Annotated in this window: 54 protein-coding genes, 5 tRNA genes, 1 other RNA gene and 1 riboswitch (2 of these 61 only partly in view); of the genes, 21 read left to right on the top strand and 39 right to left on the bottom strand. The window is 63.1% G+C overall.

Translation table 11 applies throughout. From position 1 onward, the window contains the following. The 13 genes from O3299_RS00570 to O3299_RS00510 form a co-directional block, all read right to left on the bottom strand. Positions 1–274: the beginning of an SOS response-associated peptidase gene (locus O3299_RS00570; RefSeq protein WP_305061264.1), read on the bottom strand. The gene continues 296 nt to the left of window position 1, outside the view; only the first 274 of its 570 coding nucleotides appear in the window; its start codon is at positions 272–274; the stop codon falls past the left edge of the window. Positions 275–612: 338 nt separating this feature from the next. Continuing rightward, complete coding sequence (locus O3299_RS00565) at positions 613–1350, bottom strand: immunity 52 family protein (protein ID WP_305061263.1); 738 nt, start codon at positions 1348–1350, stop codon at positions 613–615. 4 nt (positions 1351–1354) lie between these two features. Continuing rightward, complete coding sequence (locus O3299_RS00560) at positions 1355–1954, bottom strand: Tox-REase-5 domain-containing protein (RefSeq protein ID WP_099664946.1); 600 nt, start codon at positions 1952–1954, stop codon at positions 1355–1357. After that, positions 1954–2301: a hypothetical protein gene (locus O3299_RS00555; RefSeq protein ID WP_099664947.1), complete on the bottom strand. Its 348-nt coding sequence runs from the start codon at positions 2299–2301 to the stop codon at positions 1954–1956. The genes O3299_RS00560 and O3299_RS00555 overlap by 1 nt, the downstream gene beginning before the upstream one ends. After that, positions 2285–2794: a DUF4123 domain-containing protein gene (locus O3299_RS00550; protein WP_099664948.1), complete on the bottom strand. Its 510-nt coding sequence runs from the start codon at positions 2792–2794 to the stop codon at positions 2285–2287. The genes O3299_RS00555 and O3299_RS00550 overlap by 17 nt, the downstream gene beginning before the upstream one ends. Beyond that, positions 2791–3207, bottom strand: a complete 417-nt coding sequence (locus O3299_RS00545; protein ID WP_099668180.1) for a PAAR domain-containing protein — start codon at positions 3205–3207, stop codon at positions 2791–2793. The genes O3299_RS00550 and O3299_RS00545 overlap by 4 nt, the downstream gene beginning before the upstream one ends. 458 nt (positions 3208–3665) lie before the next feature. Then, entirely contained in the window at positions 3666–3872 is a 207-nt protein-coding gene (locus O3299_RS00540; RefSeq protein ID WP_305061262.1) for a hypothetical protein, read from the bottom strand. Next, positions 3869–4051, bottom strand: coding sequence for a hypothetical protein (locus tag O3299_RS00535; protein WP_369812295.1), 183 nt, complete (start codon positions 4049–4051; stop codon positions 3869–3871). Before O3299_RS00535 ends, O3299_RS00540 begins: the two co-directional genes overlap by 4 nt. A gap of 309 nt (positions 4052–4360) precedes the next feature. After that, a tRNA-Ser gene (locus O3299_RS00530) sits at positions 4361–4450 on the bottom strand. A gap of 121 nt (positions 4451–4571) precedes the next feature. Continuing rightward, positions 4572–6617: a bifunctional diguanylate cyclase/phosphodiesterase gene (locus tag O3299_RS00525; protein ID WP_305061261.1), complete on the bottom strand. Its 2046-nt coding sequence runs from the start codon at positions 6615–6617 to the stop codon at positions 4572–4574. Position 6618: 1 nt separating this feature from the next. After that, on the bottom strand, positions 6619–7707 hold the full coding sequence (locus O3299_RS00520; protein WP_354669684.1) for an HDOD domain-containing protein: 1089 nt from the start codon (positions 7705–7707) through the stop codon (positions 6619–6621). 302 nt (positions 7708–8009) lie between these two features. Continuing rightward, a complete protein-coding gene (locus O3299_RS00515; protein WP_099664952.1) occupies positions 8010–8639 on the bottom strand; it encodes a response regulator transcription factor in 630 nt (209 codons plus the stop codon). 14 nt (positions 8640–8653) lie between these two features. Beyond that, on the bottom strand, positions 8654–10024 hold the full coding sequence (locus O3299_RS00510) for a cache domain-containing protein (RefSeq protein WP_099664953.1): 1371 nt from the start codon (positions 10022–10024) through the stop codon (positions 8654–8656). A 241-nt stretch (positions 10025–10265) separates the two neighbouring features. On the opposite strand from O3299_RS00510, the gene O3299_RS00505 reads away from it, so the two are divergent. The 4 genes from O3299_RS00505 (at position 10266) to O3299_RS00490 (ending at position 17866) form a co-directional block, all read left to right on the top strand. After that, entirely contained in the window at positions 10266–12326 is a 2061-nt protein-coding gene (locus tag O3299_RS00505; protein ID WP_077401358.1) for a carbon starvation CstA family protein, read from the top strand. Beyond that, positions 12326–12526: a YbdD/YjiX family protein gene (locus O3299_RS00500; protein WP_092718220.1), complete on the top strand. Its 201-nt coding sequence runs from the start codon at positions 12326–12328 to the stop codon at positions 12524–12526. Before O3299_RS00505 ends, O3299_RS00500 begins: the two co-directional genes overlap by 1 nt. A 320-nt stretch (positions 12527–12846) precedes the next feature. Then, positions 12847–15705 carry a response regulator gene (locus tag O3299_RS00495; RefSeq protein ID WP_099664955.1) on the top strand — a complete coding sequence of 953 codons (2859 nt, stop codon included), beginning with the start codon at positions 12847–12849 and terminating at the stop codon, positions 15703–15705. Position 15706: 1 nt separating this feature from the next. Further along, the gene (locus tag O3299_RS00490) at positions 15707–17866 is read left to right on the top strand and encodes a bifunctional diguanylate cyclase/phosphodiesterase (RefSeq protein WP_305061260.1); all 2160 of its coding nucleotides are present in this window, start codon (positions 15707–15709) and stop codon (positions 17864–17866) included. Here the strand turns inward: O3299_RS00490 and O3299_RS00485 are convergent. The 5 genes from O3299_RS00485 to dnaX all read right to left on the bottom strand — a co-directional run bounded on the left by O3299_RS00485 (position 17835) and on the right by dnaX (position 23612). Continuing rightward, complete coding sequence (locus O3299_RS00485) at positions 17835–18977, bottom strand: esterase-like activity of phytase family protein (protein ID WP_305061259.1); 1143 nt, start codon at positions 18975–18977, stop codon at positions 17835–17837. The genes O3299_RS00490 and O3299_RS00485 overlap by 32 nt on opposite strands. Before the next feature lie 88 nt (positions 18978–19065). Beyond that, positions 19066–20286 carry a CaiB/BaiF CoA-transferase family protein gene (locus O3299_RS00480; protein ID WP_305061258.1) on the bottom strand — a complete coding sequence of 407 codons (1221 nt, stop codon included), beginning with the start codon at positions 20284–20286 and terminating at the stop codon, positions 19066–19068. A gap of 7 nt (positions 20287–20293) precedes the next feature. After that, complete coding sequence (gene recR / locus O3299_RS00475) at positions 20294–20884, bottom strand: recombination mediator RecR (RefSeq protein WP_034786598.1); 591 nt, start codon at positions 20882–20884, stop codon at positions 20294–20296. A gap of 47 nt (positions 20885–20931) precedes the next feature. Then, on the bottom strand, positions 20932–21258 hold the full coding sequence (locus O3299_RS00470; RefSeq protein WP_034759121.1) for a YbaB/EbfC family nucleoid-associated protein: 327 nt from the start codon (positions 21256–21258) through the stop codon (positions 20932–20934). A 41-nt stretch (positions 21259–21299) separates the two neighbouring features. Next, entirely contained in the window at positions 21300–23612 is a 2313-nt protein-coding gene (dnaX, locus tag O3299_RS00465; protein ID WP_305061257.1) for a DNA polymerase III subunit gamma/tau, read from the bottom strand. Positions 23613–23668: 56 nt separating this feature from the next. On the opposite strand from dnaX, the gene O3299_RS00460 reads away from it, so the two are divergent. After that, positions 23669–23821, top strand: a complete 153-nt coding sequence (locus O3299_RS00460; RefSeq protein ID WP_161789605.1) for a hypothetical protein — start codon at positions 23669–23671, stop codon at positions 23819–23821. A gap of 28 nt (positions 23822–23849) precedes the next feature. Here O3299_RS00460 and ffs read toward each other — a convergent pair. Together ffs and ubiD are read right to left on the bottom strand one after the other, a co-directional pair. Continuing rightward, positions 23850–23948, bottom strand: an RNA gene (gene ffs, locus O3299_RS00455) — signal recognition particle sRNA small type. A gap of 122 nt (positions 23949–24070) precedes the next feature. Further along, complete coding sequence (gene ubiD / locus O3299_RS00450; RefSeq protein ID WP_305053537.1) at positions 24071–25555, bottom strand: 4-hydroxy-3-polyprenylbenzoate decarboxylase; 1485 nt, start codon at positions 25553–25555, stop codon at positions 24071–24073. A 479-nt stretch (positions 25556–26034) separates the two neighbouring features. On the opposite strand from ubiD, the gene O3299_RS00445 reads away from it, so the two are divergent. Continuing rightward, complete coding sequence (locus tag O3299_RS00445) at positions 26035–26952, top strand: lytic transglycosylase domain-containing protein (protein ID WP_180278601.1); 918 nt, start codon at positions 26035–26037, stop codon at positions 26950–26952. Positions 26953–27073: 121 nt separating this feature from the next. Here the strand turns inward: O3299_RS00445 and nusB are convergent, their stop codons facing one another. The 3 genes from nusB to ribBA form a co-directional block, all read right to left on the bottom strand. Beyond that, positions 27074–27544, bottom strand: coding sequence for a transcription antitermination factor NusB (nusB, locus tag O3299_RS00440; protein ID WP_034786595.1), 471 nt, complete (start codon positions 27542–27544; stop codon positions 27074–27076). Between the two features lie 188 nt (positions 27545–27732). Then, positions 27733–28215 (bottom strand): 6,7-dimethyl-8-ribityllumazine synthase, encoded by a 483-nt coding sequence (gene ribH / locus O3299_RS00435; RefSeq protein WP_034759563.1) that lies wholly within the window; start codon positions 28213–28215, stop codon positions 27733–27735. A 176-nt stretch (positions 28216–28391) separates the two neighbouring features. Next, positions 28392–29510 (bottom strand): bifunctional 3,4-dihydroxy-2-butanone-4-phosphate synthase/GTP cyclohydrolase II, encoded by a 1119-nt coding sequence (ribBA, locus tag O3299_RS00430; protein WP_289899303.1) that lies wholly within the window; start codon positions 29508–29510, stop codon positions 28392–28394. Positions 29511–29942: 432 nt separating this feature from the next. On the opposite strand from ribBA, the gene O3299_RS00425 reads away from it, so the two are divergent. Then, the gene (locus O3299_RS00425; RefSeq protein WP_305061256.1) at positions 29943–30368 is read left to right on the top strand and encodes an OsmC family protein; all 426 of its coding nucleotides are present in this window, start codon (positions 29943–29945) and stop codon (positions 30366–30368) included. Here the strand turns inward: O3299_RS00425 and O3299_RS00420 are convergent. From O3299_RS00420 to glyA, 11 genes are all read right to left on the bottom strand, one after another. Next, a complete protein-coding gene (locus tag O3299_RS00420) occupies positions 30365–31759 on the bottom strand; it encodes a hypothetical protein (RefSeq protein WP_305061255.1) in 1395 nt (464 codons plus the stop codon). The two genes, O3299_RS00425 and O3299_RS00420, sit on opposite strands and share 4 nt — an antisense overlap. A gap of 99 nt (positions 31760–31858) precedes the next feature. Beyond that, a complete protein-coding gene (locus O3299_RS00415; RefSeq protein ID WP_034786589.1) occupies positions 31859–32494 on the bottom strand; it encodes a riboflavin synthase in 636 nt (211 codons plus the stop codon). Between the two features lie 30 nt (positions 32495–32524). Next, positions 32525–33598 (bottom strand): bifunctional diaminohydroxyphosphoribosylaminopyrimidine deaminase/5-amino-6-(5-phosphoribosylamino)uracil reductase RibD, encoded by a 1074-nt coding sequence (gene ribD / locus O3299_RS00410; protein ID WP_370385293.1) that lies wholly within the window; start codon positions 33596–33598, stop codon positions 32525–32527. A 62-nt stretch (positions 33599–33660) separates the two neighbouring features. Further along, entirely contained in the window at positions 33661–34272 is a 612-nt protein-coding gene (locus O3299_RS00405) for a GspH/FimT family protein (RefSeq protein ID WP_305062932.1), read from the bottom strand. A gap of 42 nt (positions 34273–34314) precedes the next feature. Continuing rightward, complete coding sequence (locus O3299_RS00400; RefSeq protein WP_305061253.1) at positions 34315–34818, bottom strand: type IV pilin protein; 504 nt, start codon at positions 34816–34818, stop codon at positions 34315–34317. A gap of 57 nt (positions 34819–34875) precedes the next feature. Next, positions 34876–38730: a pilus assembly protein gene (locus O3299_RS00395; RefSeq protein WP_305061252.1), complete on the bottom strand. Its 3855-nt coding sequence runs from the start codon at positions 38728–38730 to the stop codon at positions 34876–34878. Positions 38731–38822: 92 nt separating this feature from the next. Then, positions 38823–39452 (bottom strand): PilX N-terminal domain-containing pilus assembly protein, encoded by a 630-nt coding sequence (locus O3299_RS00390; RefSeq protein ID WP_305061251.1) that lies wholly within the window; start codon positions 39450–39452, stop codon positions 38823–38825. 39 nt (positions 39453–39491) lie between these two features. Continuing rightward, a complete protein-coding gene (locus O3299_RS00385; RefSeq protein ID WP_305061250.1) occupies positions 39492–40451 on the bottom strand; it encodes a PilW family protein in 960 nt (319 codons plus the stop codon). Then, entirely contained in the window at positions 40448–41017 is a 570-nt protein-coding gene (gene pilV / locus O3299_RS00380; RefSeq protein WP_305061249.1) for a type IV pilus modification protein PilV, read from the bottom strand. The genes O3299_RS00385 and pilV overlap by 4 nt, the downstream gene beginning before the upstream one ends. Before the next feature lie 242 nt (positions 41018–41259). Continuing rightward, positions 41260–41721: a transcriptional regulator NrdR gene (gene nrdR, locus O3299_RS00375; protein WP_077401309.1), complete on the bottom strand. Its 462-nt coding sequence runs from the start codon at positions 41719–41721 to the stop codon at positions 41260–41262. Between the two features lie 144 nt (positions 41722–41865). Continuing rightward, a complete protein-coding gene (gene glyA, locus O3299_RS00370; protein ID WP_034786580.1) occupies positions 41866–43113 on the bottom strand; it encodes a serine hydroxymethyltransferase in 1248 nt (415 codons plus the stop codon). Positions 43114–43224: 111 nt separating this feature from the next. Next, positions 43225–43349, bottom strand: a riboswitch (ZMP/ZTP riboswitch). A gap of 314 nt (positions 43350–43663) precedes the next feature. Here glyA and ybgC point away from each other — a divergent pair. From ybgC to O3299_RS00315, 11 genes are all read left to right on the top strand, one after another. Then, on the top strand, positions 43664–44065 hold the full coding sequence (ybgC, locus tag O3299_RS00365) for a tol-pal system-associated acyl-CoA thioesterase (protein WP_046682324.1): 402 nt from the start codon (positions 43664–43666) through the stop codon (positions 44063–44065). A gap of 47 nt (positions 44066–44112) precedes the next feature. Next, positions 44113–44802 (top strand): protein TolQ, encoded by a 690-nt coding sequence (gene tolQ, locus O3299_RS00360; RefSeq protein ID WP_034759183.1) that lies wholly within the window; start codon positions 44113–44115, stop codon positions 44800–44802. Between the two features lie 15 nt (positions 44803–44817). Next, a complete protein-coding gene (locus O3299_RS00355; RefSeq protein WP_242428498.1) occupies positions 44818–45258 on the top strand; it encodes an ExbD/TolR family protein in 441 nt (146 codons plus the stop codon). Between the two features lie 48 nt (positions 45259–45306). Next, positions 45307–46326 carry a cell envelope integrity protein TolA gene (gene tolA, locus O3299_RS00350; protein WP_305053545.1) on the top strand — a complete coding sequence of 340 codons (1020 nt, stop codon included), beginning with the start codon at positions 45307–45309 and terminating at the stop codon, positions 46324–46326. Continuing rightward, complete coding sequence (tolB, locus tag O3299_RS00345; RefSeq protein ID WP_099664973.1) at positions 46323–47600, top strand: Tol-Pal system beta propeller repeat protein TolB; 1278 nt, start codon at positions 46323–46325, stop codon at positions 47598–47600. The genes tolA and tolB overlap by 4 nt, the downstream gene beginning before the upstream one ends. A gap of 43 nt (positions 47601–47643) precedes the next feature. Further along, positions 47644–48165, top strand: a complete 522-nt coding sequence (pal, locus tag O3299_RS00340; RefSeq protein ID WP_034786578.1) for a peptidoglycan-associated lipoprotein Pal — start codon at positions 47644–47646, stop codon at positions 48163–48165. Between the two features lie 134 nt (positions 48166–48299). Beyond that, on the top strand, positions 48300–49058 hold the full coding sequence (gene ybgF / locus O3299_RS00335) for a tol-pal system protein YbgF (protein ID WP_099664974.1): 759 nt from the start codon (positions 48300–48302) through the stop codon (positions 49056–49058). 67 nt (positions 49059–49125) lie between these two features. Next, a tRNA-Lys gene (locus O3299_RS00330) sits at positions 49126–49201 on the top strand. 89 nt (positions 49202–49290) lie between these two features. Beyond that, a tRNA-Lys gene (locus tag O3299_RS00325) sits at positions 49291–49366 on the top strand. Between the two features lie 144 nt (positions 49367–49510). Then, positions 49511–49714 (top strand): stability determinant, encoded by a 204-nt coding sequence (locus O3299_RS00320; RefSeq protein ID WP_305061248.1) that lies wholly within the window; start codon positions 49511–49513, stop codon positions 49712–49714. 69 nt (positions 49715–49783) lie between these two features. After that, positions 49784–50089: a type II toxin-antitoxin system RelE/ParE family toxin gene (locus O3299_RS00315; RefSeq protein ID WP_305061247.1), complete on the top strand. Its 306-nt coding sequence runs from the start codon at positions 49784–49786 to the stop codon at positions 50087–50089. Positions 50090–50120: 31 nt separating this feature from the next. Here O3299_RS00315 and O3299_RS00310 read toward each other — a convergent pair whose 3' ends face one another. Continuing rightward, a complete protein-coding gene (locus O3299_RS00310) occupies positions 50121–51251 on the bottom strand; it encodes an acyltransferase (protein WP_305061246.1) in 1131 nt (376 codons plus the stop codon). Between the two features lie 122 nt (positions 51252–51373). Continuing rightward, a complete protein-coding gene (locus O3299_RS00305; RefSeq protein ID WP_305061245.1) occupies positions 51374–51715 on the bottom strand; it encodes a helix-turn-helix transcriptional regulator in 342 nt (113 codons plus the stop codon). A 106-nt stretch (positions 51716–51821) separates the two neighbouring features. On the opposite strand from O3299_RS00305, the gene O3299_RS00300 reads away from it, so the two are divergent. After that, positions 51822–52910 (top strand): NADH:flavin oxidoreductase/NADH oxidase, encoded by a 1089-nt coding sequence (locus O3299_RS00300; RefSeq protein ID WP_305061244.1) that lies wholly within the window; start codon positions 51822–51824, stop codon positions 52908–52910. Here O3299_RS00300 and O3299_RS00295 read toward each other — a convergent pair. Beyond that, entirely contained in the window at positions 52904–54391 is a 1488-nt protein-coding gene (locus O3299_RS00295; RefSeq protein ID WP_305061243.1) for an MDR family MFS transporter, read from the bottom strand. The genes O3299_RS00300 and O3299_RS00295 overlap by 7 nt on opposite strands. After that, on the bottom strand, positions 54388–54846 hold the full coding sequence (locus tag O3299_RS00290; RefSeq protein WP_099664977.1) for a MarR family winged helix-turn-helix transcriptional regulator: 459 nt from the start codon (positions 54844–54846) through the stop codon (positions 54388–54390). Before O3299_RS00290 ends, O3299_RS00295 begins: the two co-directional genes overlap by 4 nt. 119 nt (positions 54847–54965) lie before the next feature. Between O3299_RS00290 and O3299_RS00285 the strand changes: the two genes are divergently transcribed. Next, positions 54966–55041, top strand: a tRNA-Lys gene (locus O3299_RS00285). Positions 55042–55120: 79 nt separating this feature from the next. Continuing rightward, positions 55121–55196, top strand: a tRNA-Lys gene (locus tag O3299_RS00280). A gap of 99 nt (positions 55197–55295) precedes the next feature. Here the strand turns inward: O3299_RS00280 and O3299_RS00275 are convergent. Beyond that, positions 55296–55735 carry the 3' portion of a PEP-CTERM sorting domain-containing protein gene (locus O3299_RS00275; RefSeq protein ID WP_305061242.1) on the bottom strand. The gene runs 244 nt beyond the window's last position, so 440 of the gene's 684 nt are visible here — the last part of the coding sequence; its start codon lies off the right edge, out of view; its stop codon occupies positions 55296–55298.

The following is a 55735-nucleotide window of genomic DNA, read 5'->3' as shown; positions in this document are numbered from 1 at the left end:
AGCGGATCGGCTTCCCTGTTTCGTAGCAGGGTTCAAAGAAGTTATCGGCAGGGATAATACAGAACTGTTTACGCTTCCAGGCATTGCGGAAGGATGGCTTCTGCGCCACGGTTTCGGTACGGGCGTTGTAGGTCTGGCGCGCAAGCTTCATATCGGCCCAATGCGGAACCATCCCGAAACATGCCGGCGCGACTTCCATTTCACCAGGCACTTCATGCGAAGCGCGAATGATCGGCGCCATGCGGGCTGAGGGTCTGGTCTGCCATTCGGACACGGACTGATGCGCGGGGCGCTGTAGAAGCTGGCTCAGTTGAAGACCTAATTAGAACCACAAACGCGCGCCCTTGGCGCGCGGGGCTGCCGCGCAGCGGCAGCAGGTGGAGGATTCGGGGCGGGCTGGGCCGGTAGGCCTAGCCCTTCGAATCTCACACGCAGTTTAACCCGTCGCCAGTTTTCAATTCTTCAAAATACTTCATACAGTTCAAATGCTTACGCGTAATTTTGTTCCGCACGCAATGTTTTTCCACCACCTTGCAACGCACTGTTTTCACCGCCCCACACGGACGATGCGGAAACGTTTTTTTGTGCAAGTGTGGTCTGTACAGCCAGCGCTTAGTGGTCCGCGAAAGGAGGTAGTAAGTCTTGATCGACCAAACGGATTTCGATGGCGTTGGCTATCTTGACGTGCTCAGGGTTCTCGTCCGAGAACGGCACGTCGGTGACACTGACAATGATGGTGCCGATTTGTTTATCGTTATCCTTCTCGTCCGTGATCATCACAGGCACAAGCGCGCGGGCCTCTGGCACTTGCTGGACCGCCAGCACGCGCGGAAGGTAGAGCATCCAGCCTACGCCAGGCCGATCCTGGAATACCTGCTTCTCAAAATACTGATAGCGTGCGACATTGATGATGCTAGGTTGAAGACTACCGGCAATCATTGAGAGAAGCTCTATCACGCCATCAAGCCCCCCAAGACGTTGAATACCTTCGCCTTGATAATTAATCTCAAGGCTCCAGGCAGGCCAGTCCCCATCGTGAAACTGAAAAGTAATAGTCGCTCCATCGCCTTGCTTAAGTTCTCCATTCCATGCAGCAAAATAACGAATATTGTCGCCTTTAAACTCTGTTTCGAGTACCGCCTCGGCTGCAGGGGTGAGTTCTCCCAGAGCGTCGAAAGCTGGGTATCGAAGCGACTCCTCTTCGGTGTCCCCCATCAGGAACCACTGTTTTCCCAGGGGATCAGTTTTTTGCAGAAATCGGACGATAGGCCCAATCTGTTCGACATTGGACCGGAAGGCTAACGATGTGCCGGGTGTCAGTTTTTTGAATGCGGCTTTTATTATGGTCATAATATTATGGAATGTGAAGGACGGATATTCCCAAACTGAGTAACTTTGGCTTCATATATCTGCAAGCCATCGCGGTTTGGAAGTAATACGTTAATGCGGCCGGTTTGTTTCTGCCTACGATTATTGATTGGGCCAGGGCCTGTTTCCCCATGTCAACGAAAATTTTTTCTTGAAAGGGGTATAGAAACTCACCTTCTCTATTAAAAAACTGATCGTATTCTGCTTTTGCCTCTTGCAACAAGCACATGCCAGATTTAAAGCCGTCGAAGTCTTTTCCTTCAAATAACCATTCCATGCCTGTAGGAAATCCCGTTATTCTGGCCTGATACTCCATCGAGTTTTGCGACATGTGGTGATTGACAGGCATAAGAGCACCACGGTCCGGCGGGCACTCTTTGCACTTTTCTTTTTCTTTCGTTGTGGCCTCCGTGCGCGCAATCGCGCCTGATTTAGCCTTATCGGCCTCTTCCTGGCGTTTGCGTGCCTGCTCAAGCGCCGCTTCGCCCGCAGCGCCGGCGGCGAGGCCGACACCGAGTGCAGCCAGTACACGCACTGCAACGGCCTCAACGACAGGAATGACGACAGGAATGAAAATTGCTGGCATCAGTTCATTCCCTGTAATTTGTTACGCATGATTGCATCGATTTCATCTAGGCGCTGCTCCGGAGTCGCGCCGCGTTTACATAGATAGCCATTGACCAACGGATCATCATGAATGCGTACGGCATCAGCAGACAGGTACATCAATCGCATAATGTGCGGCGTACTGGTGAAACCCACACGGGCAGCATAGTCATGCGCATTCTGCATACGTGCCAGAACGGCCTCCCGGCCGGGCTGTACAAGCATGTCAGGCCGGTTAGCAAGGAACCCATCGCATACCATTGAGACGAACTGGCGGGCTTCGCCTTGCTGCAGGGCCTGCCACTGTTCCTCAGTGAGCGTCAGCATGTTGCCTCCCGACCCAAACACGCTGCCCGTTGTGCAGCAGGTGCCACTCGTAAATATGGCTGAAAAATTCCTCCCGCTGCCCGGCATCGAGCGTCTGAGCAAGGTTGGCCAAGACGCGTGGGTCCCAAAAACGCAGCAAGGCGCTACGGCCATCCGGCAGGCGCACCTCCAGCCTCAGTTGCAACAGTTGCGCGAGTCCATCCAAGTCTTGTGGCGAGATCAGCCAAGACAGAGAAGGAGTATCGCGCTCAAGCGCAGTCAGCTCTTCGACAAAAGACTCCGCCACGCTGGCCACATCGACCAGCCAAGGCCCGGCATGCCTGAGCGCAGCGTCCGGGGTGCCTCTGAATAGGGGAAAAAGTCCGGTGCCGGCCAGTAGCCGCTTGTTGCGTTGGGTTTGGTACTGAGCACCATCCACCAAGGCGTATAAGTGTAGCTCGGGCATCGCGTCGCGTCGCTGTTCCCACCGAATTCTGACGTCAAGCATCGTCATTCGCGGATCACCACGGGACTGCCAACGTGGGCAGCCTTGAGCAGGCAATCAAGACAGATGCCCGACGATGTGACGGCCGCGATCTGAGGCGTGGCCTCCAGAGCTGCGATCTTGTCTTCGGCTGCCGGGTCGCCCATTGACGATTCGTCCGACCAGCTCGTGGTTATTTGGCCGGAAATCAGTTTCGCACCGCAAGCGGTCATATCCATGTGACGCGCATAGCCGTTGCCGCTGCCATCCACCAGGTCGCTCGGACCGGACTTGATGGCGAAAGCCCCCTTACACTTGGGACACACTGTCATGTCACCCACGCGCGCGACATACTTGCCGTTGATATCGACGGTGAGATCGGCGCTGATGACTGTGCCGCCGTGACTGGTCTTGTCGCCCAAGACGATGAGGGGTCTGTTCAAATGATGCTCCTGTATGGGATGCCGCCACGCGATAAGTTGCATTTATAGCATACTTTTTAAATATGCCTGATAAGCACGATTCAAAACTCATAGAACTGGCTCGCGAATCGAAGCTCAATGATTCAGCGCGTTAAAGCCGATATCTACTCGAACGCCGCACCGCACGAAAAACTGCTCAAAGTGCGTCAAAATGCGTCAAATCGCACTCCCCCTCTTCGCCCCGACACGCCAGTCCTCATGCGCCTTCGGCCATGGCGCACATTTGAGTCAAAAGAGCCCTAACTAGCGGGCAGGTGTGGAGGGGGGACAACTGCGCGCGCCGGGCCGAAATGGGCTTTTTTCTTGCTTCTGGTGCAACATCAATCGTCGGGACGTGAAAAAGCCGCCTCATGGGCGGCTTGTGGGGCGGCTGGGGGCGCTGGCACGGCCCCGCCCTACCGGCTATCGCGGCGTGGCGCTCATCCTGCGCGGCCGGCGCGGGCCTTGGCCGCCTGCTCCTTGTCGTAGTCGTCGCGGCAGTCCACGCCACAGAACAGCAGCGCGGGCACCAGCGGCTCGTCGCAGTAGTGGCAGCAGCCGTGCGTCACCAGGGAGGGCCGGCCGCATACAGCGGCCAGGACGCGCGCCACTTCGGCAAAGATGATCTTGTCGATGTGGTCGCTCATGCTGCGCCCTCCTTGCCCAGGCCCAGGCCATACGGGGCGAAGCGCACCACTTCCACGCCAGCCCACTCGTTGATCGCTTCGAACTGCGCCTGCAGCGGCACCAGTTCATTGCGCGCGAAGACGCGCGCGGCCGGTTCCACGGCGCCGAAGCCGCCGGCATTGTTCGGCAGGATGCCCATGAGCTGCTGCGGCGCACGGTGCGCGGTGCGCGGCCAGTTGGTCGTCGAGGCAAGAGGGTCAGGTCGGCTATTCGAACACGGACTGATGCATTGGGTGCTGGGGAAGCTGGCTCAGTTGAAGACCTAATTAGAACCACAAACGCGCGCCCTCGGCGCGCGGAGCTGCCGCGCAGCGGCAGCAGGTGGAGGATTCGGGGCGGGCTGGGCCGGTAGGCCCAGCCCTTCGAATCTCACACGCAGGGCGCGCAGGCGCCCTGCTCGTTTCCGTCAGGCAATAAAAAACCGCCCGAAGGCGGTTTCTTTATTTCCTGGCGGAAGCGGTGAGATTCGAACTCACGAACAGTTTAACCCGTCGCCAGTTTTCAAGACTGGTGCCTTCAACCACTCGGCCACGCTTCCAGATGGCAGCATTATACATAAAGGTCCGTGGCTTACCAATGGCGAGTAGTCGGTGGCGCACATTTAAGCCCCAAAGCAGCCTCTGGGGTCAGTGACCTGCGCCAACACGCCAACGGAAAGCCTACACGCCCCAGTTTTCCCGCAGCGCCTTCTCGAACTCTCCCGCCGGCAATGGCCGCGAGAACAGGTAGCCCTGCACTTCGTCGCAGCCAGAACTCTTCAGGAAGGCAAGCTGTTCCGTCGTTTCCACGCCTTCCGCGATCACCTTGTGGTGCAGCTGCTGGGCGATGCTGATGATGGTGCTGGCGATGGCGCAGTCGCTGGCGTCGGTGGGGATGCCGGTGGTAAAAGACCGGTCGATCTTCAGGGTGTCGATGGGGAAACGTTTCAAATAGGACAAGCTTGAATAGCCTGTGCCGAAGTCGTCCAGCGACAGGGCCACGCCCAGGGCCGTGATGCGGTCCATGATGCCGATGACCCTCTCGATGTTGTGCATCAGGGTGCTTTCCGTGATTTCCAGCTCCAGCCAGGCCGCTTCCAGGCCGTAGCGGGCTAGGGTCGCCGCCACCCTGGCGGGCAAGGCCGCCGTGAATTCGCGGGCGGAGACGTTCACAGCCAGACGGATCGGCGGCAGGCCGGCCAGTTTCCACGCTTGCGCCTGGGCGCAGGCCGCTTCCAGCACCCATTCGCCCACTTGCACGACCAGGCCCGTCGATTCGGCCAGGGGGATGAATTCGGCCGGCGGGATCATGCCGTGCTGCGGGTGGTGCCAGCGCACCAGGGCTTCGGCGCCGATGATGCGGCCGCTGCCCAGCGCGTATTTCGGCTGGTAGTGCAGCAACAGTTGCTGCTCGGACAAGGCCTGGCGCAAGCCTGTTTCCAGGCGCATGCGCGCCTGCATGCCCAGGTTCATGTCCTGGCTGTAGAAAGCCACGCTTTCCCCTTCGCCGCCGCTGTCCTGCTTGGCGCGGTACATGGCGATATCGGCCAGGCGCAGCAGGGTTTCCGCATCCTGCCCGTCCTGCGGATACACGCTGATGCCGATGCTGGCGCCCACGCGCAGGTCGTGGCCTTCGATCAGGAACGGTTCCACCAGGGAAGCGAGCAGCTTTTGCGCCACCATGCTGGCCTCGAAATGCTGGCCGATGTCGAACAGGCCGACGGCGAACTCGTCGCCGCCCAGGCGCGCCACCAGGTCCTGGTCGCGCAAGGCATGGCGGAAACGCAGCGAGACTTGCCGCAGCAGTTCGTCGCCGATGCGCCGGCCCAGGGTGTCGTTGATCAGTTTAAAACGGTTCAGGTCGATGAACAGCACGCAGCCGAGCATCTTGCTGCGCTGCGCCACGGAGAGGGCCTGGTCGACCAGCTTGGCCAGCAAGGTGCGGTTAGGCAGGCTGGTCAGCGGGTCGTAATACGCCAGGTGGTGCAAGCGCTCTTCGGCCAGCTTGCGCTCCGTGATATCCGTCAGGTAGGCGATGAGTCCGATGGGCTTGTCGTCCAGGTCTTGCAGCGGCGACAAGGACAGGCTGGCCCAGAAGATCTCGCCTGACTTCTTTCGGCGGCGCACCTCCATCAGGCGTCCTCCCTGCTCCAGGAAGGCGTCATGGAAACCCGTGTCTTCATCGTCGTACAGAAACAGGATGTTGCGCCCCACGGCTTCCACCGAAGTGTAGCCGAACAGGCGCTCGGCGCCCTTGTTCCAGCTGGTGATGTAGCCCGTCAAGTCCATCGTCAGCACGGATTCGTGCAACTGGTCGAGAATTTGCGTCTGCTGCGCCAGCAAGGCTTCGACTTGTGCGTATGCGTGCGTGGAACGTTGCGCCAGCGAATGCACTTGCAAGACGCCCGCCGTCAAGGATGCCAGGCTGGCCAGGTGGCGGCGGTCGGCGTCGCTGTACAGGCTTCGTCCGGCCACGCTGTAATGGCCGAAACAATGGCCATCAAAACTGATTTCCTGCAGCAAGGCGGGCGTATCGCGGGGAAACGGCGCGGGCAGCGCAGCGGCGTCCAGGCTGGCCGCGGGCAGGAACTGGCCGTGCGGGCTGGCCATCACGGCGCTGGCGATGCGGCCCAGCTCAGCGACCAGCGCGGGGCCGCGCAAACGCACGACGGCGTCGCACAGGGCGGCGCTGTCACCGAGGAAATCCGACACCGGAAACAGGGTCATGCTAGAGGTTCCGGCTGACCTGGATGGCCCATTGGTAGGCCTGCAGCAGGCTGCGCCAATAGGTTTCTCCATCGATGCCGGCGCGGCGCAAGCCCTCGGGCGGCGGCGTGGCGCTTTCGACGAGCGCCAGCAAGGTGCCCAGCTCGCCATTGCGTTCGAGCAAAGCGACGCTCACTTCCGGCGCCAGGTTCAGGGTGGCGATGATCTCTTCCATCGGCATGCCCAGCAGGACGTCGAGCAGCGAGAACACGCCCGCCATGAAGGCCAGGTCTTGCGCGTCGCGGTCGCCGCCGCGCAGCTGGCACAGCGCTTCCATCTGCGCCGCGCGCACAGCCGCCAGCGGCAGCAGCGCGTGGATCTTGCCATCGTCCTGTTGCCGCGCATACAGCAGCAGTTGCAGCCAGCGCTGCAGCTGGCGCCGGCCCAGCAAAGTGATGGCCTGGCTGAAGCTGGTGATCGGCGCCGTGAAACCGAAGGCGGCTGAATTGACCAGTTTCAACAAATGATAGCTGAGCGATGGATCTTGCTTGAGCGGCACTTCCAGCTCGTGCGCGTCGGCATCGCGGGCCAGCAAGCCCAGCAGCGCCAGCAAACGGCGCCGCGACGTGGCGTCTTCCGGCTCGCTTTGCTGGCGCGCATGGTGCAGGGCGTAATCGCCGGCAAACCAGCTGACGCCGAGTTCTTGCAAGGCGGCAAACTGCCCCGCGTCGGCGATGTTGTAGGCCAGGTGCGGCCCCGCCAGGGGCAGCAACTGGTGCAGGGCCGGACGGGCGCCGGACGCGTCAAAGCTCAGCGCGCGCGCGTCGACTTGCGCCGCCGTCACGGGACCGGCTTCGGCGCCATCGAGAATGAGGCGATAGCCGGCATCGCGCCATTGCTGGCATTTTTTCTGGATGTGCTTGTCGCCGGCAAGATGGGCCGGCAAACGGAAAATGGTGCGTTGCGGCGCCAGTTGCGCCAGCACGGCCTCGTCCACGTCATGCGGGTCGGCCAGGGGAATGATGCAGTCGAGCGGCGCCAGGAAGGCATACGCATCGGCGGCGGCCAGCGCTGCCAGCAGCGGCGCCGTCGAGGCCTGCGGTACATGCAAGGTGACAGCGACCCACTCGTTATGAGCATTGGCAACTGCTTGTAATCCCACCAACGGAAACAGGTTTGATTCAGACGCTGACATCGGTATCTCAGTGTGGGTAGGGCGCCATAGTAAATAAACTGACCAGCATTGGCAACCCTGGCCCGACAGGGATGCCATTTCGACAGCGAGAATCATTCTATCCGAATCTCACCCACGAAACAGTTTAATTTTGGCAATAAATATTCAAAAAAAACATTCCACCGGGAGACCCGCCTGTCATGCGGGTTTGACAAAACCACGGCACCGCGCACGCCTGCTCAGGCGCTGCCGCCATGCGCGTGCTCGACCGCATATTTGATCAATTCGGCCTGCCCTTCGATACCGAGCTTGCGCTTGATGTTCAGCCGGTGCGTCTCCACCGTGCGCACGCTCAGGTCGAGGTCGCGGGCGATCTGCTTGTTCGACTGGCCCGCCGCGATATGCTGCAGCACTTGCTGCTCGCGCGTGGTGAGGAAGGAATCATGCACTTGCGGACGCGACAGCTGCCGCGCCAGCGCGGCGCTGTAATAAATGCCGCCGGACATCACCGTCTCGATGGCGAAGACGATATCTTTCCCAGGGGCATCTTTGAGCACATAGCCGCGCGCGCCGGCGGCGATCGCTTGCGACACGTATTCGAGCTTGTCGTGCATGGACAGGATCAGCACGGCAATCTGCGGAAACGCCTGCTTGAACAGCGCCGTCGCCTCGATGCCATTCGTGCCGCGCATATTGATATCCATCAACACGAGGTCCACCTGGTGTGCGCGCGCCTGGCTCAACGCCTCGTCGGCGCCGCCCGCCTCGGCCACCACGTCGAAATGCGCCACCGCTTCCAGGCGCGCGCGCAAGCCGTCGCGCACGAGGGGGTGGTCGTCCACCAGCAGGATGTTGATCTTCTCGGTCATGGTTGCGTATCTATTTAGTGTGTGGATGGAAGGCCGAGCCGCGCCAGCACCAGGGTGCCGGCCGGGGACGAGGTGATGTGCAGGCTGCCGCCGATGGCTTCCATGCGCTCCGTCATGTTGCGCAGGCCGATGCCGCGCTGCGGATGCAGGGCGATGCCGTCGAAATCGAAGCCGCCGCCATTATCCTGGATGCGCAATTCCACCGCCTTGCCCGCCTCGTGCAGGCTCACTTCCACGCCGCTGGCATGCGCATGGCGCTCGCAATTGGTCAGCGCTTCCTGGGCGATGCGGAACAGCACGGTATTGACCATGTCGGGCAAGCCCTCGCCCGCCGCTGCCGGGCTGGCCGTGAAACTGGCTTGCGCGCTGCTGCTGTCGTTAAATTCATGCACCAGGTGGTCGAGCGCGGCGGCCAGGCCCAGGTCATCTAAAATGGCCGGGCGCAGGTTGTGCGAAATGCGCCGCACCTCGCCCAGCACCTTGTTCAGCTGCTCGGCGGCCCGCTCGAAGGTGGCGGGTGCCTTGTCTTTCTGTTCGGCATTGCCGGCCAGGCGCGCGATGCCCGCCTCGATCTGCAGTTTGATCGACACCAGCCACTGGCTGATGCCGTCATGCAAGTCACGCGACAGCCGCGCCCGCTCTTCCTCCTGCGACTCGACCACGCGCTGCGCCAGCACTTTCAGCTTGGCGTCGGCCACGCGCAATTCGCGCAAATTGAGCACCAGGCCGCAGGCGGCCACCAGCAGGGAGCCGAGGATGGCGATGGCGGCGATCAATTCCATGGTCGAACGGATATTACGCGACTGCTGGGCGTCGACCTTGGCCAGCGCCTGGTCCACGTCATCCATGTAGATGCCCGTGCCCATCATCCAGCCCCATTCCGGCATCAGGATCACATAGCCGAGCTTGGGCGCGGACTTGTTGCTCGACGGCTTGATCCAGTTGTAGCGCTCGAAACCGCCGCCGCCCTTCGCCCGCTGCATCAGGCGCTGGATGGTCAGATTGCCCTCGGCGTCGCGCAACTGCCACAGATTCTGCCCCACCAGTTCGGGCTGGCGCGGATGCATCAGCGACTTGCCCTGCAAATCATAGATGAAGAAATAGCCATCGTCGCCATAGCTGAGGGCGGACAAGATGCGCTTGGCTTCCTCTTGCGTGGCGGCATCCTTGCGCCCCGACTGGTACAGGGAAGCGATGGAATGGCTGGCCAGGGTCACGTAATGCTTGAGTTCGGCTTCCTTGCTGGCCAGGTACGCCTGCTGGATGGTGGCGCGCTGCTGCTCGGCCAGGGTGATGGCCTGGTGCCGCACGGCAAATGCGATGGCGCACAGGGCGAGGATCAGCGGCGTGAGGGCCAGGAAGATGACTTTCTGTCTGAGTTTCATGGCCTGGCGCTCCGGCGGCGTCGATGCTGGTGGGAATGCGTGATTTTACGTCGCGGCGGCGCGATCGGTCTGCGTAGTAATACTGAGCGTTACTGCGTAGTCGTGCGCTTGCGGCAATTATACGATTCCTGAATACTCGCCATAAGCTGCAGATACACCAATTCATACCAAACTGGCAACGACCAGGCTCGGCAGCACACATCATCGCACGGCACAGCGCCCGTCAATCTCTGGAGGAAGCATGAACCGCATTTTCAAACAACTGGGCTGGGCAGCGCTTGCGCTGGCAGGCGCCGGGTCCCTGGGCGTCGTCGCCCTGCAACGCGGCGAACCGATCAGCGCAATCTGGATCGTCATCGCCGCCGTCTGCGTCTACCTGATCGCCTACCGTTTCTACAGCCTGTTCATCGCCGACAAGGTGCTGGGCCTCGATGCCCGCCGCATGACGCCGGCCTTCAAGCACAACGATGGCCTCGACCACGTGCCGACGAATAAATATGTGCTGTTCGGCCACCATTTCGCGGCGATCGCCGGCGCCGGCCCCCTGGTCGGCCCCGTGCTGGCCGCACAGATGGGCTATCTGCCCGGCATGCTGTGGATCTTGGCCGGCGTCGTGTTTGCGGGCGCCGTGCAGGATTTCATCGTGCTGTTCATTTCCATGCGCCGCGACGGCCGCTCCCTGGGCGACCTGATCAAGGCTGAACTGGGCGAAATTCCCGGCATGATTGCGCTCCTGGGCTGCTTCATGATCATGGTCATCATCCTGGCCGTGCTGGCCTTGATCGTCGTCAAGGCGCTGACGGGTTCCCCATGGGGCAGCTTCACCGTGATGGCGACGATTCCCATCGCCCTGTTCATGGGCGTGTATTCGCGCTTCATCCGCGTGGGCCGCATCGGCGAGATTTCCATCATCGGCTTCGTGCTGCTGATGCTGGCCATCATCGGCGGCCAGTACGTGCAGGAACACGCGGTGCTGGGCCCGATGTTCACGTTCACGGGCACGGAATTGACGTGGATGCTGATCGGCTACGGCTTCATCGCTTCCGTGCTGCCCGTGTGGCTGCTGCTGGCGCCGCGCGACTACCTGTCGACTTTCCTGAAAATCGGCACGATTCTCGGCCTGGCCATCGGCATCATCGTCGTCGCGCCTTACCTGAAAATGCCGGCCATGACCAAGTTCATCGACGGCTCCGGCCCCGTCTGGTCGGGCAATCTGTTCCCCTTCCTGTTCATCACCATCGCCTGCGGCGCCGTCTCCGGCTTCCACGCCCTGATTTCCTCGGGCACCACGCCGAAGATGATTGAAAACGAAAGCCATGCCCGCTTCATCGGCTATGGCGCCATGCTGATGGAATCGTTCGTCGCCATCATGGCCCTGGTCGCTGCCTCGACCATCGAACCCGGCATCTATTTCGCCATGAACAGCCCGGCCGCCCTGATCGGCACCACGGCAGAGTCCGCCGCACAGGCGATCTCGCAATGGGGCTTCTATGTCACGCCGGACATGCTGACGCAGACGGCCAAGGACGTTGGCGAGCACAGCATCATCTCGCGCGCCGGCGGCGCACCGACCCTGGCCGTCGGCATGGCGCAGATCCTGTCCGGCGCCATCGGCGGCAAGGCCATGATGGCCTTCTGGTACCACTTCGCCATCCTGTTCGAAGCGCTGTTCATCCTGACGGCCGTCGATGCGGGCACGCGTGCCGGCCGCTTCATGCTGCAAGACTTGCTGGGCAGCTTCGTGCCTAGCCTGAAAAAGACGGAAAACGTCATCGCCAACCTGCTGGCCACGGGCTTGTGCGTGGCGGCCTGGGGCTACTTCCTGTACCAGGGCGTGGTCGATCCATTGGGCGGCATCAACACCCTGTGGCCGCTGTTCGGCATCGCCAACCAGATGCTGGCGGCCATCGCGCTGATCCTCGGCACCTGCGTGCTGTTCAAGATGAAACGTGGCCAATATGCATGGGTGACGATCACGCCGACCATCTGGCTGCTGCTGTGCACCCTGACGGCGGGCTGGCAAAAGATTTTCGACGCCAACCCGCGCGTCGGCTTCCTCGCGCACGCCAAGAAATACTCGGCGGCCCTGGATGAAGGCACCCTGCTGGCGCCGGCCAAGTCGGTGGCGCAGATGCAACAGATCATCTTCAACGATTACCTGGACGCCGGCCTGGCCGCCTTCTTCGTCATCGTCGTCGTCAGCGTGCTGTTCTTCGGCATCCGCACGATTCTGAAGGCGCGCGCCGACAGCCGCCCAAGCACCAAGGAAACACCGTTCCAGGCCATGCCCACGGTGCAATGATGATAGCCGATATCATCAAGGCTGGACGGTATCTGGGGCAAAGCATGCGGCTGATGTGCGGCTTGCCCGAGTACGACACCTACGTGGCGCACCGGGAAGTGACCCATCCCGGCGAGCCGATGATGACGTATGAAGAGTTTTTCCGCGAACGGCAGGAAGCGCGTTACGGCGGCGCCGGCAAGCGTGGCGGTTGCTGTTAGCGGACACCTGACCCAGCCTACTGCGCGTCGGTATAGGCTAGGCGGCTTGCGATGCTCACCGCCTCGGCGGCCCCGTACAAAGTACGGTTGCGCTTCTCGGCCACCTCTCCCTTCCGCTCGCTACGGCTGAGTCAGGTGTTGTTGCTAAGCAATAATTTGAGGGCGGTCTTGTGAGACTGCCCTTTTCATTTCCTCTCTTATAAGTTCCCCTCCCCTTTCTTCCATTAGACCCACATCAATATCAGGGTGTGTCTTCGCGTCTATATTTTTCCAATAGGAATTAAATAACAGTCAACGGGCGACCGGGGAAGCAGCGACGCATGTTCAATTTCCAACGCTCCAGCATCAGCCAGAAGCTGACCATGATCTCGGTACTGTCTTCGGGCTGCGCGCTGCTGCTGGTGTTCGTGGCGTTTGCGCTGACGTCCGTGCTCAGCCACAAAAACGATGAAGGCAAGCAATTGCTGTCACTGGCGGGCGTGATCGGCGCGGCTGGCGCGGTGCCTTTGCTGGCGGGAAAATCGGCGCAGGGGCAGGCGGAACAGGTGCTGGCGGCCTTGTCCGCGCGCAACGAGGTGGCCCAGGCGGCCCTGTTCGACAAGGGCGGGCGCCTGTTCGCCCTGTACCGCGCGCCGCAGCATGCGGACGGCCTCCCGGCGCCGGAAGACATGGACCCGGCCTTGCTGGCCGACATGGCCGTGCAGCCCGTCACGCAAGGTTCGGGCACGACCCTGGCGCCCGCCATGCGCCTGTACCGCCCCGTCTACCGGCCGGGCGAGCCGCAACAGATCATCGGCGCCGTGCTGATCGAGGCGGACCTGAACCACATGTGGCGCGACATCGGCCGCCACGTGAGCGCCATCGGCGGCGCCACCGTGCTGTCCTTCCTGGTCGCCGTATTCCTCGCGCGGCGCTTCAAGAGCGTGATCGCCGAACCGATCACCAAGCTGATCGATACGGCGCAGAAAGTGTCGAGCAGCCAGACCTACAGCCACCGCATCGCGCACCAGCGCAGCGACGAGCTGGGCGTGCTGATCGACAGTTTCAACGACATGCTGGCGCAGATCGACAGCCGCGACAGCACCCTGGCCAATTACCGCGACCAGCTGGAACGCCAGGTGGGCGTGCGCACGGCGCAGCTGGAAAAGGCCAAGGATGCGGCCGAGGCGGCCAGCCAGGCGAAGAGCGCCTTCCTCGCCACCATGAGCCATGAAATCCGCACGCCGATGAATGGCGTGCTGGGCATGACGGAACTGCTGCTGGCCAGCCCTTTGAGCCCGCAGCAGCGCCACTACACGAGCATGGTGCAGCGCTCGGGACAGAATTTGCTGGTGATCATCAACGACATCCTCGACTTTTCCAAGATCGAGGCGGGCAAGCTGAGCGTCGAATACATCCGCTTCAATTTCCGCGAATTGCTCGACGATATAGAACACGTGTTCGCGCCGCAGGCGGAAGCGAAAAACATCAGCCTGGAATTCGACATCGCCTACGACATCCCGATCGCCATCTGCGGCGACCCGAACCGTTTGCGCCAGATCATCGTCAACCTGCTGGGCAACGCCATCAAGTTCACGGAAACGGGCAAGGTCACGGTGAAAGTGACCGTGTGCAGCGAAGACGCGCCCAGCGTGGGCTTGCGCTTCGAGGTGCACGACACGGGCATCGGCGTGTCGAACGAGGCGCAGACGCGCATCTTCGAATCGTTTTCGCAGGCGGACGGCTCGACCACGCGCAAGCACGGCGGCACGGGCCTGGGCCTGACGATCTCGAAACAGCTGGTGGAGCTGATGGGCGGCACTATCGGCGTTGATAATGCTTTAACGCAAGGCTCGATCTTCTGGTTCGAAGTAAATTTCGATAAGCGGCGGGTCGACAGCGACGACCCGTCCTTCAACCTGAAAACCACGCGAGGGTTACGCGCCTTGATCGTCGACCACACACCCGCCACGCGCGCCGTGCTGGAGCGGCAACTGGCCAGCTGGCACATCGTCAGCGACAGCGCCGGCACGGCCAGCGACTGCCTGGGCAAGCTGCGCGCGGCCGCCCAGGCGGGCACGCCGTATGCCGTGGCCCTGCTCGACATGGAATTGCCGCGTACCAGCGGCCTGGCCCTGGCCGCCAACATCAAGAGCGACCCGCTGCTGGCCGACCTCAAGCTTTTGCTGCTGAGCACGGAACAGGCGGCGGCCGACCCCGTGCAGCGGCGCGAGGCGGGCGTGGCCTACCAGCTGATCAAGCCGGCCCGCGAATGCGACCTGTTCGACTGCATCGTCACGCCGCCGCGCGCCAGCGACAGCCTGCGCATCCATCCGCCGCACACGGCGCGCCAGGTGGGCCGGCGCCAGCGCCGCCGCGTGCTGCTGGCCGAGGACAATCCCGTCAACGTGGAAGTGGCGCTGGCCATGCTCGACAGCCTGGGCCTCGATGTCGTCTGCGCGCGCAACGGCGAAGAAGCCTTGCAGGCGGCGCAGGCCGAGGATTTCGATCTGATCCTGATGGATTGCCAGATGCCCGTGATGGATGGCTTTGCCGCCACGGCGGAAATCCGCCGCCATGAACAGCACTGCGGCCACGCGCGCGTGCTGCCCATCGTCGCCATCACGGCCAATGCGCTGCAGGGCGACCGCGAAGCGTGCCTGGCGGCCGGCATGGACGATTACCTGAGCAAACCTTTTACGCAGCAAGACCTGGGCCACACGATCGCCCGTTGGATCACCCTGCCGCGCGCCGCCACCGTGCACCACAGCGAAGCGCCGCAGGAGGCGCCTGCCGAGCCGCCGCCCGTGGCAACGCCGCCGGCGCCTGCATCCCCGGCATCGGCCCCGCCGCTGAACCGGCAGGCGCTGGAAAACATCCGCGCGCTGTCCGGCACGGATGGCGATGCGCTGCTGGAGCGCGTCATCCTCGCGTTTACCGGCGAGACGCCGCGCCAGCTGGGCGCCATGCGCGAAGCCATCGCGAAAACGGATGCGGAAGCGCTGCGCAAGGTGGCGCACAGCCTCAAGTCGGGCAGCGCCAACGTGGGCGCCGACGGCCTGGCGCAGCTGTGCAAGGAAATGGAAAAACTGGGCCGCGCCGGCAGCACCGAGGGCGCGGCTCCCCTGCTGCAGCAGATGCAGCAAGCCTTCCTGGCCGTACGCGAATCGCTGAACGCCATCCTCGTGAAGGAACACTGACATGACAGCGCCCCTCTCCCCTCCCCGCGGCCTGGTGCTGGTGGCCGACGACGATCCCGTGATGCGCCTGCTGATGCGGCAAATGCTCACGCAGGTGGGCCTGGACGTGATCGAGGCCGAGGACGGCGTGCAGGCGTTGGCCAGCTACAAGCACAGCGGGCCGGACCTGGTCATGCTCGACGTCGACATGCCGGCCATGGACGGCTTTGCCGTGTGCCGCGAAATCCGCCACCAGGAAGTGGGCGGCACGGTGCCCATCATCATGGTCACGGGCGGCGACGAGCTGGAAGCCGTCACGCGCGCCTACGAGGTGGGCGCCACGGATTTCATTTCCAAGCCCATCAACTGGCCCATCCTCGGACACCGCGTGCTGTACGTGCTGCGCGCCAGCGACGCCATCGCCCGCCTGCGCATCGCCGACGCGCACAACCGCGCCGTGCTGGCCGCCATCCCCGACACCTTCTTCCGCCTGAACCGCGAAGGCTTTTATCTCGACTACGAACAGGGCCACGACGCCAGCGCCGGCTTTTCCCTCAGCGACTGCGTGGGCAGCCATATCCGCGACGTCCTGCCGCCCGAAATCGCCGCGCGCCTGCTGGACCAGGCGCACGCCGTGCTGGCCACGCAGCATATCGGCTCGGTCGACTACACGCTCACGCACGAAGACAGCACGCGCCATTTCGAGGCGCGCCTGGTGGCGACGGGGGCCGACGAGGTACTGGGCCTGGTGCGCGACATCAGCGAACGCAAGCGCACGGAAGAGCAGATCCGCCGCCTCGCGTATTGCGACAGCCTGACGGGCATCCCCAACCGGCAAGCGTTCCTGGAAACCTTGGAACGCGAACTGCTGCGCTCGAAAGAGCACGACAAGAAATTCGCCGTGCTGTTCATGGACCTGGACGCGTTCAAGCGCATCAACGACACCCTGGGCCACGACGTGGGCGACCATTTGCTCAAGGTGGTGTCCGAGCGCCTGCGCGAAACCATCCGCCCCAGCGACCTGGTGCTGCGCGCCGAACACGAGTTTGAAACCACCTTCGGCGGCAGCAACCTGGCGCGCCTGGGCGGCGACGAATTCACGATCCTGATTCCCGACCTGGAACGGGTGGAAGACGCGCTGAACGTGGCGCACCGCGTCAAGGAAGCCATGCGCCGGCCCTTCATGATCGAAGGACACGAGATTTTTGTCACGGCCAGCATCGGCATTTCGCTGTATCCGGAAGATGGCGAGGATTGCAACTCGCTATTGAAATATGCGGACACGGCCATGTACCACGCGAAGAACTGTGGCAAGAACAACGCCAAGCTGTACAGCTCCTCGCTGACGATGGAAATCATGAGCCACGTCAAGATGGAAGTAGGCTTGAGGAAAGCCTTGCAAAACAACGAGCTGTACCTGCTGTACCAGCCACAGATCGACGTGCCCAGCACGCAGATCGTCGGCGTGGAAGCGCTGGTGCGCTGGCGCCATCCCGAACGGGGCATCATCTCGCCCACGGAATTCATCCCGCTGGCCGAAGAGACGGGGTTGATCGTGCCCATCGGCGAATGGGTGCTGCGCACGGCGTGCAACCAGGCCAAGGCGTGGCAAAGCGACGGCGGGTGCGCCATCCGCATGGCCGTCAACCTGTCGGCCAAGCAATTCAAGGATGAAAACCTGATGCAGATCGTGCTGTCGGTCCTGGCCGACACGGGCCTCGATGCGCGCCTGCTGGAACTGGAATTGACGGAGGGAACGTTGATGGACGATGCGCGCGCCACCATGGTGACCCTGGAACAATTGCGCGGCATCGGCGTGTACCTGTCCATCGACGACTTCGGCACGGGCTATTCGTCGATGAACTACCTGAAACGCTTCGACGTGCGGGCCTTGAAAATCGACAAGAGTTTTATCGCCGGCTTGCCGCAGGATACGGAAAACGCGGCCATCACGCGCGCCATCATCGCCATGGCGCATGGCTTGAAAATGGTGGTGGTGGCCGAGGGCGTGGAAACGGACGAACAGCTGCTGATGCTGGAAGAATACGGCTGCGACATGGCGCAGGGATACTTTTTAGGCCACCCGTCGCCGCACGACACGATCACGGCCATGCTGGCCAGGCAACGGGGCCAGCTGGCCAGCGTGGAAACTAGAGCACTTCGAAGGCAAGGATTTGCGTGACTTGCTGGGCGTTGAAATTATCGTCGGAAATCATCACCAGGCTGCGGCGGCCGTTTTCCAGGCGCGGGCCCCAGCTGATGCCTTCGATATTGTCGACCCGCGGCAAACCGATCTTTTCCAGGTCCAGCAGCAGGCGCTTGCGCGCCGGCACATAGCTTGCACCCGCCAGAGCCGGGATGGCTTGGATATCGGTGGCGCCCTGCGTATCCATCTCGTAGATGCGCACGTGATTCGTGTAGATGCCGTCGGCGTGTTCCACGCCGGCCCGCTCCACCACCAGCACCTGGTGATCGTTGACGGCGAGGATTTCCGACACGCCATTGTCCGCTTCCTTCCCCGGCGCGGGCCGCGAGGCCACCGGCTCGATCGGATACGCGTACTGGCCCAGCACGGTGCCGGCGCGGTCCAGGCGCGTGATGCGCACCACGGAGCCGTGATCCGGCGTGGCCAGCGGGCCATCATGGTACAGCGCCGCTTCCATGCCCAGCCACAGGCTCTTGCCATCGCTGGCAAACGACAGCGCTTCAAAGCTCATGTTGTTGCGCGATCCCGTTTCATCCTTCGCCACCTTGAACATGGCAGGCGTGGGCAAGGTGGCCAGGTAGTGGCCGCCGCTATCGGCGTGGCGCACGAACGGGTGCAAACCCACCTTGCGGTTGCCTTCGCTGCCGTACCACAGGCTGCCATCCTGCGGATCGACGCGGATGGTTTCGATGTCGGCCACCTGGTCGCCCTGCTCCAGCCTGGCATGGGCCAGGTTCGGATAGCGGCTGCCGTCGGGCTGCGTGAAGAAATGCACGCTGTTGAAGGTCACGCCGGCAAATGCGCGGCTGTCGTAATCGAGCGCGGCGCGGTAGAAGCGGGCCGGATTGATTTCCGAGCGGTCATCGCTTTCCATCACCCAGCTGTTATTGGCCGCATCGTAATCGATGCCGGACAGGCCGCCCACCGTCGTGCCCTCGAACGGGTATTTCAAGGCGATGCGCTGTTCGCCGATCAGGCGCAAGCCCGCGATCGGTGCGTCGTAAGAGAAGCTGGCGCAGGCGGAGAGAAGAACAGCGGCGGACGCCAGGGCAAGCGCGGTACGCGCGCTGCGGAACAATGGAGGCATGATCGGTATCAAATAAGTCGGGAAGCAAATTCCGGGGTCAGACCCGCCGGGTCTGACCCCAGCTTTAATTCTGTGGGTTAATAGCGAATTACACCACGCCATCAGTCTTGAGCCGCGCGATGGCGGCCGCATCATAGCCGAGCGACGCCAGCACCTCGTCGTTGTGCTGGCCCAGGGTGGGGCCCAGCCACTGCGTCTTGCCCGGCGTGGCGGACAGTTTCGGGCTGATGGCGGGCAATTTGACGGGCGTGCCGTCGGCGAAATGGTGTTGTTCGAACATGTCGCGGGCGAGGAATTGCGGGTCGCTCAGCATGTCGCGCACGGAGTAAATCTTCCCGGCGGGGACGTCTGCCGCCGTCAAGACGGCCAGCGCGCTGTCGATCGTGTGCGTGGCGCACCAGGCGCCGATGGCGTCGTCGATTTCCTGTGTGCGCGCCACCCGGCCGTCGTTGCGCGCCAGCTGCAGGTCGCCCGCCATGTCGATGCGGCCCATGGCCAGCATCAGCCGCTTGAAGATGGCGTCGCCGTTGCCCGCGATGACGATGTTTTCGCCGTCGCCCGTCGTGTAGGTATTCGAGGGCACGATGCCGGGCAAGGAACCGCCCGTGCGCTCGCGCACCACGCCCGCCTGGTCGTATTCGGGCACCAGCGACTCCATCAGGTTGAACACGGATTCGTACAGGGCCACGTCGACCATCTGCCCTTCGCCGCCATCCCGGCCACCCGTCACGTCGCGGTGGCGCAGCGCCATCATGGCGCCGATCACGCCGTGCAGGGCCGCCACGGAGTCGCCGATGGACACGCCCACGCGCACGGGCGGACGGTCGGCAAAGCCGGACACATAGCGCAAGCCGCCCATGGATTCGCCGATGGCGCCGAAGCCGGGCAAGTCCTTCATCGGTCCCGTCTGACCAAAGCCGGACAGGCGCACCATGATGAGGGACGGTTTCTCTTTCTTGAGCTGCTCGTAGCCGAGATCCCACTTTTCCAGCACGCCGGGGCGGTAATTCTCGATGATGATGTCCGCTTCCAGGGCCAGCTGGCGCGCGATGGCGCGGCCCTCGGGCGTTTTCAGGTTCAGCGTTAAACTTTTCTTGTTGCGCGCCTGCACCGACCACCACAGCGAGGTGCCGTCTTTCAGCACTCGCCAGGTTCGGATGGGGTCGCCGCCATCGGGCGACTCGATCTTGATCACATCGGCGCCGAATTCGGCCAGCATGCGGGCACAGAACGGCCCCGCGATCAGGGTGCCCAGTTCCAGGACTTTGATGCCCTGGAGGGGGCCGGAAGATGCGGAAGCGTCTGTCATGTTGTACTCAGGTTGCCCTGCGGTCGAGCATCGCGCGGGCAATCGTGCCCGCGTCGACGTATTCCAGTTCGCCGCCCACGGGCACGCCGCGGGCCAGGCGGCTCACGCGCAAGCCCCGCGCCTTCAGCATTTCGCTGATGTAGTGGGCCGTCGCTTCGCCTTCATTCGTGAAATTGGTGGCCAGCACCACTTCGCCGACCACGCCATCGTTGGCGCGGTTCAGCAATTTTTCCAGGTGGATATCTTTCGGGCCGATGCCGTCCAGCGGAGACAATCTCCCCATGAGGACGAAATACAGGCCCTTGTAGGTGAGCGTCTGCTCGATCATCAGCTGGTCGGCGGGCGTTTCCACCACGCACAGCAAGCGCTTGTCGCGCTCTTCGTCGAGACAGGTCTCGCACACTTCGTGTTCGGTAAACGTATTGCACAGGCCGCAGTGATGCACGGCATCGACGGCCTGGAACAGGGCGCGCGACAGCATGGCCGCGCCTTCCCTATCGTGCTGCAACAAATGAAATGCCATCCGCTGCGCCGACTTGGGGCCGACGCCGGGCAGGCGCCGCAGCGCCTCGGTCAGGAATTCAAGCGACTTGGACATGGATCAACCTTGCCCCGTGCCATAGATCGAGCGCATGCGGCAGTGCATCAGAATGGCATTTTGAAGCCGGCTGGCAAGTTCATGCCGCCAGTCAAGCCTGCCATTTTTTCCGCGGACGTCGCTTCCGCCTTGCGCACGGCGTCGTTGAAGGCGGCGGCCACCAGGTCTTCCAGCATGTCCTTGTCGTCAGCCAGCAGCGACGGGTCGATGGACACGCGCTTGACGTCGTTCTTGCACGTCATGACGATTTTCACGAGGCCGGCGCCGGACTGGCCTTCCACTTCCACCAGCGCCAGTTGTTCCTGGGCCTTTTTCATGTTGTCTTGCATTGCTTGCGCCTGCTTCATCAGGCCAGCCAGTTGATTTTTCATCATGAGAATGCTCCGTTCAATTCAGTTTGTGAGTGTGTTAATCATCAATGCAGGGTCGGCGCGGCGGAGCCGGCCGGTGCAGGGGTAATCGTTCCCGGCACAACAAAAGCGTCGAATACACGCTTCATGTCGAGCACGAAGGGATCGCTGGCGATGGTTGCTTCCGCTTGCAGCTGGCACGCCTCGCGGTGAGCCTGCGCTTCCGCGCTGGCCGTGTACCAGACGGCGCCCAGTTCCGTGTCGACCGCGACCTTGCGGCCGAAGCGTTCGGTGAGTGCGGCCGCCAGTTTTTCCACGTTGGCGGGACTGCGCCACGTGTCGATGGGCACGCGCAGGCGGAACGTGGTGCTGTGGCCGTCGTGCAGGCATTCGATCAGCTCGGCCTGCACGGCCAGCTGCTGGGCCACGCCGCGCAAGGGCAGCACGGCGGCCACGGCCGGCCAGTTGCCGTCCCAATCCAGGCCCGGCACGGGCGTGATCACATACGGCCCGCTGGGCGCGGCTTGCTTGGCGGCGCGCTGCGGCATGACGACGGCCGGCTGCTCGCTGCTTGGCGCGGCGGGCGCCGACACGGCGGCGGACGCGCTGTCGTCGGAAAATTCGGTGACCCACGGCGGCAAGTCGTCATCCGGCTGCGCTGGCGGCGGCGCGGCAGGACGCGCCTGCTGCACGGGCGCCGCAGCGGCCGCCGGTGCTTCCATCACGGCAACTGGGGGCGCATCGTCCCACGGCGCAGGCGCTTTCGCGGCGGCGGGCGGCGGCGGTGGCGCGGCCTGGACGGGTGCGGCCGGGGCTGGCGCCGCGGCGACCGGCTCCGGTGCGGGTGCAGCCGGCTTGGGCGCCGACGATGGCGCCGACGGCGCGCTGCCGGGACGGCCTTTCGAGGCGGCGCGGGCCGCTTCCAGCGCCGCATTGATGGCGGCGCGGGCGGAACTGATCGGGGCGCCCGATGCGGCCGGGGCAGCTGCGGCCGGAGCAGCCGCCGGCGGCGCCGCTGGTGGCGGCGCAGGGGCGGCGACAGGCGCCGGTGCCGGAGCAGCCGCGCGCGGCGGCGGCGCTTCGCTGCGCGCCATGCTGGCGGCAGCGGCGGCCACGACGGCGGGCGGGGTCACGGCGGCGTGGCTGGCCACGCTGTTCGTGGCGGCGCGGGCCGCCGGGGCGGATGCGCCTGCCGCGGCGCGCGCGGCGGCCACGGCGGCGGGACGGTTGCCCGGCGCGGCCGCTGGTGCGGCGGCCGGCACGCCATCGGCGCCGCCTATGCCGGGCCGAAAGGCCAGCATGCGCAGCAGGGTCATGGTAAAGCCCGCATATTCATCGGGCGCCAGGCCCAGTTCATTGCGGCCATGCACGGCGATCTGGTAAAACAGCTGCACTTCTTCCGCGTCAAACGCGGCGGCCAGGCGCACGATATCCGCGTATTCAGGCAAATCTTGCGGCAAGGCGGCGGGCACGGTTTGCGCCAGCGCAATGCGGTGCAATAAAGTACCCAGATCCTGCAGGGCGCCGTTATACGACAGGCTGCGCGACGCCATTTCGTCGGCCACGGCCAGCAAATCGGCGCCATCCTGCTGCGCCAGTGCGTCGAGCAGGCGCACCAGGTACGACTGGTCGAGCGCGCCCAGCATGCCCTGCACGGCATCTAACGTGACTTCGCCGGCCGCATACGCGATGGCCTGGTCCGTCAGCGACAGCGCGTCGCGCATGGAACCGTGGGCGCCCTGGGCCAGCAGGCGCAAGGCCGGCTGTTCGAAGGCGATGCCTTCCTGTCCCAGGATATTGTCCAGGTGGCTGATGATGTGGCCGGGCGGCATCTGCTTGAGATTGAACTGCAAGCAGCGCGACAGCACGGTCACGGGTATCTTTTGCGGGTCCGTCGTGGCCAGGATGAATTTGACGTGCTCGGGCGGCTCTTCCAGCGTTTTCAGCATGGAATTGAACGCGTGGTTCGTCAGCATGTGCACCTCATCGATCATATAGACCTTGAAGCGGGCATTGCTCGGCGCATACACGGCTTGTTCCAGCAACTGCGCCATTTCATCGACGCCGCGGTTCGACGCCGCATCCATCTCTATATAGTCGACAAAGCGTCCCGCGTCGATCGCCGTGCACGCTTCGCACACGCCGCACGGCTGGGCCGTGATGCCGCCCGTGCCATCGGGGCCGATGCAATTGAGCGACTTGGCCAAGATGCGCGACAGGGTCGTCTTGCCGACGCCGCGCGTGCCCGTGAACAGGTAGGCGTGATGCAATCGGCCGCTGTGCAAGGCATGCGTGAGCGCGCGCACGACGTGCTCCTGGCCGACGAGCGTCTCGAAATTCTTGGGGCGGTATTTACGGGCGAGGACTTGATAGGACATGCTGAGATTTTACCATGCGATTTTGCGGGTGATCCTGCGCGGCGGGCGCAAGCCTCATGGCCGGGCCATTCAAAATGGCAAACGCGGCAAAGCAGCAATTGTATAACATGGCCAGCTGGAAATATGGAAAACACGGCAAGCCCGGCAATGCTGCGGGCCGGCAAGAAAATGGCGCCGTAAAAGCAAAAAAGCTGCCCATGGCAGCTTGATTGTCGATCCTGATAAAACATTCCCGAAGGAGGCGAGCCTGATCTGCGGCACTCATGGTTAATAGCCGTGGCTGCTTCGTTCCCGACCTGACCAGGTTAGCCATGCCACGATGCGCAGGGGCCCGCCGGGGACAATTATAACCGACCTGCGCCCGATTGGGGAAGCAAGCTGAAATCCGGGGTCAGCCCCCCGGTCAAGTTGGCAATGACCATTGCGTCAGCGGTGTTGAGGGTCTGACCCCAGCCGTTCTACAGCCCCAGCTCTTGCCAGATGCCATCCACCTTCGCCTTCACTTCCGGCGTCATGGCGATCGTCGTGCCCCATTCGCGCGTCGTTTCGCCCGGCCATTTATTCGTCGCATCGATGCCCATCTTGCTGCCCAGGCCGCTGACCGGCGAGGCGAAGTCCAGGTAATCGATGGGCGTGTTGTCGACCAGGGTCGTGTCGCGGATGGGGTCGACCCGCGTCGTGATGGCCCAGATGACCTCTTTCCAGTCGCGGATATTCACGTCTTCGTCGACCACCACGATGAACTTGGTATACATGAACTGGCGCAGGAAGCTCCACACGCCGAACATCACGCGCTTGGCGTGGCCCGCGTACTGTTTCTTGATCTGCACCACGGCCATGCGGTAGCTGCAGCCTTCGGGCGGCAGATAGAAGTCGGTGATTTCGCTGAACTGCTTTTGCAGCAGGGGCACGAACACTTCATTCAGGGCCAGACCCAGCACGGCCGGTTCGTCCGGCGGTTTGCCTGTATACGTGGAGTGGTAGATCGGGTCGCGGCGCATGGTGATGCGGTCGATGGTAAACACAGGGAAACTGTCCTGCTCATTATAGTAGCCCGTGTGGTCGCCATACGGCCCTTCCAGCGCGTGCTCGTAGCCGCTCGGATGGTTTTCATCCGGATAGATATGGCCTTCGAGCACGATTTCGGCGGACGCGGGCACGCGCAGCTCGCTGCCGATGGCTTTCACCAGCTCCGTGCGGCTGCCGCGCAGCAAGCCGGCGAACTGGTATTCGGACAGGCTGTCCGGCACCGGCGTGACGGCCCCTAATATAGTAGCGGGATCGGCGCCCAGCGCGACGGCGATCGGATACGGCTTGCCCTTGCTCTGGATCGCGTGCTCGCGGAAGTCCAGCGCCCCGCCCCGGTGCGCCAGCCAGCGCATGATGACTTTATTACGCCCCAGCACTTGCTGGCGGTAAATGCCCAGGTTTTGCCGCTTCTTGTTCGGGCCCTTGGTGATCACCAGGCCCCACGTGATCAGGGGAGCGACGTCGCCGGGCCAGCAATGCTGGATCGGCAGGCGCGCCAGGTCGACGTCGCTGCCTTCCCAGACGATTTCCTGGCACTTCGCGCCGCGCAACTCCTTCGGCGACATGTCCCACACGGATTTCACCAGGGAACCGAGGCCCAGCAAGTCCTTGAAATCCTTCGGCGGCTCCGGCTCCTTCAGCCGCGCCAGCACATGGCCGATCTTGCGCAGTTCACTGACATCTTCCGCGCCCATGCCCAGCGCCACGCGACGCGTGGTGCCGAACAGATTGCCCAGCACCGGCATGTCGTATCCCGTCGGGTTATTGAACAGCAAGGCCGGTCCGCCTGCGCGCAAGGTGCGGTCGCAAACTTCCGTCATCTCCAAAATCGGTGAAATGGGGGTCGAAATGAGCTTAAGTTCACCCATTTGTTGCAGTTGAGAAATAAAATCTCGCAAATCTGAATATTTCATGTGTTTTTAATTTTTTTTGACGTCGGACGCCGTTGCTGAAGGATCTATGCCAAGTAATTGATTTTATTGGCTTTTGGCACAATGCAAGTCAAAAAGTAAGACATAAAAGTAATAAAGAAACGATTCGTTAGTATTGACTTGATATAAAACGGCTTCTACAATTCGCCCAACTTGAAAGAGCACGCCGGCCCAGAGCTTGATTTTAGCGTTTCTCTTTCATTCACGGAGTCGGGGCTCCACATGACATTTTAAGGAGTGTTTTCAAAAGGCGTCTGCCTTACCCCCGGTAAAAGTTGTATTGCGACTGATCCAATACCAAAAACGGGACCGATCAGCTCAAGCAAGCAATGACGGCGTTTCTCGCACGCATCCATACGCGGCGGAAACGATGATATTTCTGATGCACGGCATTGGCAGTACCCACAACACCGCGAGACCGCGGAGGGACTGCCTGTTGACGCGACATTTCGGGGAACTCTATGACTCATCGTAGCACTGAAGCAGCATTGCCTGCTTCAACCGTGGCTGGCCAGCCAGCGTTGGCGCGCTTGCGCGCCCGCGCACAGGCCATTTCGGCACGTGGCGTTTTGACCACGGCACAACACACACTGACAGTCTTCGGCATTTCCGCCCTGGCACTGATCGCCCTGCTGATGTTCCGCCCTGACCTGGGCAAGCAACTGACGCACAGCCTGTTCCCGCTGCCGATGGCAGAGGCGCAAGCCGTTGAAGCACCGGCCCTGTCCGCACTGATGGAAGCGCCTGCTTCCGTGCAGACGGCCGCCGCCAGCGATACCCCGCTGACCAAGGAAGAAAAAGCCTTGCTGGGCACGCAAAAGCAGCAGCAATGGGTTACCAACTGGCTCTCCAAGCGCTACCGCGTGGCCAACGACGCGACCAATATGCTCGTCTCGACGGCTTACCTGACGGCCCGCGAAATCAAGCTGGACCCGCTGCTGATCCTGGCCGTGATGGCCATCGAATCGGGCTTGAACCCGTTCGCGGAAAGCCCCGTCGGCGCGCAAGGCTTGATGCAAGTCATGTCGAAAGTACACCATGAGCGCTTCCAGGAAATGGGCGGCGTGCAAGCAGCGCTGAACCCGGTCGCCAACATCCGCGTCGGCTCGCTGATCCTGAAAGACTACGTCACGCGTGGCGGTTCCGTCGAAGCGGGCCTCAAAACCTACGTGGGCGCCGCCAACTTCGCCACCGACTCGGGCTACGGCTCGCGCGTGCTGGCCGAATACCGCCGCCTGAAACAAGTGTCGGCCGGCCAGCGCGTGCCGACGACGACGCCGGTGATGGCATCGAACACGCCAGCGCCAGCCAAGGCGCCGGCAGCGGAAAGCGGCATCACCATCAAAGTACTGCCCCACAACGAGATCGCCGGCCTGTGACCCTTTAAAAGCCCTCACAGGGGCATCCAAAAAGCAGCACCCAGTAAAAAAGCCACCGCACGCAAGTGCCGGTGGCTTTTTTATTGCCCTGCGGCACTGGCCGCAGGAACTGCTCTCTATATTACTTGCGCTTGTTGGCGCCCACTTCTTCCTCGCGGAATTTCACTGCCAATTTATCCAGCACGCCGTTCACATACTTGTGGCCATCGATACCGCCAAACGACTTGGCCAGCTCGACCGCTTCGTTGATGACGACGCGGTACGGGATTTCCATGTTGTTCTTCAGCTCGAAAGCGCCGATCAGCAGGATGCCGTGTTCGATGGGCGACAGTTCCGCGATATTGCGGTCGATCAAGGGTGCCATGCTTTCGCGCAGCGCCAGCGAATCCTTGATGGCGCCGTACAGCAACACCGTGAAATGATCGCCATCGGCCTTGTCGAAACCATGCGCGGCGCGAATATTGTTCACGACGGTAGTCGCGTCTTCATTGTTCAGCAGCCACTGGTACAAGCCCTGCAGCGCAAACTCGCGCGCGCGGTGACGCGGCGTGCGGTTTTTGCTGGGATTGGCGAGCAAATTTTTCTCAGTCATGATTGTTACCTGTTCTTAAATACGTGTTCACTACAAATTCCGGCGAGACACCGCAGTGCGCTTTTAGGCAGCGCAGCCGCGGCTCAAGCGTGCGTGAGAAGGATGTCAGGGCCAGGCGCGAGGCCGAAGACAGTACGAAAGTACGGCGAGGCCTTGCAACGCAGCCATGGCATTCTTATCACACGCGCTTAGTCTTCGTCGGTGTCCTGCAACTCTTCCAGCGCTTGCGCCAGATTAGCCATTTCCACTGCCACGCGTGCCGCTTCTGCTCCCTTGACCAGCATGCGTACTTCCGCTTGCTCGTCGTTTTCAGTCGTCAACACTGCGTTGGCGATGGGGATGCCGTAATCGAGACCGACGCGCGTGATGCCCGCGCCCGATTCGTTCGATACCAGCTCGAAGTGGTAGGTTTCACCGCGAATCACGGCGCCCAGTGCGATCAGGGCATCGAATTGCTCGGTTTCCGCCATTTTTTGCAGAATCAGTGGGATTTCCAGGGCGCCCGGCACGGTCACGTGCAGGATATCTTCATCGGCCACGCCCAGCTTGCTCAACTCTTCCAGGCATGCCGACAGCAAGCCACCACCGACGATTTCATTGAATCGTGCCTGGACGATACCGACGCGCAAACCTTCGCCGGCAAAATTAGTTTCGTATGCTCCTACGGTCATCATATGCCTCTTTAATCTGGTGGTTCAGGGCGACATGCACATGTCGCCATCGTTTACTCTACATCGACGCCTGACAAAATCGTAGCGAGCGGCAGCGAGTTGTGGTCGAGAAGCGCAACTGTACGAAGGTACAGTGAGCATCACAGGCCGCAAATCGCGACGCGCAGTAGATTTAGTCAGGTGTCCTGGCCTGGGTGGCACTGAAAACCTGTTACTTCCAGGTCGAAACCGACCATCGACGGCATCTTGCGTGGGCTGGCCAGCAATTGCATCTTGCTCACGCCCAGGTCGCGCAGGATTTGCGCGCCGATGCCGTAGCTGCGCAAGTCCATGCTGGCGGCGCGGCCTTTCGGCTTGGCTTGCGGCGTATCGAGCGCAGCGAACTGGGCAAACAGCTCGCCCGACGTCTCGCCGCAGTTCAGCAAGACCATCACGCCCCGCTCGGCCTGCTTGATGGCGGCCATCGAGGCGGCCACCGTCCACGAGTGGGTAGTCGCTTCGCTTTCCAGCACGTCCAGCAGGGAAACGGGCTGGTGAACGCGCACCAGCGCTTCCAGGCCGGGGGCCAGGTCGCCATGCACGAGGGCCAAATGGGCCGACGCGCTCGGCTTGTCGCGGAAGGCGATCAAACGGAATTCGCCATGCGCCGTATGCAGGGTGCGCTCGGCAACGCGCTCGACCAGGGACTCCGTCTGGCTGCGGTAATGGATCAGGTCGGCAATCGTGCCGATTTTCAAGCCATGTTGCTCGGCAAACAACAGCAAGTCCGGCAAGCGCGCCATGGTGCCGTCGTCCTTCATGATTTCGCAAATCACGGACGCGGGCGTCAAGCCGGCCATGGCCGTCAGGTCGCAACCGGCTTCCGTATGGCCTGCGCGCATCAGCACGCCGCCTTTTTGCGCTTTCAGCGGGAAGATATGGCCAGGCTGGACGATATCGCTAGGCTGCGTGCCCTTGGCAACCGCGACCTGGATGGTCTTGGCGCGGTCGGCGGCGGAAATGCCCGTCGTCACGCCTTCGGCCGCTTCGATGGACACGGTAAAATTGGTGCCGTAGGCGGTGCCGTTGCGCGATGTCATCATCGACAGGTTCAGCTCGTCGCAACGCTCTTCCGTCAGGGTCAGGCAGACCAGGCCACGCGCATGCGTGATCATGAAATTGATGGCTTCAGGCGTCACGAAATCGGCGGCAAGCACCAGATCGCCTTCATTTTCCCGGTCTTCTTCATCGACCAGTATCACCATGCGGCCGGCGCGCAATTCAGCGACGATCTCTTCGGTGCTGGATATTGACATTATTCATCCTCTGAAGACACCTGGCAAAACCTGCTGCGCGTCGGTATAGGCGGCTTGCGATGCTCACCGTACCTTCGTACGGTTGCGCTTCTCAGCCACCTCTTCCTTCCGCTCGCGACGGTTTTGCCTGGCGTTGTTAATGAAACTAAAAACTGAAATATCGAGCGCGAAAATTCCGCGAATTTCCGGGAATTTCCGGGAATTTTCTTATAACCTGCTATTTTAAAGGATTTAGCGCTTGCAGACCTGAAATAAGACAGCTTTGCGGCACGGATGCCACCACCTGCCCCGCAAAGCGCCAATTCCCTGATCCAGCGCACACGGCGGCGGCAAGACGCGCGCCGCCGGCCTTGCAAAGAGCATAAGATCAACCCGTCACCGCCACGGCGCTGACGCCCCTTTCGCAGCGACACCCCACACAGGAGCGGCACTATGAAAACCAACGGATCGGCCATCTGGTCAGGCGGCATCAAGGATGGCAAGGGCGCCATCAGCACGCGCAGCGGCGCCTTGCAGGAATACCCCTATGGCTTTGCCAGCCGCTTCGAAGGCAAGCCGGGCACGAATCCCGAGGAACTGATCGGCGCCGCCCACGCGGGTTGCTTCACCATGGCCCTGTCGCTGATCCTCGGCGAAGCGGGCCTGACGGCGGAAAAGATGGAAACGACGGCCGAAGTGACCCTCGACAAGGTGGACGACGGCTTTGCCATCACGGCCGTCCATTTGATCCTGAAAGCGAAAATCCCCGGCGCCAGCCAGGCTCAATTCGAGGAATTGACGGCCAAGGCCAAGGCCGGCTGCCCCGTGTCGAAGCTACTGAAAGCCAATATCACGCTGTACGCCACCCTGCTGCCCTAGATTTTCGTCACGGGCTTGACGGGCTCCACGGCAGCGACGGGCGCCACCAGCGGCAGGCGCGAGTCGCTGGCCGGCAGTGGCCGGTTCATCAAGCCGGGATTCAGGGCTGCATTGTTCAGGTTATACGCGGCGATGGCCGCCGCCACGGACGGGTCTTGCGAGGAAGGCGGCGGCACGGCCATGCCCGCGTTTTGCGCGGCCAGCTCTTGCGCCTGCGCATTTTGCTGGGCCAGCTGGGCTTGCGCCGTCGCCAGGCCCGCATCGGCTTGTCCCTGCGCTGCGCGCGCCAGCGACTGGGCCCGGTCGGATGCCGCCTGGGCCGCCATCTGCGCGTCGCTGGCGGCCAGCTGCGCCCGTACCGCATCGTCCGCCGCCGCTTGCGCCTGCTGCTGCAAGCCCTGCTGCCGTACTTGCCCCTGGCGCAGCTCATCCACGCGCGCAGCGTCCTGTTGCTGCGCCTGCTGATCTGTATTCATGCGTTCGGCATCCAGGCGCTGGGCATCGATGCGCAGGTTGTCCGTGCGCTGCGTCTGCAGCAAGTCCGCGGCATTGTCGGCCTGTTGCGCTGGCGGCTGGGGCCGCAGCTCCTGCAAGTCCAGGTTCAGTTCTTCCGCTTCCAGTTGCCGCTGCAGTTCCAGTTGCCGCTGCGCAATGGCGGCCGTCTGCGGCGGCGCCACGTCGACGGGCTGCTGCGCGGCCTGCGACGCCTGTACGGCGCCGGACGGCAGTGTTTCTCCCGTCAAATCCGCTTCGACACCGGCCGCCAGCGGTGCGCCCTGCTGCCGGGCCAGCACGGCGCCCACTTGCGCCAGCACCTCCGTTCCCTGTTGCAATGCGTCCAGGGTGGCATTGCTGTCGGCCGCATACGCTGCTTGCAACGTTGCCGCATCGACATCTTCATTGCGCAAGTCGATGCCGATGCGGGCCAGTTGTGCTTGCGTAAGCAAGCTGCCGTCCTGCGCCAGCGCCGTGGCTGCATCCGTCGTGCCGTCGCCCGACAATAAATCGTAGCGCTGCGCCAGGCTGCCCGGCGTGTCGCCGGCCGTGGCCAGCTGGCTGGCGTCGATGCCGCTCGTTTGCAGCTGGGCGAACGATTCCGTCAGTTGCCGCGCCAGCGCCAGCAAGTCGTCATTGACATTCACGGGGGTATTTGCCGCCCTGGCCTCTTCCGTGGCGCCCTGCAAGGCCAGCAGTTGCCGGCGCGACAAGGCCACGCCGGACAGGAACTGGCCCAGCGGGGAGATGTCTACCTGCGTCGAGGAAAGTATTGCAAGGGCAGCCGCCGCGCCAGATGCCGGCACGGGCTGCGCCGGCGCCAGAGGTGCCGTTGCGCCCACGCGGGACGTGGCCGGGATGGTGTTGGGCACGGTTGCGCGCGAAATCGGGTCCATGGCTAGCCTCCACTGCGGAAAGCTTCATAGTATGCACGTCTGCAAGAAAAGCAACACACGCCTGGCAAGGCGGCTGTGTTGCCCTGTTCAGCTTTTATATCAGGCGGCGGCCTTGTCCAGCGACAGCATGCGCTCGACATAGCGGGCGATCAGGTCGATTTCCAGGTTGACCTTGCCATCGACCGTCAAATGTTTCAAGGTCGTCATGGCGATCGTGTGCGGGATCAGGTTGATCGAGAAGCGGCAGCCGTTGACGGCGCCCGCGCCCAGGTCTTCCACGCGGTTGACGGTCAGCGACACGCCATTGACGACGACGGAACCCTTGAAGGCCAGGTATTTCGCCAGTTCGTGCGGCGCTTCGATCACCAGTTCCCACGATTCGCCCACGGCTTCGAACTTGCGCACGATGCCCAGGCCGTCGACGTGGCCGGACACCAGGTGGCCGCCCAGGCGCTCGGCCAGGGTCAGGGCTTTTTCCAGGTTCACTTCCGTGGTGGTATCGAGGCCCACGGTGCAATTGAGGCTTTCACGCGAGACATCGACGGCAAAACCCGTGTCCGACTTTTCCACCACCGTCATGCAGGCGCCATTGATGGCGATCGAATCGCCCAGGGCCACGTCGGCCAGCGGCAAACCGCCCGCGTGAATATTCAGGCGCACGCCTGCATCGAGGCCGCCGTCGAGCGGTTGCACGGTTTCAATCTTGCCGATGGCGGCAACAATTCCTGTAAACATGGAGCTAACCTTATAAAAAGTGTAAATCTATTAAGTACGCTGGGCGAATCTTGCAAGGATACGCACATCTTCGCCCACTTGCTGAACCTGGTGAAATTGCAAAGTGCGCTGCTGCTTGATATCCGTCAAGGCGGGCAAGGTAAACATGCCTTGCGCATCGCCCAGCAAGGTGGGCGCCAGGTAGACCAGCAACTCGTCGACGCAGCCTTCGCGGATCAGCGAACCGTTCAGTTTGGCGCCTGCCTCGACGTGGACTTCATTGATTTGCCGGCGTCCCAGTTCCAGCATCAGCGCGGCCAGGTCGACCTTGCCGGCCGCGTTCGGCAACAGGATGACTTCGGCACCCAGCGCCTGCAGTTGCGCCTGTTTCTCCGGGTTGGCGACGGCCGCCACGATCCACGTGCCGCCGCCCTGCAGGATGCGCGCGTCGAGGCTGATGTCGAGCCGGCTGTCGACGACGATGCGGCGCGGCTGGCGCGGCGTCTCGACGGCGCGCACGTTCAGTTGCGGGTCGTCCGCCTTGACCGTGCCGATGCCCGTCAGGATGGCGCAGGCGCGCGCGCGCCAGGCGTGGCCGTCGGCGCGCGCTGCCGGCCCCGTGATCCACTGGCTCTGGCCATTGTGCAAGGCCGTCATGCCGTCCAGGCTGGCCGCCGTTTTCAAGCGCACCCACGGCTTGCCGCGCTGCATGCGCGAAAAGAAACCGATATTCATTTCATGCGCCTCGTCGGCCAGCACATCCGTCGTGACGGCAATGCCGGCCGCTTCCAGCTTGGCCAGCCCCTGCCCTGCCACCAGCGGATTCGGATCCGTCATGGCGGCCACGACTCGGCCCAGCCCCGCGCGCACGAGCGCATCGGAGCATGGCGGCGTGCGGCCATGGTGGTTGCACGGCTCCAGGGTGACATAGGCCGTGGCGCCGCGCACGTCGTTGCCGCGCGCCGCCGCATTGGCCAAGGCTTGCACCTCGGCATGATCCTGCCCGGCCGCCTGCGTCACGCCGGCGCCGATCACCTGGCCATCCTTGACGATCACGCAGCCGATGCGGGGATTGGGCGAGGTCGTGTACAAACCGCGCGCCGCCCATTCCAGCGCCAGGCGCATGCCATCGATATCGTTGAGTATTTCCACGGGCTTCTTTGATAGTGAGTGATAGGTGAGTCGGATTACGAACTGTCGGCCACGCCGCTGCAATTGGCCGCTTGCTGCTGCGGGTCGCACACGCGCACCCTGCCCAGCATATTGATTTTAATATGGCGCACCTGCTTTCCCAAAGCCAGGGACAGGGTCCCCCAGCGCGCCGCCAGGCTATTGGTCGCGCTGCAACTGCGGCCTGCGCCATTGTAGGCGATATAAAACGGCGCCGTGGCCGACGAAAACACGAACTGGGCAGTGATGCCCTCCGGCAGCGGCCCCTGGCGGAACAGCAATTCGTCATCGCCATCGAACGCCAGGTTGGCATTGCGGTCGATGAATGCCAGCCAGCCCGTGCGCCAATCCACGCCACCGGGCCCGGCCGGCATCAGCAGCACGCGCTGCCCCCGCGCCATCGCCTGCGCCCGCGTCAATTCGATGGCCGAGAACAAGTCCGTGGCCGCCGCCCGCACCTGCTGGCGCGCCAGCACCTGCTGCAGACTGGGCATGGCGGCGGCCGCCAGCAGCGCGGCAATCGCCAGCACGGCCAGCAATTCGAGCAAGGTATGCCCCGCCCGGCGTGGCTGCTTGCGCGAACGGACAAACCAGGGCCGGCCGCAGGAAGGCGAAAGGCGGCATGACAGTGAATCCCCGCTGCCTCGTGCCCGCGCCAGCGCAACCATGGCCTAGGGCCAGCAATGGCTGGCGGGACCGCTGCTGCCGCGCTGGCCCGTGCTGTTCAAGGACAGGACGCCGCAATCGGCATCCTGGAATTGCGCATCGACCTTGGCCGTGCCCGGCATGGCCCGCAACAGCACGCATTGCCCGATAGTCGCGCCGGGGCAGGCCAGCGCCTCGATTTCATACGCGCTGCCGGCAGCCGGTCCTTCGCCGGACCACCAGGGAAACTGCTGCGCCTGCGGCGCGGGCGACGCCGAGGAAAAGGCCAGATAGTGATTGTTTTGCGAATAATAGCGCTCCTGTTGCTGCATCAGGCGCAGCAGGGCCGCCTGCCCCTGCACCCGCTTGGCGCGCACGACATGGCCATGGTAAGCGGGCGCGGCCAGCGCCAGCAACAGGCTCACGATCGCCAGCACGGCCAGCAGTTCGATCAGGCTGAAGCCCGGCGGGTTGGCAGCAGGAGCGCTTCCGTTTGCAGTGCACCAGTTCCGCCTTGCCAACGTCCCCATGCGATTTCCCCCTTTCCAAACAGCCCCAGCCGATACGCTGCGCCGGCCTTGCCATGCCTATTTTTTCTTGGCCGCCTCGTGCAATTCGCGCCAGTTCGCCACTTCGCGCCAGCTGAGGCGCCGGGCCGGCAGCGGCGCGCTGACGACCTTGAGCGCCGCCCCGCTGGCTGCGCCAGGCAAGCCCGGTTGCAGCACGGCCAGTTCCTTGCGCCCCTCGGCCCGCCCTGCCGCCGTCGGGGCGCCCACCGTGCTGTTCAGTTCGAGCGCCAGCGGCGGCGCGCGCGCCAAGCCATCGAACAAACGCCCCGTCTGCGCACCCGCCTGCACGACACCGGCGCCATCGGCGGCAAAGCCGCTCAGCACATCGAGCACGTACAGGCGCGTGGCCGGCTTGGCGCAAGGGTCGCGCCCCGGCAAGACGGTGTTGAAGATCACCTTGCCGGCGGCCAGCACGGGACTGCTGACGCTGCGTTCGCCCGTCTGCGCGGTCTGCATAAAATCGAGGTACCAGCCGCGCATAGCGTCGCTGCCCGTGTAGCGCAATTCGGCGCCGTCGACGCGCAGGCCGCCCGTCGCCTCGCCCAGGCTGCGCTGCTCCAGGTCGGCCCGGCTGCGCGTGGAAGATGATTCCCGCAGATCGTCGTGCACGGCATAAAACGACTGCGACAGGAAGGCGGAAGGCCAGGTATCGGCCGCTTCGACCAGCTTGCCCGTGCCGAACAGCAGCACATAGCCGCCGCCGGGCGCGTAGGCCACGCTCAGTTGCTGCGTCACGGGCTGGCGCCGGCCCTGCGCATCACGCGCGACAAAGACGAGCTTGCGTCCCTGCCCCTCCTTCCACGGCGGCCCGCCAGCCATGTCGAGGCGCCAGATATTGCCCTGCAAATCACCCGCATACATATACGCCAGCGCGCCGTCGCTGCCCGGCACCACGGCGGGCGGACCCAGCGCCCGGGGCATGGCGTCCACATCCGCGTTCGCGCCCGCATCAGCGTCATGGCCGCCGCCGCTGGCCACGGGCACCTTGAGGCGGAAGTAATTACTTCCCAACACCCATGGCGTGCCGGGGGCCTTGTCCAGCGCCAGCAGGAAGATGGCGGCGGCCGACGCGGGCGCCGTCGTGTCCTTGCCATCGTTCACATGGTTGTTGTAGCCGCTGGCGACGATGGCAAAGTCGCGGTAGGCCGGCGCGCCCTCCTTGCCACCCATATTGATGCGGGCGAAGGCGGGCGGCGCGCGCACATTGCCCATCAGCCTGTCGTCGCGGTCCGTAAATTCCCACAGCGCCCCGTCTTGCGCGAAGCGGGCCGGGTCGGTGATATCGAGCGCAAACACGCCCTGCGCCCCGCCGCCCATGCCCGACACCAGCACCGTCTTCCAATGTCCCAGCGCCAGCACTTCCGCCGTGGCCGCCGCGCCGTCAAGCAGCGGGCCGGAGCTGTAGTGAGTGCTCGCAGCGGCTGGCGCAAGGTGCAGCAGCGCTTGCGGCAGATAGGTAAACAATTCGCTGCCCGTGCGCGCATCGAAGGCATGCAGCAAGCCGTCGCTGGCGCCCAGGTACAGCATTCTGCGCCGCTGCAGCAGCGCCTGACGGTGCAAGCCATAGCCGGTGCCCGGCATGCCCAGCCCGGGCGCGCCCACGTACACGAGATTGCCATAGGGTGCTGCGCCCAGGCTGCCTGACCTGCGCCGCAGGAAACCGCCTGGCTGGCCCACCTCGTGCGTGCGCTGGCCCAGCAGGTACGCCAGGCGCGCCTCGCCCCGGCCATCGCCACTGTCGAATGCGCCGCGCTGCACTGCGTCGAGGCGGTTCCAGGCCAGCGGCATCAGGCTGCCCTGGGCGTCGAGCGTGTAGACGGGACGCAAGGACGCAGGCGCGCCATCCGGCACGGGCTTGTCCTGTCCGCCGGCAATCCACCATGGCTTGCCGGGAAGCAGTGCGCCATCGGCCCCCACGGCAAACGCGGTGCGCGACACAGTCATGCCGCCATCGGCCAGGCGCAGCTGCGTCTGGAACCAGTATGCCTCTTCCGTGCCGGTGGCCAGCGCCATCAGGGCCGGTCCTGCGAGCGCCGCCGGCAAGGTGCCCTTATCGGCTGCCGCGAAGGCTGCGCGCAGTCCCGCGATCAGGGCGGCCGGATCGCTGCCGGGCAAGTAATGACCGGGCCAGCGGCCGTCCAGGCTCCATTCATCCAGCGCGCCGCCCGTCGCGCTCTTGAAGGGGTTGGCGTCGCCATTCGCATCGAGAAAGCCGCCATACTTGGACGCCAGCAGCAAGGGTGTAGAGGCGGGAGTGGCAGCAGATTCGCCGGCCGGGTCGCCCTGGCGCAAGTCGCCCGCATAGTGCTCGACCTTTGCACCGCCGTCGTTCTTGCCGCCGGGACGCAGAGCCTGCACGTGCGACCAGTAGGCCAGGCCCGCCGCATGGTAGCTGGCGCCGCCCGCCCCGTCGGCCAGCAATTCCAGCGCCGCCAGCTCCGGCCGTGGCGCGGGATTGCCGGGCATGCCGCCGCTTTCCAGGCTGCCCACCGCATGCGTCCAGGCCATCGCATCGAACGGCGGCGGCGCAAAACCGTCCGGCGCGCGGGCGCGGTCGCCGGATGCGGCGGGAGTGACCGGGACATTGCCGGGCACGTAACGGTCGCCCGCCATGCCCGCATCGCCGAGGCTGACGACGATATGTCGCTGGCAACTGGCCGTTTGCGGGTCGCTCCATTGGGTCACGACCGGCAAGCCGTCGTCGATGGCAGGCGGGGCCGTGGCAGGCGGCACCGGGGCGCTCGCTTGCCGTCCCTGCAGGTAGCGCAGCGATTCGTACAGCAATTCGGCCAGCGCCGCCGCCCTGGCGTACGCGCCAGGATGCCCCGCATTGCCGCGGCCCAGGCCATTGATGTAAGCGGTCACCCCGCCGCCAAGGCCCGCGCCCTGGGCCGCAGCTTCGGCCACATACACGCCGGTGGCGGGATTCCACTCGGCGCCGGCATTGTCTTGCGGCAAATAGTCGGGCGCCGTCCAGCGCTGCCTGCCCACATGGGCCAGCGGCGCGCGCAGCACGCCGCCATACACGGGGCCTGCGCTGGCGGGCATGCCGTTCAAATGACCAAACACGCCCACGCGCACCCTGCCGCCATGGCGCTGCACGGCACCCACCGGCTTGTAGTTCTTACCATACGCCAGGCACAAGTCGTCGCGCAGCGGCCCCTCATCAGCGTCGCACACGCGCACGCGCGCGAGGAACACCCCGTGCGTGGCAGCAAGGCCAGGCGCATCGCAAGTGCCGCCCGCAGACTGACCAAGGCTGGCGTCGCCGAACAGCAGGCGGTTGCGGCAGGACACGATGGCCAGTTGCGCCAGCGCAAATGGCGTCGCCGCCGCCACGCCGGCCTGCAAGACCTTGCGCGGGAAAAAGACGGGGTGGGCAAAAAAGTCGATGGGGCTGCCGGCATCAGGCAGGTAGGCGCGCTGCAGCACCGTCTTGCGCACTTCGTCGATGACGCGGTCGCCGCCCGTCAGCGCGTAGCGGACGAGGTCGAGCATGCTGGTGCTGGCCCAGTTGAGAAAGTTGCCGCTGAAACTATCGCCGCCGCAACCGTGCAGCGCATCGGCCGGTTTCAGCACGGAGAAGTAAGCGGTCGCTACGCGCAAGTCCGGCAGCATGACGCCATCCTTGCTGCGATACGGATAGCTGTAGCACATGCGCGCATGAAAATACCCTGCGTACTCGCGCTGCGGCGCATACTCGCCGCCATGCGCGGCAGCGGCTGCCGCATGCGTGAAGGACAGGTTGAGCAACAGATTCGGCGGCACCCTGGCGCCGTGCAAGCCCGCGTCGGCCCGTGCCAGCGTCACCGGCGGGACGGCGGCGGCAAGGGCGCCGCCGCAACAGAGGCTGGCCAGACAGGCCAACAGCATCAGCCAGACGCAGCCGGCATGCCGCCGGGCAGACCGCAAAGCAGGCCACAAAGTGGACGGCAAAGTGGGCGGCAAGATGAACCACGACGCCCTCATGGCCCCGCTCCCGCCGCCTGCTTGCGGTAATAGCTTTGCAGCACGACTTGCGTGCTTTCCTGCGCGCCAAAACCGATGGCCGTGATGCGGTACACATAGCTTTCCGTAGCCAGGCCGCCGGCCACTGTCGTGGCCTGCGCGCCGGGCGGGTGAAACGGCAGCAATTCGATCAGGTAGCGGGGTCGGCGCGACGGCAGGAATCCCTGCCCCGTCGGCATGACGGCGCCCGTAAACTGGCCATACGGCACGGCGCGGCTGCTTCCTTCTGCGCCATCGAGGTCCATGCTCAACCAGAGGGCCGGCGCCTCCGGGGCCGCGGGCAGGCACAAGCCCAGCGCGCCTCCCTCGCCGCAGCCGTCCGAGAACCCGGCCGCACTGCCTGGCGCGAAGAGGCTGCTGCGTCCCGGCGCGCCGGGCAAGCCTTCGATATCGTTTTGCGCATCCACCAGTGCCTCCTCCGCCGCCTGAAACGCGATCTGCCGGTCGCGCTCGCCGCGCGCCGCCTTTTCTCCCTGCAAGGCCATCTGCGCCGCCGAAATGCCCAGCAACAAGATGATCACCAGCAGGCACAGCACATACACGAGGGTGGCGCCGCCGCATCGCGCACGAGGTGGGCGCCAAGGCACGCAACAGCGGACGCCCGCGCCAGCCATCGCGCCGCCCGCCTAGGCCGGCCCGTTGCGCAGCATGATGCTCGTCTGCACCAGTTGCCGCAGCCGCGAACGCGTCGCGGCAGGCAAGGATGCGCGCGCGATGCGCACGCCCGTGTCGCCGGCGCCATGCGCCTCGGCATACGCCTTGCCGAACAGGTCGAACTGCGCCGGCCCCAGTTCCGCCATCTTGTCAGCCGGTTCCGCCTCGCCATGCAGCAACAGCGCCACGCGCACGCTGGCCACGCGTTTCCAGTGCGTGCGCCGTTGAAAATCGCGCTGGCGCGCAGCCGCGTCCGCCCCCTCCAGCAGCAGCGCCGCATCGTAGGCGTCGAGCGTGCTGGCGTTGACATAGCGGTTCGCCACGCCGTCAGGCGGCGTATCCGTGTCGAGGCCATACAGCACCTGGAAAGCATCGACGCCACGGATGACGGCGTCCGCGCCCCAGCCGTTCGCGCCCCGGTATTTGCAGCGCAGCTCGCCTTCGCCATCGGCGCCCTGCGCCACGTAGAAAATGCTCCAGCCCCGCTGCGCCTCCGTTTGCGCGGCGCCCACGCCGAAGCCGGCGCAATTGAGCACGGAACCGTCGCCGCCCTCTTCCTTGCCGGCGCCGTAATAGCGCAAGGCCAGCACGTCGCTGCCATGCAGGGCGCCGGGCAGCGCGCCGCTGATGCCGTCGCTGTTCTTGCCCAGGCTGCGCGCGTCGAGACCGGCGATATTCGCGCTGTCGTAATCCGCATGGGCGACGGGCGCGGCGCTGCTGTCCCAATTCACATACGCCGTCTGGCGCACGGCGCGGGCGATGGCGTCGAGCGCATAGCGGGCGTTGTCATCCAGGCGAGCGCTGGCGGACTGGTCGCCATAGCTGCCGCTGGCCGCCAGCAGCACGCTACTGGCGGCCAGCATCAACAGCGCACCCAGCGACAGGGCCACCAGCAATTCGACCAGGCTCATGCCACGATGCCCGCCGTTCATGCGCCGCCCCCGCCCAGCTGGAATGCCAGCCTGGGCAGCGACTCGCCTGCCGCATTCACGGCGGGCGAGCCATCGGGCAGCCGGCCGCGCCAGCCCAGCTTGATGACGATGGGCGCCCCCTTGCCGCCGCTGCACGCCCACTGCAAGCCCTGGGCGGCGGCATCCCACGCGGCAAGGTCGCGGCAGATGCGCAGGCGCGCGCCGGGCAAGGCCGCGTGCAGCCCCTGCTTCCATTCGGCGATGTCGAATTGCGCCAGTTCGGCCGCGCCGCAGGCGGCAGCGCCAAGACAGTCCGGCGCGCCACCGCCAGCTTCGGCGCCGTCCGCCGCCGCATATGCCACGTTCAGGTAGGGATTGCCCGCATCGGGGCCATTCATGAGCACGTTGTTCGCGCGCATGCGCTCGGCCATGCCGGCGGCCAGTTGCACGCCCGCCGACAGCAGCGCCGACTCGTGGCGCGCGCGCAGGGCGTTCAATTGCAGGATGCTGGCGCCCAGCAGGCCCAGCGCCAACAGCAGCAGCGACACCAGCACTTCGACGAGGCTGCTGCCATCCGCAGGAAACATAGTGCGACCGTCCTTGCGCATGCGCTACTCCCTTCCGCAGAAAGAGCCGCAGGAACAGGCGGCCCAGCTACAAGATAGGCGCGCGCAAAAACCCGCGTCTGCGCTAGCGCAAACAGAGCGATGATAAGTCGAGAAGAACGGCGTTGGTATTGATCAGACCGCTTGCAAGGCAAGCGCTGGCATGGTGAACACGGGGCGCTGGAGCGGCCCCGCTGACGGCAAAGTGAATGTCCGGGTGAGCGTCAGGGCTTGCGCGCCTGGCCCACTTCAGCGATCGCGTCCTGGAACTCGGCCAGGTCTTCGAAATTCTTGTAGACGGAGGCAAAGCGGATGTAGGCGATCTTGTCCAGGCGCTTGAGTTCCTGCATGACGAGTTCGCCGATATAGCCGGATTCGACTTCGCGCAAGCCGCTGGTGAGCAGCTTTTCCTGGATGGACGCGATGGCCGTATCCACAGAGGCGGCCGCGACGGGACGCTTACGCAAGGCCAGCATCAAACTGCCGCGCAACTTATCCGCAGCGAACTCCGTCCGGCTGCCATTCTTTTTGACGACGGCCGGCATGATAAGTTCAATGCGTTCGTACGTGGTAAAACGCTTGTCGCATTTGCCGCAGCGGCGGCGGCGCCGAATGGCATCCCCTTCCTCCGATACGCGCGTATCGAGAACCTGGGTGTCGCCGTGCTGGCAAAATGGACATTTCATGGGCTGGCTACAACTTTATAGTAATAATTACGGGAAATCGCCGCCCTTGTACAAAGGGCGCCCGAATCACTCCGGGCGCCCTTGGGCACGACTGGAATGTGTCATACAGAATCTTACTCCGTATGACACATTCTGGACAAATAATTATGCTGCGTACACTGGGTGCGCGTCGGCCAGTACTTTCACGGCCGCTTTCACGCGCTCGATGGTGGCGGCGTCATGCGGATTGTCCAGCACGTCGGCGATCAGGTTGCCCACTTCTTCCGCTTGCGCTTCCTTGAAACCGCGCGTCGTCATCGCCGGGCTGCCCAGGCGGATGCCCGAGGTGACGAACGGTTTTTGCGGGTCGTTCGGGATGCCGTTCTTGTTGCAGGTGATGTGCGCGGAACCGAGGATGGCTTCGGCTTCCTTGCCCGTCAGGTTCTTGGCGCGCAGGTCGACCAGCATGACGTGCGATTCGGTGCCGCCGGACACGATGCGCAGGCCGCGCTTGATCAGGGTTTTCGCCAGCACGTCGGCGTTCTTGATCACTTGCTTCTGGTATTCGACGAATTCAGGGCTCAGCGCTTCCTTGAAGGCGACGGCCTTGCCGGCGATCACGTGCATCAGCGGGCCGCCCTGGATACCAGGAAAGATGGCCGAGTTGATGGCTTTTTCGTGTTCGGCCTTCATCAGGATGATGCCGCCGCGCGGGCCGCGCAACGATTTGTGCGTGGTCGAGGTGACGAAGTCGGCGAACGGCACCGGGTTCGGGTACAGGCCGGCGGCGATCAAGCCGGCGTAGTGGGCCATGTCGACCATGAAGTAGGCGCCCACTTCCTTGGCGATCTTGCTGAAGCGTTCGAAGTCGATCTTTTTCGAGAATGCCGACGCGCCGGCGATGATCAGCTTTGGCTTGCGTTCGCGGGCCAGACGTTCCATCGCCTCGTAGTCGATGTCTTCTTCCGCCGTCAAGCCATACGACACGACGTCAAACCATTTGCCGGACATGTTCAGCGGCATGCCGTGGGTCAGGTGACCGCCTTCGGCCAGCGACATACCCATGATCAGGTCGCCTGGTTTCAACATGGCGAAGAACACGCCCTGGTTCGCCTGCGAGCCGGAATTCGGCTGCACGTTTGCGCATTCGGCGCCAAACAGCTGTTTCACGCGGTCGATGGCCAGTTGCTCGGCCACGTCGACGTATTCGCAGCCGCCGTAGTAGCGCTTGCCCGGGTAGCCTTCGGCGTACTTGTTCGTCAGCTGCGAGCCTTGCGCTTCCATTACGGCTGGCGACGTGTAGTTTTCCGACGCGATCAGTTCGATGTGGTCGTGCTGGCGCGTGTTCTCTTTTTGAATGACGGCGAACAATTCAGGATCGACGTTGGCGAGGTTGTGATCTTTTGCAAACATGTAAAAACTCCAAGTATGAGGGTGCTTGTACTGGCAGGTTGGATCGAATGAGGGGAGCCGGCGTTAAGTGAATAACAACATTGGACAGGCAGCCTCTTCGTGCTTTTCCATAGTGGCTACCCAGGCGAACGGCTGATGAAAAATCTCACGTTTCCCGGTGGGTGCCCACCTTTCGCCGGTTTGCCGACCGCCATTCATGGAGATCGCCCGACTTTTCGCCAGTCACGTGAGACGTAATGGAAGTCAAATTGTAAGTTAAGTACCCAAATTGAGCAAGGAATGCAACCGTGCGGCTATAATCGCCGCGCGCCATCGCAGCCCGGGCGCGGCCACAGGCCGCCCCGGGGATGGCCGCGGCTTTTAAGCTGGGCTTAAACCTGGCCATGGCATGTAAGCGTATGTTACGAAGCTTGCCATTGCACACGCCGGATTTACAATGCTGCGGTGCAACTTATATGCAGCTTTTGCATGGCTTTCCAGCAAGCGCCCACAGTCACAAGAAGAAAAATCGCGTAAAATGTTGCTCAATCTCACTACTGGCGCAATAAACATGCCTTCAGTCTTTACCTGGAACGTACGTGTCTACTATGAAGACACCGACGCCGGCGGCATCGTCTATTACGCTAACTACCTGAAATTCTTCGAGCGCGCGCGCACCGAATGGCTGCGCGCCATCGACGTGGGCCAGCAGGAATTGCTGGAACAGCATGACGCGATGTTCGTTGTCAAAAGCGTCAACGCCGACTATCATGCGCCAGCCAGGCTCGATGACACGGTAAGATTAACCTTAAGCATAGAAAAAATGGGGCGTGCCTCCATCGTTTTCCTGCAACAAGCCTGGTGCGGCGACCGCCTGCTCAACACGGCACGCGTCAAGATCGGCTGCGTCGATTCGGCACTGCGCCCGCGCGCCGTGCCTGATGCAGTCGCGGCCCGCATGCGCGCCGCCTGAGCCCTACCCGCCACCTCCGGACAATTCACCCAACAGACTGCCAGCCAATGAACGTTACACAAGATCTTTCTTTCCTCGCGCTCATCTCCAATGCCCATTTGATCGTGCAACTGATCATGGCCCTGCTGCTGCTGATTTCCCTGACCAGCTGGACCTACATTTTCCGCAAGATGTTTGCCGTGCGCCAGGCGCGCAAGCAAACCATCGAATTCGAACGCAGCTTCTGGGCTGGCGGCAACCTGCATGCGCTGCACCAGAACGCCAGCGGCAACCGCGACCAGAGCGGCGCGCTGGCCCGCATCTTCGATGCCGGCATGGGCGAGTTCATCAAGGGCAAGGCTTCCTACGGCTCGCGCGAAGCGCTGGACGTCGGCGCCGTGCTCGACGGCGCACGCCGCGCCATGCGTGCCGCCTTCCAGCGTGAAATGGACGTGCTCGAATCGCACCTGGCCTTCCTCGCGTCCGTCGGCTCCGTCTCGCCGTACATCGGCCTGCTCGGTACCGTCTGGGGCATCATGAATGCCTTCCGCGGCCTGGCCAACGTGCAGCAAGCCACCCTGGCCGCCGTCGCGCCCGGCATTGCCGAAGCGCTGATCGCCACCGCCATCGGCCTGTTCGCGGCCATTCCCGCCGTCGTCGCCTACAACCGTTTTTCGCATGACATCGACCGCCTGGCGATCCGCTTCGAGAGCTTCGTCGAGGAATTCTCCAACATCCTGCAGCGCCAGTCGCGCTAAGAGGGAGCAAGTTTCATGGGTTCCTCCTTTAATAGTGGCGGCATGCGCGGTGGCCGTGGCCGCAAGTTCAAGTCCGAGATCAACGTCGTGCCGTATATCGACGTGATGCTGGTGCTGCTGATCATTTTCATGGTGATGCCGTCGTCGAACAATCCCAGCGTGGTGAACTTGCCCAACGCGGAAAGGTCGGCGAAACCGCCCGATGACTATATTCAGATCGTGCTGAAGCCGAATGGTTCGCTGTCGATCGGCGTCATCGGCAAGGAACAGCTGTCGCCGGAAACGGAACCGAACCGCGACGCCCTGCTGCGCAAGCTGCGCGGTTTGCACGAAAGCAATCCCGACTATCCCGTGATGATCGCGGGCGACAAGGAAAGCAAGTACGACGATGTGATCCAGCTCATTTCGGAAGCGAAAAAGATGGGCATTACCCGCGTCGGCCTGGCCACCAAGTAAGCGCAGCACCCTGTTTCCAGACTTGACCGTTTTTAGATAGACTAGACTTTGCAGACCAAACAAATCGACCATGTACTCGGCAAGCCCTACAGCGTGCCGCGCGAACGCAGCCGCTGGCCCTCGCTGGGCCTGGCGCTGGCGATGCACCTTGGCCTGCTGTTTTTCCTGTGGGTGGGCGTACACTGGCAAAATACGGAACCTGTCGCCGTCGAAGCGGAAGTATGGGACCTGAAAGTGCAGACGGCCGCGCCGCCGCCCGAAGTGGCGACGGAACCGGAACCGACACCGGCGCCGCCGCCGGAACCGCAAGTGGAACAGCCGGCCCCGCCGCCACCGCCGCCCGTGGCCGCGCCCGAGCCGAAGGTCGACCTGCGCGAGGCGGAGATCGCCCTCGAACGCAAGAAGGCCAAGCTGAAAGAAGAAAAAGACAAAGCGGCAGCGGAAGAACGCCGCAAGCAGGAATTGAAGGAACGCGAGGAAGAAAAGCGCGAACTGGAAAAACAGAAGCAGAAAGAAAAAGACAAGGCTGAAAAGCTGGAAAAAGAAAAGGCCGACAAGCTGGAGAAAGCCAAGCAAGCAAAAGAGAAAGAAAAAGCGGCGGAAGAAAAAGCCGAGAAAGAACTGTCCGATAAAAAAGCGGCGGCCGAAAAAGCGGCCAAGGCGAAAAAAGCGGCGGCTGAAAAAGCGGCAGCCGACAAATTGCGTGCCGATGACATGAAGCGTTTGATGGCGCAGGCAGGCAATGGCACAACAGGTACGGCCGCGAAAGCGACCGCGCCACGCAAGGACAGCGGCTATGTCGCTGCCCTGACGAGCAAGATCAAGAGCAATATCGCGTACAGCGGTAGCACGGACGTGCCGGGCAACCCGCGCGCCGTGTTCAAGATCGAGCAACTGCCAACTGGGGAAATTATTTCGGTCCGAAAGATTAAAAGTAGCGGCCTGCCGGCGTATGACAGCTCGGTGGAAAACGCCATTAATAAATCGTCGCCACTGCCGAAGAAAAAAGACGGCACCGTGGAACGCGAGATTGAACTCATATTCGAGATGAAGGATTTGCCTAAATGATGACCATGAAAAAAATGAGCTATGTCGTGCTCTGCGCCGGCCTGATGCTGGGAGCCTCCGGCGCCCAGGCGCAGCTGCGCGTGGAGATTACGGGGATCGGCAGCAACCAGATCCCGGTAGCTGTCGCCAGTTTCGTCAATGAATCGGCGGCGCCGCAATCGCTGTCGGGCATTATCAAGGCCGACCTGGCGCGCAGCGGCGTGTTCAAGCTGATCGACGCCGATGCGCCCGTGTCGGAAACGGCGCCCGTCAGCTACGAGCAATGGAAGTCGCGCGGCGCCGACGCGCTGGCGGCCGGCACCGTGCAAAGCATGGCCGATGGCCGCCTGGACGTGCGCTACAAGCTGTTCGACACCATCAAGGGCGCCCAGATCTCCAGCATGAACAATGCGGCCGCGCCGCAATTCAACCGCTTGCTGGCGCACAAGATCGCCGACGATATCTATGAAAAGTTGACGGGCGTCAAAGGCGCGTTCGCCACGCGCATCGCCTACGTCACGCAATCGGGCCGCGAATACCGCCTGGAAGTGGCCGACGCCGATGGCGAAGGCATCCAGGTCGCCCTGCGCTCGAACGAGCCCATCATTTCGCCGTCGTGGTCGCCGGACGGCACCAAGGTCGCGTATGTGTCGTTCGAAAAGAAAAAGCCCATCGTCTACGTGCAAAACCTGGTGACGCGCCAGCGCACCATCGTGTCGAATGAAAAAGGCAGCAACTCGGCGCCGAGCTGGAGCCCGGACGGCTCGCGCCTGGCCGTGGCCCTGTCGCGCGACGGCCATACCCAGGTCTACACCGTCAATGCCGACGGCAGCGGCTTGCGCCGCGTCAGCACCAGCAGCGGCATCGATACGGAACCCCAATTCTCGGCCGATGGCCAAAGCATTTATTTCACCAGCGATCGCAGCGGCGGACCACAAATCTACCGCATGTCGACCAGCGGTGGCGAAGCCAAGCGCGTGACGTTTGGCGGCTCCTACAACATCAGCCCGCGGATTTCGTCCGACGGGAAGACACTCGCTTATATTTCCCGTCGCGACGGCAATTTCCAGCTCTACGCGCTCGACCTGGCTAGTGGCCAGGAACTGCGCCTGTCGGACACCGCCAACGACGAATCACCGAGCTTTTCGCCCAACGGGAAATATATCATGTACGCGACCGAATCCGGACGACGCAAGTCGCTGGCAGTGGTATCGGTGGATGGCCGCGTCAAACAGCGTTTGACTACGCAAGCTGGCAATATCAAGGAGCCCACCTGGGGTCCTTTTATGAAGTAAATGCTGTACAGTTTCACCTTTAACCATGACCCGGAGAATAAAAATGAGTAACTTTAAAAGTTTGGCTTTCATCGCCGCTACCGCAGCCCTGCTGTCCGCCTGCAGCACCCCAGTCAAAGTAGCAGAGACCCCAGTGGTTGAGCGCGCTCCTGAAAAAGTCGTCGCTCCAGTTGACACCCGTCAAGTTCAGCCAGTAACGACCGCATCGGTCGATCCACTGGACGATCCAAAAGGCGTGCTGGCCAACCGCAGCATCTACTTCGACTTCGACAAATACGTCGTGCGCGAAGCGGACACCCCAGTCGTGCAAAACCACGCTGGCTACCTGGTGAAAACGCCTAGCCGCAAGATCCTGATCCAAGGTAACACCGATGAACGCGGTGGCGCTGAGTACAACCTGGCCCTGGGTCAGAAACGTGCTGAAGCCGTGCGCAAGTCGATGGCAGCCCTGGGCGTGCCAGAAGGCCAAATGGAAGCCGTGTCGCTGGGCAAAGAAAAGCCTAAAGCTCAAGGCAGCAACGAAGCAGCATGGGCAGAAAACCGCCGCGCTGACATCGTTTATTGATGTTCAGGGGTGAGCGCGGCAGCATTGACGCTTACCTAACTGGCCAGTCATAGGCATAATAATGGGGCGCAGCGCGGTGATTCACCGCCCGGCGCCCCGTTTGCATGTTTGCGTAACTTTTGAAAGCCCGACTCATGATGACATTCTCGAAAGCCGGCGTCGCCGCCGCCTTGATGGCCGCGTTTGCCTACCTGCCCCTGCACGCCAACGCCGCCCTGTTCGATGACGACGAAGCACGCAAGGCCATCCTCGAGCTGCGCGCCAAGGTCGACGCCATGGCGCGCGACCTGAACAGCCGCATCGACGCCAAGGCGGACAAGACCAGCACCTTGAGCCTGCTCAACCAGCACGACCAGACCATGCAGGAGATCGCCCGCCTGCGCGGCCAGATCGAAGTACTGGGCAACGACCTGGCAAACACGCAAAAGCGCCAGAAGGATTTCTACACCGATATCGACGCGCGCCTGCGCAAGCTCGAACCGCGCCAGGTCACCATCGACGGCCAGGAAGCGGCCGTGGGCGTGTCCGAGCAAAGCGCATACGAATCCGCGTTCGGCCTGTTCAAGTCGGGCGACTACAAAGGCGCCGTGACGGCCCTGGACGGCTTCGTGAAACGCTATCCGGAATCGGCCTACGCGGCCAACGCGCAATACTGGCTGGGCAACGCCTATTACGCCCAGCGCGACTGCAAGAGCGCCATCACGGCCCAGCAGGCCGTGCTGAAACACTACCCGGACAGCCCGAAAGCGCCCGACGCCATGCTCAACATCGCCAGCTGCTACACGGAGCTGAAAGACAAGCCGAACGCGACCAAGACGCTGAACGCCCTGATCTCGCGCTACCCGGACTCCAGTGCGGCCCAGGCGGCCAAGGAACGGGGCGGCAAAAAGTAAAAGCGGGGAAAAAGTTGCCCGTTAGGTTTGACAGAATCCCGGGCACCCCCTATAATCTTTCTTCTTCGGGTCGTTAGCTCAGCTGGTAGAGCAGCGGACTTTTAATCCGTTGGTCGCAGGTTCGAATCCCGCACGGCCTACCACGAATACGCAGTACTGATCTGCTTGCGAGTTGTTATAGCAAGCATTTTTTTACGGCACAGTGTTACCGAAGTTGTTGTAAAAAGTTTTTGGGTCGTTAGCTCAGCTGGTAGAGCAGCGGACTTTTAATCCGTTGGTCGCAGGTTCGAATCCCGCACGGCCTACCAAATACTATGAAGAAGCCAACCGTTCGCGGTTGGCTTTTTTTGTTTTCGGCAGCATCGCCTGCGCGGGATGCGACCGCTGATGCAAATCAAACACCCTGCCACCTCCGATGCGCCCCTGTCGAACTGTCGTATAATCAGGCAATCATGAACGACCCCCTACCCTCGACCACGTCCGCATTTGAGACAGCGGAAGCAGCCGAAACCTATGACCACTGGTTTCGCGCAAAGGTATCGGCATCATTAAATGATGACCGCCCTGCCCATCCACATGCAGCGGTCATGGCGCAACTGAAGAAAATCGTCGCAGCCCAGCCTGATGACCGTGCTGCCGATTCGATGGAAGGCTAACAACGCCTAAAAAAACCGTAGCGAGCGGAAGTAAGTTGTGGTTGAGAAGCGCAACTGTACGAAGGTACAGTGAGCATCGCAGGCCGCAAATTACGACGCGCAGTAGGTTTTGATAGGTGTTCTAAAGCGCAGGAAGATTTGACCGCGATCCTCACTTACATCGCGCAGCGCAACCCGCCAGCAGCACTTCAGCTTTACAACGACATCGACAACGCCATCTCCCAACTTCCAAATCATCCTCATTTATACCGGACCGGAAGAGTTGCCGGAACGCGGGAACTGGTAGCCCACCCAAACTATGTCGTCGTATATCGCGTTGAAGCAAGCGCAATAGAAATTCTTGCCGTCATGCATACACGGCAATTATATCCCTGAGCCCCCCTCCCCGCATACCGGAAACCAGTCGTTAACGCGACACCAGCGCCGGCCTCCCGGCCAGATGCGCCACCACGCTGCCCATCGCCCGCCCCAGCGGCACCTCCACCCAGCGGTAAAACGCGGCGCCGGCCGCCAGGCTGGCGCCCCAGGCCGTCAGCATGCCCAGCGCCTGCCACTCCGGCTCAAGCGGGACATAGCTGATAAACAGCGCATTGACCAGCAGGCTGACGGGAAAGTGGACGAGAAACACGGCATACGAGATGCGTCCCAGGGCGTTGATGACGTTCCAGGCGCCGCCCTGGGACGGCGTGCGGGCGCGGCCGAACAGGAACAGGGCGCAGGCGACGATCAGGGCCAGGGCGATGCGGCTGCGGTAGTCGACGGCCAGGGCCAGCAGGACGGGCACGGCTGCCATGGCCATGAGCGCGGTCATGGCAGCGGGTTTCCGGGCCGGATCGCTGGCCCACCAGGCCAGCATGCCCAGGCCGTAGCTGCCGAAGAAATACGGCGCCCAATTGTCCCAGCCCGCGTCGAGATTGAAATACAGCAAGGAAAAAGTGATGCCCGCGGTGACGGCCAGCGGCATCAGCCAGTGCCCGCGCCGCTGGCCCGCCAGGCGGCCGCCCAGCCACAGCAGCGATACCGTCAGCAAGTACAGCTGAAAATCGATGGCCACGTACCAGGCGCCGGCCGACAGCGACTCGTAGCCGAGCACGCCGTGCAGCAGCAAGGCATGGGCGCTCAGCTGGCCCAGGGTGACGGCGGCCGACATGGAGTCGTGCAGCATCCAGATGCCGGCCACGGGCGTGACGATGGCCGCGAGCAAGGTGGCGGCCAAGAAAGGCGGCGCCAGCTTGGCATAGCGGCGCCAGATCGCCTGTAGCGGCGTGGCAATGCCGGGGCGGCCGGCGGGCGACAGGGATTTGGCGACGAGAAAGCCGCCGATGACGAGGAACACTTGCACGGCGATGCGCGCGCTACCGCCCAGCCAGCCTAGCAGCTCGGGCCACAGGGGTTGCACGTAGTCGGACATGGGCCCGTAAAACGCCAGGTGATGCAACACGATCAACTGCGCCGCGCCTGCCTTCAAACCATTGATCCAGCCAAACTGCGGACGATGTGCCAGGTCCGCTTGTGATACCACTGCTGCTGCCGTCATTCCCATCCCTTGCCATGCCAGGCAGTGTCGCCAGCCCATCGCGCAACAGGCGCGCGGCTGAGGATTTACCGAAAGGCCGATATCATAGCCGAGCCTGAAAAATGGCGGGGCACGGCAGGCGGCTAAACTGTCGGCTTTTCCGCCTGCGGCGGCTCGGACACCAAGGGCTGCTGCGCCAGGATCGCCTCCAGCAAGCCGGGGAAGCGACTCTCGATATCGGCGCGGCGCAAGGTGTTCATGTGCGTCGTGCCCGCGTTTTCCGTGTAGACGAGGCCCGCTTCGCGCAAGACCTTGAAATGGTGGGAAACGGTCGATTTCGGCCGCCCGCCATCGAGATCGCCGCAAGCGGCCGCGTCGACGCGGGCTAGGTGGCGCACGATGTCGAGGCGGATGGAATCGCTCAGGGCGTACAGCACGCGCTCGAGGACGAATTCGCTGGCGGGAGGATGTTTGTGTGGGCGCATGAGCAGAATCATACAGCATGCGCTATACTAATTCCATTCTTCGAATATTTACGAACTACCGAATCAGCATTCCCTGACATTTCCACCAACAAACACAAAGGCCACCATGTCCGCCCTCTTCCAGCCCTACACCCTCAAAGACATCACCCTGCGCAACCGCATCGCCGTGCCGCCCATGTGCCAGTACATGGCCGTCGATGGCCAGGCCAACGACTGGCATCTGTCGCACTACGCGGGCATGGCGCGCGGCGGCGCCGGCCTGGTGATCGTCGAAGCGACGGCCGTGGCGCCCGAAGGCCGCATCACGCCAGGCTGCACGGGCATCTGGAACGATGATCTGGCGCAAGCCTTCGTGCCGGTGGTAAAGGCCATCAAGGCGGCCGGCTCCGTGCCCGGCATCCAGATCGCCCACGCGGGCCGCAAGGCCAGCGCCAACCGCCCCTGGGAAGGCGACGACCATATCGCGCAAGGCGACGCGCGCGGCTGGCAAACCATCGCCCCGTCCGCCATCGCCTTTGGCGGCGGCCTGCCGAAAGTGCCGCGCGCCATGGACCTCGACGATATTGCCCGCGTGAAACAGAACTTCGTCGACGCGGCCGTGCGCGCCCGCGAAGTGGGCTTCGAATGGCTGGAGCTGCACTTCGCCCACGGCTACCTGGCGCAAAGCTTCTTTTCCGCCCACTCGAACCAGCGCGAGGACATTTATGGCGGCAGCCTGGAAAACCGCAGCCGCTTCCTGCTGGAAACATTGAAAGCCGTGCGTGAAGTGTGGCCCGAGCACCTGCCGCTGACCATCCGCTTCGGCGTGCTGGAATTCGACGGCCGCGACGAGCAAACCCTGCTCGAATCGATAGCCCTCGTGCGCCAGTTCAAGGATGCCGGCATGGATATGATCAGTGTCAGCATGGGCTTTACCATTCCCGACGTGGCGATTCCCTGGGGCCCTGCCTTCATGGGCCCGATTGCCGAGAGAGTGCGACGCGAAGCGGGCGTGCCCGTCTCGTCCGCCTGGGGCTTCGGCACGCCGGCGATTGCAGAGCGCGTCGTCAAGGAAGAACAGCTGGACGTGGTGATGGTCGGCAAGGCGCACCTGGCCAACCCGCACTGGGCATATTTTGCCGCCAAGGAACTCGGCGTGGAACGCGCCTCGTGGACCCTGCCGGCGCCCTACGCGCACTGGCTGGAACGCTACTGATCATCCTTGACCGTCGCCGGATGCCCCTCCAGGGGCAGTTCCGGCAGGAACAGCAGGAAGACCAGCCCCACCAGCAGCAGCACGGCGCCGGCGCCGAACACGCTGGCAATCGCATGGCGGTACACCTCCACCGTCTGCACGGCCGCCTGCGCGCCCAGCGCCGAAACGGCTTCCACGCCATGCTGGTGCAGCTGGCGGGCGAGGATGGCGCCGGACGCCGTCACGCCCAGCAAGCCGCCCAGCGAGCGGAAGAAGGCCAGCATGGCCGTACCCACGCCGCGGCGCGCCAGCGGCAAGGCATTTTGCACGGCGATCGTCATGTTCGGCATCACCAGCCCCAGCCCCGTGCCCAGGAAGAAGATGGCCGGCTCGATGATCCAGTAACCGCGCGACGTTTCCATGGCCCAGGCCAGCACGGCAAACGCCACGACCGCCACGGCCAGCCCCGCCACCTGCACCATCTTGTACTTGCCCGAGCGCGACAGCACCCGGCCGTTGAACATCGACGACGCCACCAGCCCCACCATCATCGCCACCGTCATGACGCCCGATTCGGCGGGACTGGTGCCCATCACCAGCTGGAAGAACAGGGGAAAGAAGACGCTGGCGCCCATCAGGCCCATGAACGTCATGGCCATCACCAGGCTGGCGATATTGAAGGTGCGGTTCTCGAACAGGTCGGGCGGCAGCACGGGTTCATCCACCCGCCCCACGTGGAACGCCAGCCAGATCCCCAGCAGCACGGCGACGCCGCCGCACACCTTGATGGCCAGCGCATCCCACGGCCACTCGGTGCCGCCCAATGCCAGCACCAGCAGCGCCGCCGTGACGGCGCCCGTCAGCAAGGCGGAGCCAAGATAATCGATCCGGTGCGCATGCGCGGGCGCGGGTTTGCGCATGGCGCGCGCGATGATGACGAAGGCGGCCGCGCCGACGGGAATATTGACAAAGAAAATCCAGTGCCACGACAAGGCGTCCGTGATCACGCCGCCCAGCACGGGGCCCAGCACGCTGGTGACGGCAAACACGATGGGCACCATGCCTTGCCGCTTGCCCCGCTCGGCGGGCGGCACGATGTCGCCGATGATGATTTGCGCCAGCGGCATGAAGCCGCCCGCGCCCAGGCCCTGGATGGCGCGGAAGATGATCAGTTCCGTCATGTTCTGCGCCAGTCCGCACAGCACGGAACCGAGCAAAAAGGTCAGCAAGGCCGTGAAGATCATGGGGCGGCGGCCGTACTGGTCGGCCAACTTGCCGTACAGGGGCATGGTGGCCGTCGAGGCCAGCACATACGCCGTCACCACCCACGACAGGTGCGCCATGCCGCCCAGGTCATCGACGATGCGCGGCAAGGCCGTCGCGACGATGCTCTGGTCCAGCGCGCCCAGGCCCAGCACGGCCATCAGGCCCAGGTAGGTGGCGCGCACTTCGCGCTCCGTCAATGGCGCCTCTGCGCCTGCGGGTGTGCCGAGGCCGCTCATGCCTGGCCTATCTCGAGCAGCGGCTGCATGGCGGCGGCCAGCGCGTCGACCTGCTGCGGCGTCAGGCGGGCGATGCGCCGCGCCAGCGCATCGCGGCGCCGCGCGCGCAAGGTGTCGAGGATGGCCAGGCCATGCGCGGACACGTGCAGGCCGGAACGGCGCCGGTCCTGCGGATCGGGCGCGCTGCGCTCGACGAGACCCGCCTCTTCGAGCGACTTGACCTGCGCGCTGACGGTGGGCCCGCGCACGTTCTGCAGGCGCGCCAGCGCGGCCACGCCGATGCCGGGCTGCTCGTGGATCAGCGCCAGCAGCATGTACTGCATCATCGACACGCCGCCTTCCAGCTCGCCCCCTTCTCGCTGCATGGAGCGCAGCAGGCGCTTGAACGCCGTGCGCAATTCATCGGACAGCGCCAGCGCGCGTTCGGGGATGGGAAGGTCTTCGGTAGTGGGCATGGAAATATATAAGTAGGTAGACTACCTACCTATATTAGTCCGCCCCCGAGCGTTGCGCAAGGTTTTTTCCATCCCCGCCCTTCCCAAAACCGCCATTGGCCGTCATAATAGCCGCCCTTGGGTCGTTAGCTCAGCTGGTAGAGCAGCGGACTTTTAATCCGTTGGTCGCAGGTTCGAATCCCGCACGGCCTACCAAGAATTTGTGGTTTGTTTGCAAGCCTTCATGGCAAGCATCACCGCGCAGCATTACCGCAGTAGTAGTAAAAAGTTTTTTGGGTCGTTAGCTCAGCTGGTAGAGCAGCGGACTTTTAATCCGTTGGTCGCAGGTTCGAATCCCGCACGGCCTACCAAATACTTCAGAAAAGCCCAGAACCCGGTTCGTGGGCTTTTCTGTTTCCGCCGCATCTGCGCTAGCACACGACAGTCCTACATACCCCCTCCCTGGCATCTCAAGCCATATCAGATTTGGCGCCGCGGCGCCTTCTTGCCTGCAACCCAATCGCAACAATTCCGACAAGCAACATTCCATAGGTACTTGGCTCAGGAACGGGCGATACCAACGATCCATTCAAGACAATCTCACCAATGGCATATAGGGGCAAACCATTACCTATATTTTTAAAATCACTAATCGTTATTACATCCGTGGCAATTCCCTCCAGAGCCGTTCCGGCAAAACTGAATCCATTATTGCACAGATTACTGCTGCATTTTGGTCCCCAGTTAGTCGCATTCAAGTATAGCGACTGATCGCCAAAGCTGATCTTTGCCCCCGACAAATTTCCAGCAGAGACATTTCCTGCGTGCAACATACTATAAAAATTCATCTCATGAATAATACTCTGACCCGACAAGTGCAAAGTAATTATCGGATTATCAGGGGAATAGA

It is taken from the genome of Janthinobacterium sp. SUN176 (assembly GCF_030587335.1).
Taxonomy (GTDB): Bacteria; Pseudomonadota; Gammaproteobacteria; order Burkholderiales; family Burkholderiaceae_D; genus Janthinobacterium; species Janthinobacterium kumbetense.
This window is presented reverse-complemented; position numbering and strand designations above follow the sequence as displayed.

Coding starts and splice junctions, on each gene's coding strand:
- glyA (WP_034786580.1), bottom strand. CDS start 43,113: ATGTTTGCAAAAGATCACAACCTCGCCAACGTCGATCCTGAATTGTTC.
- O3299_RS00445 (WP_180278601.1), top strand. CDS start 26,035: ATGACTCATCGTAGCACTGAAGCAGCATTGCCTGCTTCAACCGTGGCT.
- O3299_RS00400 (WP_305061253.1), bottom strand. CDS start 34,818: ATGGGGACGTTGGCAAGGCGGAACTGGTGCACTGCAAACGGAAGCGCT.
- O3299_RS00425 (WP_305061256.1), top strand. CDS start 29,943: ATGAAAACCAACGGATCGGCCATCTGGTCAGGCGGCATCAAGGATGGC.
- tolQ (WP_034759183.1), top strand. CDS start 44,113: ATGAACGTTACACAAGATCTTTCTTTCCTCGCGCTCATCTCCAATGCC.
- pal (WP_034786578.1), top strand. CDS start 47,644: ATGAGTAACTTTAAAAGTTTGGCTTTCATCGCCGCTACCGCAGCCCTG.
- O3299_RS00550 (WP_099664948.1), bottom strand. CDS start 2,794: ATGACGATGCTTGACGTCAGAATTCGGTGGGAACAGCGACGCGACGCG.
- tolB (WP_099664973.1), top strand. CDS start 46,323: ATGATGACCATGAAAAAAATGAGCTATGTCGTGCTCTGCGCCGGCCTG.
- O3299_RS00355 (WP_242428498.1), top strand. CDS start 44,818: ATGGGTTCCTCCTTTAATAGTGGCGGCATGCGCGGTGGCCGTGGCCGC.
- ribD (WP_370385293.1), bottom strand. CDS start 33,598: ATGCGCCTGGCGCTGGAATGGGCGGCGCGCGGTTTGTACACGACCTCG.
- O3299_RS00515 (WP_099664952.1), bottom strand. CDS start 8,639: ATGACCGAGAAGATCAACATCCTGCTGGTGGACGACCACCCCCTCGTG.
- ribH (WP_034759563.1), bottom strand. CDS start 28,215: ATGACCGTAGGAGCATACGAAACTAATTTTGCCGGCGAAGGTTTGCGC.
- O3299_RS00300 (WP_305061244.1), top strand. CDS start 51,822: ATGTCCGCCCTCTTCCAGCCCTACACCCTCAAAGACATCACCCTGCGC.
- O3299_RS00460 (WP_161789605.1), top strand. CDS start 23,669: ATGGCCGGGCCATTCAAAATGGCAAACGCGGCAAAGCAGCAATTGTAT.
- O3299_RS00415 (WP_034786589.1), bottom strand. CDS start 32,494: ATGTTTACAGGAATTGTTGCCGCCATCGGCAAGATTGAAACCGTGCAA.
- O3299_RS00535 (WP_369812295.1), bottom strand. CDS start 4,051: ATGGGCATCCTGCCGAACAATGCCGGCGGCTTCGGCGCCGTGGAACCG.
- O3299_RS00525 (WP_305061261.1), bottom strand. CDS start 6,617: ATGACCCTGTTTCCGGTGTCGGATTTCCTCGGTGACAGCGCCGCCCTG.
- O3299_RS00565 (WP_305061263.1), bottom strand. CDS start 1,350: ATGACCATAATAAAAGCCGCATTCAAAAAACTGACACCCGGCACATCG.
- O3299_RS00320 (WP_305061248.1), top strand. CDS start 49,511: ATGAACGACCCCCTACCCTCGACCACGTCCGCATTTGAGACAGCGGAA.
- O3299_RS00290 (WP_099664977.1), bottom strand. CDS start 54,846: ATGCCCACTACCGAAGACCTTCCCATCCCCGAACGCGCGCTGGCGCTG.
- O3299_RS00560 (WP_099664946.1), bottom strand. CDS start 1,954: ATGCCAGCAATTTTCATTCCTGTCGTCATTCCTGTCGTTGAGGCCGTT.
- ybgF (WP_099664974.1), top strand. CDS start 48,300: ATGATGACATTCTCGAAAGCCGGCGTCGCCGCCGCCTTGATGGCCGCG.
- O3299_RS00395 (WP_305061252.1), bottom strand. CDS start 38,730: ATGCTGTTGGCCTGTCTGGCCAGCCTCTGTTGCGGCGGCGCCCTTGCC.
- ubiD (WP_305053537.1), bottom strand. CDS start 25,555: ATGAAATATTCAGATTTGCGAGATTTTATTTCTCAACTGCAACAAATG.
- O3299_RS00485 (WP_305061259.1), bottom strand. CDS start 18,977: ATGCCTCCATTGTTCCGCAGCGCGCGTACCGCGCTTGCCCTGGCGTCC.
- O3299_RS00555 (WP_099664947.1), bottom strand. CDS start 2,301: ATGCTGACGCTCACTGAGGAACAGTGGCAGGCCCTGCAGCAAGGCGAA.
- dnaX (WP_305061257.1), bottom strand. CDS start 23,612: ATGTCCTATCAAGTCCTCGCCCGTAAATACCGCCCCAAGAATTTCGAG.
- recR (WP_034786598.1), bottom strand. CDS start 20,884: ATGTCCAAGTCGCTTGAATTCCTGACCGAGGCGCTGCGGCGCCTGCCC.
- O3299_RS00480 (WP_305061258.1), bottom strand. CDS start 20,286: ATGACAGACGCTTCCGCATCTTCCGGCCCCCTCCAGGGCATCAAAGTC.
- O3299_RS00305 (WP_305061245.1), bottom strand. CDS start 51,715: ATGCGCCCACACAAACATCCTCCCGCCAGCGAATTCGTCCTCGAGCGC.
- O3299_RS00470 (WP_034759121.1), bottom strand. CDS start 21,258: ATGATGAAAAATCAACTGGCTGGCCTGATGAAGCAGGCGCAAGCAATG.
- O3299_RS00505 (WP_077401358.1), top strand. CDS start 10,266: ATGAACCGCATTTTCAAACAACTGGGCTGGGCAGCGCTTGCGCTGGCA.
- nusB (WP_034786595.1), bottom strand. CDS start 27,544: ATGACTGAGAAAAATTTGCTCGCCAATCCCAGCAAAAACCGCACGCCG.
- nrdR (WP_077401309.1), bottom strand. CDS start 41,721: ATGAAATGTCCATTTTGCCAGCACGGCGACACCCAGGTTCTCGATACG.
- O3299_RS00420 (WP_305061255.1), bottom strand. CDS start 31,759: ATGGACCCGATTTCGCGCGCAACCGTGCCCAACACCATCCCGGCCACG.
- O3299_RS00490 (WP_305061260.1), top strand. CDS start 15,707: ATGACAGCGCCCCTCTCCCCTCCCCGCGGCCTGGTGCTGGTGGCCGAC.
- O3299_RS00510 (WP_099664953.1), bottom strand. CDS start 10,024: ATGAAACTCAGACAGAAAGTCATCTTCCTGGCCCTCACGCCGCTGATC.
- O3299_RS00495 (WP_099664955.1), top strand. CDS start 12,847: ATGTTCAATTTCCAACGCTCCAGCATCAGCCAGAAGCTGACCATGATC.
- O3299_RS00385 (WP_305061250.1), bottom strand. CDS start 40,451: ATGAACGGCGGGCATCGTGGCATGAGCCTGGTCGAATTGCTGGTGGCC.
- O3299_RS00295 (WP_305061243.1), bottom strand. CDS start 54,391: ATGAGCGGCCTCGGCACACCCGCAGGCGCAGAGGCGCCATTGACGGAG.
- ybgC (WP_046682324.1), top strand. CDS start 43,664: ATGCCTTCAGTCTTTACCTGGAACGTACGTGTCTACTATGAAGACACC.
- ribBA (WP_289899303.1), bottom strand. CDS start 29,510: ATGTCAATATCCAGCACCGAAGAGATCGTCGCTGAATTGCGCGCCGGC.
- O3299_RS00540 (WP_305061262.1), bottom strand. CDS start 3,872: ATGAGCGACCACATCGACAAGATCATCTTTGCCGAAGTGGCGCGCGTC.
- O3299_RS00310 (WP_305061246.1), bottom strand. CDS start 51,251: ATGACGGCAGCAGCAGTGGTATCACAAGCGGACCTGGCACATCGTCCG.
- O3299_RS00500 (WP_092718220.1), top strand. CDS start 12,326: ATGATAGCCGATATCATCAAGGCTGGACGGTATCTGGGGCAAAGCATG.
- pilV (WP_305061249.1), bottom strand. CDS start 41,017: ATGTTTCCTGCGGATGGCAGCAGCCTCGTCGAAGTGCTGGTGTCGCTG.